The organism is Curtobacterium sp. MMLR14_010 (assembly GCF_001865015.1).
GTDB lineage: Bacteria > Actinomycetota > Actinomycetes > Actinomycetales > Microbacteriaceae > Curtobacterium.
Map to the genome: position 1 here is coordinate 1 of NZ_MJGV01000079.1, position 55473 is coordinate 55473.

The window sequence follows — 55473 nt, forward strand, 5'->3', positions numbered from 1 at the left end:
ACAGACAGACGGGAGGCTCCCCACCAGCTGGTGGGGAGCCTCCCGTACGCAGGTGGCCCGGCACGGGCCGTCAGCGGCCCTAGACCACGAGCAGGCGCGTGAACTGCGCCGAGGAGAGCTGCTTGGCAGCGCCGCCGGCGGCGGGGACGCGCCACAGACCGGCTGACGGGGCGCGGTCGACGTCGATGAACACGTCGCCAGCCGTGTCCATCACACCGACGTGCGATCCGCGGGACCCCGCGGTGACCCCGGTCACCGTGCGCGTCTGCGGCTTCCCGTCGCGGCCGATGACGAACTCCGACGCGAGCGATCGATCGATGTCGCAGGTCCCGTACAGCTCGTCGGCCTGGGTGCACCACTCGGCGGACCGCAGCAGTCGGAACGACGTCGAGTTCGTCGCGCCGTACTCGAACGCGTCACTGGTGGTCAGTCGCGTCAGGGCGCTCTCGCCCGCGCGGACCTCGACCCAGGGGTACTGCCCGTCGCGGCCGTCCTGGCTCAGGGTCAGGTAGAGGTTCCCGGCGTCGTCGGACTGCAGCCCACCGACGACCGGGTAGACACCGCCGTAGCTGAAGGCCCGGACCGTGAGCACGCCTGCAGCACTGCGCTGGGCGATGCGCGCTTCGAACGGGCTGTTGTTGTAGGCCGTCACGATGCCGCTCCGTGAGACGACCCACGCGTGCTTGCCGTACTTCACGGTGCCGAAGTCCGCGACGACCCGGGGGCCGGACCCGTCGATCGGGAGCATCGTCACCGAGCCGGACACCGAGTCGGCCCAGTACAGGTTGCCGGCGACGTCGGAGCGGAGGTCAGCGGTCAGGTGCAGCCCCGTCGCGACGGTGCGAGCGACGCCACCACCGACCGGGTGCAGCACGATCGACGTCAGGTCGGCCGACGGCACGAAGACGTCGCCACGGTCGTCCGCGGTGTAGCCCGCGGCGTTCGTCGCGACCGTGGTGCCGGTGCTCGTGCTCCCGGTACCGAACCGGACGACGCTGCCCTGCGCGTCGAGCGCGAACAGCGACTGTCGTGTGGGTGCCGCCTTCGCGGTGTACTGCACGCTGACGACCGGACCGGAGCGCTTCGCAGCGACCGCCCGCACGGTGAACGTGTACCTGGTGCCGGTGCGCAGGGAGTCGAAGTGGTCCCACCGGGCAGTGGCAGGCAGGCGGTCGACACCGCGGTCCGGCTGGCCCTTGATGGGCGTCACCATGACGGTGTAGCCGGTGACGCTGGGACCCGAGCGGGGCGCTCCCCAGGTGAGGTCGGCGTCACCCCCGGACCCCGTGACACGGACGGACGTCGGCGCACTCGGCGTCGACGACGTCGAGGCGGCCTGCGCCGGCAGCGCACCCCCGACGACGAGTGCAGCCGCGGCTGCGATGGTGAGCATGCTCTTGAACACGACGGTCCCCTCAACGTGCTGCGGCACCGGTGCCGCGGCTGGGATCATCAGAACAGGTTCCGTGCTGCGCCAGGGGGCGGCGGCGAGATCTGCGGTACGCGTACGGGAATCCGCACCGAGCGGGCGTCGGCTCGCGGTGGCTCGGCGCCGTCGGCTCAGTGCCCGAGCTCGACCAGCAGCACCCCCACGATGATCAGCCCGATGCCCGCGAGCATCGTCCGCGTCAGCGGGTCCTTGAAGAGCACCCGCCCGAGCACCGCCGTCAGCGCCACCCCCGTCGCCGCCCAGACCCCGTAGGCCACGCCGATCGGCAGGCCCGTGGTCAGCGCGACCGCGAGCAGCGAGAACGCCACCAGGTAGCCGGCCACCACCGCCACGTACCAGCGGCGCCTGCCATCGGTGGCGACCTTCAGGCTCATCGTCGCGAAGACCTCGGTGACGATGGCGATCGCGAGCAGCACCCAGCCCATCAGCGGGCCCCGTCCCGACGTGCGGCGAGCGCCCGCTGCGACCCGACCTCGACGAGCAGCACCCCCGCCGCGATGAACGCGATGCCGACCAGCATCACGGGGGTCAGCGCCTGCCCGAACAGCACGGCGGCGAGCACCGCGGTCAGGGCGACGCCCGAGGCGCCCCAGATCCCGTACGCGACCCCGATGGCCATGCCCCGGCGGAGCACCTGGATGAGCAGGAAGAACGACCCGACGTAGCCGACCACGACGAGCGCGTACCAGCCGGGTCGTTCGACGGCGGCCTGCAGGGACAGGGCTGCGGTGACCTCGGAGAGGATCGCGCCGGCGAGGAAGAGCCACTTCACGAGCGGACCCCCTCGGCATCGGCGTCGGACGCGGCGAGCGCCCCGACCGTCGTCGCCGCGAGCCGCAGCGTCGCTTCTGCCGCGGCGTCGTCCCGGTCGCTCAGCCACGCCGACATCGTCCCGTCGACGAGCGCGACCAGCAGGCGGGCCACCTGGTCGACGGGCGCCGACCACGACCGGCCGTGCCGGTCCGACCACTGCCGCAGGTTGCCGGTGACGGCCTGCGCGTACGCGTCCTGCTCCCAGCGCGCCAGGTCCCGCAGGTCGGGGTCGCGTCGCGCGAGGGCCGTGAGCTCGAAGAGCGCCAGGGCCTCGTCCGGCGCGGCCCGGACGCGGTCCAGGTAGGCCAGGAGCCCGGCCGCGATGCGTTCGGACGGGTCGTCGACCGGGACCGAGTCGTCGTCGAAGGTCACGGCCATCGACTGCCGGAGCTCCCGGTCGAGCACGGCCCGGAACAGCTCGCCCTTCGACCCGAAGCAGTACGCGAACGTGCCGTGGGGCAGTCCGGCGCGGGCCGTCACGGCCCGGGTGGTCACGGCGCGGACGCCCTCGTCGGTCATCACCGCCACGGCGGCGTCGACGAGCTGGGCCCGTCGTTCGTCCGCGCTGCGGTGGGTGCTGGTGGTCATGCGACGACCGTACCGGTCGAGTTGGCCAGATGGCCAACTCGACCGGCGCAGTCCCAGCCGACGGACAGGCGGACGGGAGGCTCGGTGCCAGCTGGTGGGGAGCCTCCCGTCCGCGTGTGGCCGGTCCAGGGCCGGCTGCTGGGCGGTGTCAGCAGCGCGTCAGCGCGGTGTGAGTGCCGCGGCCGATGATCGGGGCATCCGATCGAAGGAGCACACCGTGCAGAACACCCGAGTCCTCGTCTCCGGCGCGAGCATCGCCGGCCCCGCCCTGGCGCACTGGCTGCAGCGGTACGGGTTCGCCGTCACCGTCGTCGAGAAGGCCGGCAGCATCCGACCCGGCGGCCAGGCCGTCGACTTCAAGGGCCCGATCCACCGGCGCGTCCTGCGTGAGATGGGCATCCTCGACGAGGTGCGCGCGGCCGACGTCCGGGACGAGGACGGCATCATCGTCAACGCCGCCGGGCGGAAGGTCGGGACGGCCCCCGGGGCCTTCGGCGCGGGCGAGGTGAACATCCCCCGCGGCGACCTGGCCCGGATCCTGCACCGTCTGACTGAGGACACGGTCGAGTACGTCTTCGGGGACTCGATCACGAGCCTGACCGACACCGGGGACGGTGTCGACGTGACCTTCGAGCACGGAGCACCGCGGACGTTCGACCTCGTCGTCGGCGCGGACGGCATGCACTCCAACGTCCGTCGGCTGGCGTTCGGCCCCGAGTCCGAGCACGTCACGCACCTCGGCTACCACTACGTCCTCGCCGACCTCGACACCGGCCCCGACGACGTCGTCTACAGCGAACCCGGCATCACCGTCATGCTCGGCGGGACCAAGGCCCCGGCGTTCCTGGTCTTCGCCGGCCCGCCGCTGCCACCGGCGCGCGACGACGTGGCCCGGCAGAAGCAGCAGGTGACCGAGGCACTCCGCCGTGGGAAGTGGCGGATCCCCGAGCTGCTGGAGCAGCTGCCCGACGCCCGCGAGTTCTACATGGACTCGATCAGCCGTGCGACGGTCGACCGGTGGTCCCGCGGCCGCGTGGTGCTGCTCGGTGACTCCGCGTGGGGGAACGCCCTCGGTGGCTACGGCACCGGGCTCGCCGTCGTGGGCGCCTACGTCCTGGCTGGGGAGCTCGCACGAGCCGGTGGTGACCATGTCGCCGCGTTCGACGTGTTCGAGCGTCGGTACCGGGACTACGCCTCCATCTCGCACAAGGTGAACGCCGGCAAGCTCCTCGCGCCGAGGACGGCCGCCGGCATCCGTGTCCGCAACCTGCTGTTCAGCGCCCTGGCGGTCGTCGGTCCGCTCATGCGGGTCGTCGACCGGCCGGCGTCGAACCTCGTGCTCGAGGACTACGACGCCCTCCGCACCGACCGGGAGACCGATTCCCGCACTGGGTCACCGGCGGGCACGACCGGTGTCGGGGGCGCGGACTAGCGTCGCGGGCGTGACGACCGGCACCGGTCGACGCGACCCTGCCTCCGAGGAGTCACTCCGTGCCGTTGCAGCCCATCACCCGTCGCTCGATGCTCGTCGGGGCGTTCGGGTTGGCCGCCGCCGGGGCGCTCAGCGGGTGCGTCGCGAACAACGGCCCCGTGCCGAGCACCGCCGCGGCGGGGTCGAAGGCCGACATCGGCGAGGTCGAGGGCACGATCCGCTTCGCCTTCTGGGGCGGCAGCGACGGGGAGAACGCCGGGTTCGCCCACGCGAAGAAGGTGTTCGAGGCCCGGCACCCGAAGGCCACCGTCGAACTGCAGACGCTGCCGTACGACGGCTTCTTCTCCGGCATCGACCGGGGCATCCTGTCGCGCACGGCACCGGACGTCTTCCGCGTCGACTACACGAGCATCGGCAAGTACACGTCGCACGGGGTACTGCTCGACATCACGCCGTACCTCAGCGCCACCGAGTCCGCCGGGTTCCTGCCGGCACTCCGTGACGCCGTCCGGTACGAGGGCCGCACCTACGGCGTCCCGCACCAGACCGACACCTCGGCGATCGCGTTCAGCCGCGACGCCCTCGACGAAGCCGGCATCGGCGCCGTGCCCGACCGGCTCGAGGACGCCTGGACCTGGGAGGAGTTCACCGCGGTCTCGACGAAGCTCCGGAAGGCCCTGCCGGACGACAAGTACCCCTTCGCCTACGACTGGACCGCCGCCGGTGCCTACCGCTGGGCGAGCTTCCTGTACCAGGCGGGCGGCTCGCTCCTGACGCCGTCGCTGGAGCACTCGGCGGTCGACGGCGACCCCGCACGCAAGGCCATGGCGTTCACGCAGCGGTTCTTCGACGAGCGCTGGGTGCCGGCGAACAACACCATCAAGACCACCGTGTACTCGGACAACTTCTTCCTGAACCAGACCGTCGCGATGACGTTCATCGGCGACTTCCTGGTGCCGGAGCTCGCCGACGGCAAGAACGGCTACCAGGGCGGGAAGTGGGCCACCACGTACATGCCCCGCGACCAGGCCGCAGCGTCCGACCTCGGCGGGAACGCCGTCGTCGCCACCCGTGACACCGAGCACCCGGAGCTCGCGGCCGCGTTCCTCAAGTTCCTCGTGGAGGAAGACCAGATGCGCGACTTCTGCCAGCGGGCGAACGAGCTGCCGACGCTGAAGAGCCTGGCGGACACGCCCCTCGACTACGCCGTGCGCCCGGACGTGATGGACGTCTTCACGCAGCAGGCCACCACGATCACCGAGACCGCCGTCCGCGAGACCGTCGTGCCCGGGTTCGCCTCGGTCAACACGGCGTTGCAGGACCAGCTCGAGCTCGCCTTCCACGGTCGTGGCACCGAGGCAGCCGTGACGGCCATCGACGCCGCCGTCGAGCAGGCGGTGTCGGCATGACCGGCGCGGCCGAGCGCATCGGCGGCGCGACCGCGGGCGGGGCCGTCCGACGCGGTCCGCGGCGGTCGGTCGGCGGCTTCCGGGGGTCGAGCGGGGCAGCGGCCTCGGCGTTCCTCGTGCCGAACGTCGTCCTCATCGTGGTCTTCACGCTGCTGCCGCTCGTCTACGCCCTCGTCATCAGCTTCCAGGACCTCGACTCCCTCGGCGGCACGAGCTGGGCGGGCCTCGGCAACTACGCACGCCTGGTGACGGACCCGGTCTTCTGGCAGTCCGTCGCGAACACGGGCGTCTTCACGCTGTTCACGGTGCCGGTCGGCATGGCGATCGGGCTCGGCGTCGCGGTGCTGCTCAACGGCGTGCTGCCGGGGCGTGCCGTCTTCCGCACGGTCATCTTCCTGCCGCTGGTGGTCTCCGGCGTCGCGACCGGCGTCCTCGGCGCGTGGATGTTCGACCAGAACAACGGATTCGTCGACGAGTTCCTCCGCTCCCTCGGCCTGCCGCAGATCCAGTGGCAGTCGAGCGGCGGCTGGGCGATGACGGCCGTGATCCTGATGACGCTGTGGCAGCGCATCGGCTTCGACATGCTCATCTACCTCGCCGGGCTGCAGGGCGTCGACCCCGCTGTGCAAGAGGCGGCGACGACCGACGGCGCGAGCGGCTGGCAGCGCTTCCGGCTCATCACGTTCCCGCTGCTCGGGCCGTCGACGTTCTTCCTGCTCGTGATGAACCTCATCTACTCGTTCCAGGTGTTCGACACCGTCTGGGCGATGACCCGCGGCGGCCCCGGCTACGGCACCACCACGATCGTGTCGTACGCGTACCGGGTGGCCTTCGACGAGCACGGCCCGCAGCTGCTCGGGTACGGCGCTGCCGTCGGCATCGTGATCTACCTCGTGACCCTGCTCATCACGGGCCTCCAGTGGCGGTTCAACGCCGGACGGGACCAGACCGACTGATGACCTCCACCACCTGGGACACCGGCGCGTCCGACGCCGCACCCGCTGCCGCCGCGCGCACCGCCACCCGTTCGCCGAGGAAGCGCCGCGGACGCCTGCTCTGGCTGCGCCTCACCGTCGCCGTGATCGTGACCGTCGTGATGGCGTTCCCGCTGTACTGGATGCTGCTCACCGCGTTCTCGACCCGGGCAGATCTCTACGCGCCGGGGCTCCAGCTCTGGCCGGAGCACTTCACGATCCAGAACTTCGTCCGCCCGTTCCAGGAGTTCCCGGTCTGGCGCTGGTTCGGCAACTCGCTGCTGATCTCCGTCGTCGTCACGGTCATCACCGTCGTCTGCAACCTGCTCGCCGGGTACGCCTTCGCCAAGCTCCGCTTCCGCGGGCGCAACGCCCTGTTCCTGGTGCTGCTGTCGACGCTGATGATCCCGCCGCAGGCGATCATCGTGCCGCAGTTCTTCATCTCGATCGGCCTGCACCTGTACGGCGGGCTCTGGGCGGTCATCCTGCCCGAGGCCGCGGCGATCTTCGGGGTGTTCCTGGCCCGGCAGTTCTTCCTCGCGGTGCCCGACGAGCTCATCGAGGCCGCCCAGCTCGACGGCGCCGGCCGCTTCCGCACGTTCGTGTCGGTCGTGCTCCCGCTCTGCCGACCGCTGCTCGCCGTGCTGGTGCTCCTGACGTTCATGGGCGAGTGGAACGCGTTCGGCTGGCCCCTCGTCGCCCTGTCCGGCAACCAGGACCTGTTCACCGTGCCCATCGGGATCGTCGGCACGCTGCAGGGCCAGTACACGTCGGACTACGGCGCGATCATGGCCGTCAACCTGCTCATGATCCTGCCGATCGTCGCCCTGTTCCTGGCGTTCCAGCGGTACTTCGTCGAGGGGCTGTCGCGGAGCGGCCTGCGGTGAGCGCAGAAGAACCGACGGCCGGCCGCCCGACTCCTGCGGACGCCCGCCACTGGATCACCGCCGACTTCGCCATGCAGGTCACCGCGATCGAGGAGGTGACCGGCGGCACCGACGTGTCCGCCGTCGTCTGGCGCTTCGTCGACGACACCGGCGACGCCTGGGCCGCGAAGTGGACCACCCGCACCACCACGACCGGCACACGCCTGGTCGGGTCGATGGCCGACGCCGGGCTCGACCGTGCCCCGAGCGCTGTCCCGACCGCCGACGGTCGGCGCCGCAGTCGCCGTGGGGGTGGCCGACTCGCCGTCACCCGCTGGACGGACGGCGAGGACGCCGCAACCGTCGGCCTCGACCTGGCCGGCTGGCACGCCTACGGGGAGCTGCTCGCCGACGTGCACGCGCACGCCTTCCCGCTCCCGCCGCGTCGGCAGGGCGCCCGCCGGGGCATCCGCCGTCGGCGGCAGCGGTACCGCGCAGCGATCCGCACGCTGGACGCCCGGCCCGCACGGGACGCACGGGAAGCACGGGACGCACGCGACGACGTCCTCGCCCTCTGGCACGACGCCCGACCCCGGATCGCGCTCCTGCAGCAGGGCACGACGCTCGCCTCGGCAGCGCCCGGCGAGCGCGTCCCGTGCCACGGTGACCCGCACCTCGGCAACGTCCTGGTCGAACCGGACGGCGGGCTGCGGCTGGTCGACTGGGACGAGGCCGTCGTCGCCCCGCGCGAACTCGACCTGCACCTCGTCGAGTTCAGCGTCCTGTTCGCCCCGGCCTCACCCGACGAGCTCGCCGCGTTCCGTGCCGGCTACGGGCCCGTCGACCTCGACGAGCACCGGCTGGTCCGCTACGCCTGCGTCCGCGCGCTCGAGGACCTGACGTCGACGATGACGACCGCGCTCGACGGCTCCGACGAGGACCGCACCGAGGCCCTCCGGGTCTTCACCGGGATCCTCGCCCCGACCGGGTCGGCCTCCCTGGTCGAGGACCGGCTGTGCGCCGCGCTGGCGGCCGACCCGACGTGATCAGCACCACCGACAGACGGGAGGCTCCCCACCGGTCCGGTGGGGAGCCTCCCGTCTGTCGGCTGGTCGCCGTCAGGTCAGTCGTGGCCGTTGATCAGGCCGAGGTAGCGTCCGAAGCGGGGCGTCGGCTCGTCGTGGAGCGCGCGCGGCGTGGGCCAGCAGTCGAGCTCGTCGATGGTCGTGGTGGAACGGTCGAGGTCGTGGCTCATGGGGTGCTCCTTCTTCGGGGGTGAGGAGTACTACCGCGGAGCGGTGTCAGCCATTCCCGATGCCACGCTCGGAGTGCGTCCAGCGGACGTCCGAGTCCGCCCGTCAGTCCGGCCGTCGACGGAGCTCGCGTACCGGGACGGTCGCGGTGACCATGGGCGGACGGGAGGCGCGGTGCGGGCCCGCCACGAGCCTCCCGTCAGGCCGTCCCCGCGGACGCGGAGCCGGACCCGTCCGGCGTCTCGCTGCCGAGCAGCGGCCGCAACGCGGTCGCGACCACGTCGGCTCCGGTAGCGTCGTCGTCGACCGCGACCGGTCCGAACCACGCGTTGCTGGCGAGGACGACCGGGAAGGCACGGGACAGCAGCTCCCGGCCGGCCGGGGTCAGGGTCAGGCGCGACAGCCGGCCGCGCCCCGGCTCAGCCCGGCGCACCAGCAGCCCGCGGGCTCCGAGGGCGGCGACGAGGGCGGTCATGCTCTGCGGGCGGACGCCGACCGCACGGGAGAGCTCGGCCTGGCTGAGCTCCTCGGCCGTGGCGAGCTGGACCAGCACGCCGAACTCGACCGGCGTGAGCTCCATCGGCGACAGCTCGGTGGCCAGGCGGCGGGCGAGCTCGCGGCCGGCGCGGATGACGGTCCAGGCGGCGACCGCGTCGACGTCGTCGCGCGATGCTGCGAACTCCTGGGGCACGGCTCGATCGTAGCGGAGGAGGAGTTACTATCAGCTAACTGATACTGAAGGAGACGACATGGGCGACATCGTGGCAGTCACAGGAGCGACCGGGGACGTCGGCGGCAAGACGGTCGAGGCCCTCCGCGCCGCCGGGAAGACCGTGCGGGCGATCGCGCGGCGACCGGAGCAGGTCGAGGCCTTCCGGGCCCGGGGGATCGATGCCCGGCAGGCGGACCTCGGTGACCTGCCGGCCCTGACGGCGGCCTTCGAGGGCGTCGACCAGGTGTTCCTGGTCACGGCGGCGACCCAGCAGCAGCGGGAACACGGCGTGGTCGGCGTGCAGGCCGCACAGCGTGCCGGGGTGCGGGCGCTCGTGCACCTGTCGGGCGGGGACGCTGCGCTGGGGTCGACGATCCCGTGGGCGCGTGCGGTGGCGGAGATCGACGTGGACGTGCGGGCCAGCGGCCTCGAGTGGACGATCCTGCACCCGTCGGGGTTCATGACGAACCTGCTGCCGTCAGGGCCGACGATCCGCCGGGGGTTCTTCCCGCAGACGATGGGCCGCGGGGTGATCGGCTGGATCGACAGCCAGGACATCGCCCGGGTGGCGGCCCGGGTGCTGACGGACGGCGTGCACGTCGGCGCCGAGCCGGTGCTGACCGGGCCCGAGCTGCTCGACGGCCGTGGGGTCGCCCGGGCCCTGACCGAGGGGCTCGGTCGGCGGGTGCGGTACGTGCACCTGCCGAGCCGCGCATTCGAGGGCGTGCTGCGCGTGACCGGCATGCCCGCGTGGCAGGCGGCGGGGCTCCGTCAGCAGTTCGGCATCGTCGCCCGGCACGGGCTCGACGGCATCGCGGTGCACACGGACCAGGTCGAGCGCGTCACCGGGACGCCGGCGCGGTCGATGGCGGACTGGGCGCGGGCGTCGCGGGAGGTGTTGCTGGGGCGCTGACCGAGTTCAGCTCGTCGATGTACCGCTGGTCGAGTGGCACCTCGGGCAGCGTCCCGGCCTCGGCGGTGTGGTGGCCGATGACGGTCTCGCCGTCGGACTCGTACACGTCGACCGTCCCGGGCTGGTCGGCGCCCGCCGTCTCGGACCAGAGCACCCAGCCCAGGCGACCGTCGTCGGCTCGTCCCGGCACCAGGTCCGGGTGACCGTGCTGGTTCTCGATCCCGAAGGTCTGCCCCTTCGCGTTGACGCTCCACCGGGACGTGACCGAGCTGGCGTACTGCAGCACGGCGTGCCACCGGGTACCGGGGGACGAGGAGACCGGGAACGTGGTCGTGCCGGCGGCCGGCAGCTGGCCGTCCACGACGTGCAGACGGTGCTGCCCGTCGCCGCTGCAGGAGACACCGGCGCCCGTCGTGCCGTCGCCGGTGCTGACCTGCACCATCCCCGAGTCACTCAGGCAGGTGACGTCGACGATGACCGCTCCCGCCGTCTCCGGTGCCCGGCCGATGTCGACCAGGGCCGGACCGGTCCGGGTCACCGTGGTGGTGGAACCGAGTGCATCGGTCGCCGTCGATCCGGGCATCCCGGTCACCACGAGGGCGGCGGCGCTGGTGGCCAGGGCGACGGCCGCGACCCCGACGACGGACGCGGTGACCCGGGTCCGTCGCTGTGCGCGCTGCAGTCGGCTGCCGGGGGTGCCGATGGACGCGAGCTCGTCGCGGATCGTCGCGGCAGCGTCGGGGTGCATGTCGGTCGTGGTCAGGTGTCCGTCGTTGCTGGTCATGCGGTGCCTCCCGGTGCGGAGCGGAGTGTGGGGTCGAGGTCGTGCAGGTCGGCGCGCAGGCGTTTCCGAACCCGGTGCAGGCGGACCCGGGCAGCGGGTGGCTGCAGGCCGACGGCCGCAGCGGCCTGCCACACGGGCAGGTCCTCGAGCGTGGTGAGGACGAGCAGCGCGGCGTCGGTCGGGGACAGGCCGCGGAGGGACTCCTCGAGGCGCTGCCGGACCTCGGCGTCCGCGGGGTCGACCGGGTCGACGTGCTCCTCCTCGCGGGGCAGCCGGTCGAGCAGCTTCCGGTAGCGGGCGGCGGCACGACGGCTGTTGCGCCCGAGGTTCACCGCGGTCACGAGCAACCACGGCAGGACGGACCCGGCCACCAGCGGCACGGTCCTCCGCTTCCGCCAGAGCTCGTAGAACGCGGCCGCCGTGACGTCCTCGGCGTCGTGCACGTCCCCGAGCAGGCTCAGCGCGCGCCGATAGACCCGCGGGCGGTGCCGGTCGAAGAGCTCGGCGAAGGCCGTTCCGTCGTTCGACCGGGCCCGCGTCCACAGCGGCCCGTCGTCGTCCTGTTCGTCCTGCACACTCAAGAGTGTCCGGTCGGGGTGCGGGCGTTACACGCTGCCGCGGGCCGACCGGGAACCGGTCACGCGCTGCCGCGGAGTTCGGCGGGCGCGAGCTGCTGCCCGGACACCGCGCGGGCGACGTCGCTCAGGCGCTCCTGGTTCGTGCGGGCGTGCTGGCGGATCAGGCGGAACGCGGTGTCCAGGTCGACGTCGAGCGCGCGGCTGACGTAGCCCTTCGCCTGCTCGATCAGCACGCGGCTGTCGAGGGCGCGCTGCAGCTGGCTGGCCGCGGTGGTCGCGTTCTCGATCGTGCGCTGCTGCAACAGGCTGATCGTCGCGACGTCGGCGAGCGCCTGCGCGGCACGGGCGTCGGCACCGTTGAGCGCCCCCTCGGACTCGCGGAACAGGTTCAACGACCCCACGACGGTGTCACGGAGTCGCATCGGGATGGCGTGGACGCCGGCGTACCCGCGCTGCTGCGAGGCCTCGGCGAACCGGGGCCACCGCCGCCGCAGTTCGGTCACGTTCTCCGACGTCGCCAGTTCGCCCGTCGTCACGGCCGTGATGCACGGGCCCTCGCCGGCGTTGAGCTGGAGCAGGCCGAAGAAGCTGCTGCGCTCACTCGTCGAGGCCACCACCTCGAGCTCCTGCTGCGCGTTCGCCAGGTGGATCGCGCCGGCCGCCGCGTCGAAGAGCTCGACGGCCCGGTCGACCAGGGTCTGGAGCACCTCCACGACGTCGAAGTCGGCGACCAGGCTGTCCGTGAGCGTGACGAACGTGTCGACCAGTCGTGCTTCGCGGGTGTCCGGCATCCGGAGTGCTCCCTCTCCGTCGGTGTGCTGTGCAACAACCGTAGCGCCGCCCCGATCGAGGACTTGCGACGCGAGGTTCTCCGGCTCTAGCGTTGTGCTCAGCTGCCCCAGCCCCCGGTGGCCGGACGACAAGAACGATCTCCGTGATGCCCGGGAGCCTGATGGACCAGCTACGTCACACGCCGATCGCGCCTGCGCGGCGCGGGGCTGTCGGCGCAGCTGCGTCGTCGCAGTCTCCGCGGTGCGCCGGTCAGCACCGACGAGAGGAACCCCAGTGACCGCCGACGACACCATGACCCGCCCGTACCGCAAGACCGGGACGGCCGGGGGAGCCCGCACCGGGGGCACGTCGACCTACTCCGCGCTGCTGGCGCAGGTGAAGGACGCGGGGCTGCTCCGGCGGCGTCGCGGCTTCTACTGGGCGCTCTTCGGTGCCCTGGTCGTGGGCACGGTGGCGTGCTGGGTGGCGTTCGCCACGCTCGGCGCCTCGTGGCTGCAGCTGGTCGTCGCCGCGGTCCTCGGGGTGCTCTTCACACAGTTCGCGTTCCTGTCGCACGAGGCCGCGCACCGCCAGGTGTTCGAGTCCCGGAAGTGGAACGACCGCGCGGGCCGGTGGCTCGGGACATTCGTCGTGGGCCTGAGCTACTCGTGGTGGATGAACAAGCACACCCGCCACCACGGCAACCCGAACACCGTCGGCAAAGACCCGGACATCAGCCCGGACGGCGTGGTGTTCATCCCCGAGGACGCCGCCGCCACGAGAGGACCCATGCGGTTGCTCGTCCGGCACCAGGGCTGGCTCTTCTTCCCGCTCCTGACCCTCGAGGGCATCAACCTGCACCGGCACGCGGTGGTCTCGGTGCTCCGCGGGGCCGACGGCCGGAGCGACGTCCGCGGACGCGTCCTCGAAGGCGTGCTGCTCGTCCTCCGCTTCGGCATCTACCTGCCCGTCGTCTTCCTGACGCTGCCGTTCGGCATGGCCTGCGCGTTCCTCGGCGTCCAGCTCGCGGTCTTCGGCGTGATGATGGGCGCGTCCTTCGCGCCGAACCACAAGGGCATGCCGACGATCGCCCACGACGCCAAGGTGGACTTCCTCTCCCGACAGGTCCTGACGTCGCGCAACATCCGCGGTGGGTGGTGGGTGTCCTTCCTGATGGGCGGCCTCAACTACCAGGTCGAGCACCACCTGTTCCCGAGCATGCCGCGGCCGGCCCTCAAGCAGGCCAGGCTCCTCGTCCGCGCGCACTGCGAGCAGCTCGACGTGCCCTACACCGAGACCACGCTCCTGCGCTCGTACGGCATCGTCGTCGCGTACCTGAACCGCGTCGGTCTGGCAGCGCGCGACCCCTTCGCCTGCCCGATGATCACCGAGCTCCGGATCAACTGACGTACGTCGCGCCCGGTGCAGGCACCGCCTGTGGCACGCTCGATCCTGCAACCAGGGGGAAGGGGACGACATGGACGAGGCACTGCTCTTCGACCTGTGCAGCCGCGCACGGCTCATCGACATCCGGATGGGCGGGTCGGACGGGGCGTCGCGGGGACTGACGGACCTCATTTCCCGCGCCGCCGACCCGGCAGGCCGGTACTCCCACGAGCACCTGCTCCAGCTCATGCAGTCCACGCCCCGACCCGTCGGCTTCCGCTACGGCCTCCGACGGCTGGAAGCCCTCACCGCGTGCCGGACCGACCCGCCCGAGGACCTCTCGGGCGAAGAGCGCTCCGAGTACGCAGCGGCGCAGGACGCGCTCCTCGCAGCCGTCGGCCGGGACGGCGGTGAGCCGCCCCACGGCGTCGTCGCCGTCGCCAGGAACGTGCTGGAGCAGTTCGGCCTGCGCTGGTTCTGATCCCATCCCGGTACGGCACCGCCGTCCGAGCCGCTGATCGCGCAAGATGATCCCATGGCTGCGATCGACCTCCGCACGCGACTGCTCGGCCGACTGCTGAGCGCCGCCTCGGTGACCCGCCGGACGGAGGAGCAGATCCTCGCCGACCAGCGACGCGAGATCGGCCACAACCCCCTCGTCGACCTGCTGCTCGGCGGGCTCGCCACGGGCGTCGCCGTCCGGGACACGACCGCATCCGGGGCCGACGGCCCCATCGGCGTCCGGGTCTACCGCCCCACCACGTTCCGCGGCACGCCCCCGCTCGTCGTCCTCATCCACGGCGGGGGCTGGACGTCCGGCTCGCTCGACACCTACGACTGGTTCGCCAGCAGCATCGCCCGGGACGCCCAGGCCGTGGTCGCCTCCCTGGACTACCGCCTGTCTCCGGGTGCCCGCTGGCCCGCTGCCGCCGAGGACTCCTACGCCGCCACCGTCGACCTGGTCAGCCGCGGCCGGGAGCTCGGCGCGGACACCAGCCGCCTGGCCGTCGTCGGCGACAGCGCCGGCGGGAACCTCGCCGCCGTGGTCGCCCTCATGGCACGCGACCGCTCCGGCCCGCCGATCGCGTTCCAGGGCCTGGTCTACCCCGCGACCGACCTCACGATGGCGAGCCCGTCCATCGACGAGAACGCGCACGCCCCGATCCTGACGAAGGCGGACATGCTCGCCTTCCGCGGCCACTACCTGGACGGTCAGGACCCGACCGACCCGTACGCCTCGCCGCTCTTCGCCGACCTCGCCGGCCTGCCGCCGGCTCTGGTCCAGGTCGCCGAGCACGACCCGCTCCGGGACGACGGCCTCCGCTACGCCGCAGCCCTCCTGGAGGCCCGGGTCGCCGTGCGCACGACGACCTACGTCGGCATGCCCCACGGCTTCATGGCCTTCCCCCGGATCAGCAGGGCCGTCCCGCAGGCGCTCGGGGAGCTCACCGGGGAGCTGCGCTCCGCCCTGGCCCGGCCGTGATGGCCCGGGTCGGGCGAGCCCTGGCCGTCCGCCTGCACGCGATCACCTTCGCGGCGGCAGGGCTCTGCACGCTCCTCATCGCTGTCCTGCCCCGAGGCACGGGAGCGCTGTCCGCCGCAGCGATCCTCGCCGGCACCCTGACGCTCGCCGGGCTCGGCATCATCGCCACCGGCATGTCCGACGAGCGCCCCCTCCGTCAGGTCCCGCTCGCCATGCCGCTGCTGATGACCGCCGCCGGGTCCGCCGTCGCCAAGACGGTCCTGCTGCAGGCGGGTCGACCGCTCCCCGTGGTCCTGGCCGCCTCCGCCGTGGTCGGTCTCATCGGCGGGCTCGCCGTCGCGCTCGCGGTCGTCCTGCTGCTCGCGGCGCGGTCGCGGCACCGTCTGACGATCGCCACGCTCACCGGGCTCGGCCTGGTCGGCCTGCCGGCGCTCGTCTCGAACGCCCTGCTGCTCGTGCCCGGTGTCGACCAGCGCGTCGACGGCGTCGCCACTGAGGTCGGGATCGTCGTGACCGGTGCCGGGCTCCTGCTGATCGCCCTCGCGCTGGCCCGTCGGCCGATGGGCACCACGACGGTGGACGACGGAGCCAAACGGGCGTCCCGTCGCTGACCACAGTGCGCTTCCCGCCAGGCCCCTGGTGCGGATGCCCGCGCAGGCGTACTGTTCCCGCCAGGTGGCCCCAGACCCTGGCTGTCGGATCGGAAGCTCTCATGCAGCGTCCGCGCTCAGCATCTCGCGCGTCCCATCCGTCCACCCCACGAGCCGCGGGACCCGGGAGCAACGTCGCTCCCGCTGGTTCACCCGCGTGACAGAGCGCATCGTCGCGGGGACGGCGACGATGCGCTCGAAGCCGGTGGTGTCCTGAACCCGACAGCGCCCCACCGGCTTCCGTCAGTCCAGCGACGAGTCAGCCCTGCGCGGTCGGCCGGACGATGACCTCGCCCACGTCGACGCCGTCGGGCTGCTCGATCGCGAAGGCCACCGCCCGGGCGATGGCCTCCGGCGGCATCGCGGTGGCGTCCCGCTGCTGCACCAGCGCCGCCGCGACCTCGGCACTCGCCCCCAGCCCGACGCCCTCCGTGTTCGTGAAGCCGGGCGTGACCACCGTGACCCGGAGCGAGGCGCCGGCTTCCTGCCGCAGGGCCTCGGACAGCACCCGGACCGCGGTCTTGGTCGCCGCGTAGACGCCCTGTGCGGGCACGATCCGGTGGGCCGACGTCGACGCCGTGTTGACGAAGTGGCCGGAGCCCTGGGCGCGGAACACCGGCAGCGCCGCCGCGATCCCGTTCAGGACGCCCGTCAGGTTGACGTCGATCATCTGCTGCCAGTCGTCCACGCGGACCTCGTCGAACGGCGAGACCGCCATGCTCCCCGCGTTCGAGAACAGCACGTCGACGCGGCCGAACTGCTCCTGTGCGCTCGCCACCAGCCGCTGCAGGTCCTCGCGCTGCCGGACGTCGATCGGCACCGCGTGCGCCTGTCCGCCCTCGGCGCGGATCTCCTCGACGAGCGACGCCAGCCGGTCGGCGCGGCGTGCACCCAGCACGACGTTCGCACCGGCCGCCGCCAGGTGCCGAGCCGTCGCGGCGCCGATCCCGCTCGACGCCCCGGTGATGGCGATGGTCTTGCCGCTGATGCCGTCCATGGTGGTCTCCTGTCGCAGTAGAGTGGACACCCGTCCACTTCGCGAGAGGCTACCGGACACATGTCCACTTCGTCGACCCCCTCCGCTCGTGTGCTGCGTTCGGACGCCGAGCAGAACCGTGCGCGGATCGTCAGCATCGCCCGACAGGCCTTCGCCGACGACAGCGCCACGACCATGCAGGCGATCGCCCGCGCGGCCGGCGTCGGGCAGGGGACGCTCTACCGGCGCTTCCCCACGCGGGAGTCCCTGCTGGCCGAGGTCTACCGCGACGAGTTCGACGGACTCCTCGTGACGGCGCGTCGGCTCCTCGACGAGCACGAGCACGATCCCGTCGTCGCCCTCCGCCGCTGGTTCGACGTCCTCGCCTCCTTCGGCCGGATGAAGCACGCGCTCGCCGACGTCCTCGACGCCGTCACCCGCAGTGACCTGCACGACGAGCAGTACGACCGGATCCTCGCCGTTGTCGACGACCTGCTGCAGGCCGGCAAGGACGCCGGGCAGGTCCGCCCCGACATCGCGCCCGACGAGGTCTTCCCCCTGCTGAGCTTCCTGTGGCACCTCGAGCCGCAGAGCGATGCGCGCACGGCCCACCTGCTCGACCTCGTCGTCGATTCCCTCCGGAGGCGGTAACCGCCTCAGGGCGTCACGGCACCCCGCCCGCTCCACGTCGCGATCATCGACACCGCGGTGTCGAAGGGCGCGAGGCCCGGCCGGTTGAGGAACGCATGGCGCGTCCCCGGCAGCACGTGGTGCTCCACGTCGACCCCCGCGTCCCGGAGCTCCGTCGCGAACAGGTCTCCCGACGCCCGCATGGTGTCCTGCTCGGCGTTGACCAGGAGCGTCCGCGGGAACCCGCCGATCTCGTGCCCGCCCGGGAACGCCAGCCGGTCCGCCAACGCCCGCCGCGAACCGGCGTAGTTCCGGTTCGCCACGTCCAGCGCCCACCGGGCATGAGTCACCCGACGGTGTCGCCGAGACCGGTGGTGCGGGTCGGTGGGCCGCGGATGAGCCGCGTGGAAGAACCCGTAGGCGAACACCGCCCCCACCGGAGAGACCCCGTCCTCGACCGCGCTGAGGGTCGCTGCGGCCGCCAGACACGCTCCCGCGCTCGCCCCGCCGAGGACGACGCCCCCGGGTGCGACCGCACGGACCTCCCGGTACGCCGCGAGCACGTCGTCGAGGGGCAGCGGGAACCGCACCCGAGGCTGCCCGACACGCGCCCCCGCCCACCCGAGGCCCGGCACCGGAGCGAGCCGGTACCCCGCCGTCGCGACGGTCAGCCCCTGCTGCGCGAGTGCCTGCGCGACGGCATGCGCCTCCGGCAGGTCGGGGCTGCCCCGGAAGAACCCGCCGCCGTGCAACCAGAGCAGCGTCGGCGCCGTCAAGGTTGCTCCTGACGCCGGCCGGTACCAGCGCAGTGGGACCGCGAGGTCCGGGTCATGCGAGGTGCGCATGCGCTCAGCTCGGCAGAGCGGTTGCCACGTCGGCGGCGTGGTCCGGTTCGGACTCCGGCATCGGTGTCGGCCGGAGGAACCGCCAGGTCGCGATCGCTGCGGCCAGACCGGCTGCCACGGACATGCCCAGCGGGAACGACACGACGGCCGGCAGGGACGTCGGCCCGGAGAACCACAGCACCACGAGTGACGTCGTCACCACGGCGAGCAGTCCGGCGAGTGCCGCATGCGCGGCCGTGTGCGCGCCCCTGGACCGCACCCGTCGCAGTGCCCGGCCGAGCAGGTACGTGCACGGGAGCGCCACCGCAGCGCCGCCCAGTGCGAACACCGCGGTCGCGACCACGGTGACGATGACCAGCCAGAGCGCCTGGTCCAGGTCGCCGAGGCCCCCGCCACTCGTGACCGCGGCGACGAGGTAGAAGACCACTGCGCCGATCGGCGCCGTCACCCCCGCCAGCCACAGGTAGCTCCGCCCGACCAGCCGGCCCGTCTCGTTCATCCCCCAGGTGTCCACGCCGACCATCCTGCCGCACTGCGGCAGACGGCTGCCGGCCACGCGGCGGACGGGAGGCTCGTCACCAGCTGGTACCGAGCCTCCAGTCCGGCGGCTGCTCACCGCTAGGGTCCAGATGTGATCGTCTGGCTGAACGGAACGCACGGTGCAGGGAAGACCACGACCAGTCGGCTGCTCCAGCCGCTGCTGCCCGGGTCGCAGGTCCTCGACGCCGAGAAGGTCGGCGAGGTCCTCATGGACATCAAGCCGGGACTGCCGACGACGGACAACTTCCAGCACTGGGACCCCTGGCGGCCCCTCGTGGTCGAGACCGCCCGACGCGTGCACGACTACATCGGCGGCGGGCCGCTCATCATGCCGATGACCGTCCTGGTCGAGGCCTACTGGCGCGAGATCCAGGCCGGCCTGGCCGCGTACGACATCCCGGTCCGGCACCTCGTGCTGCACGTCGACGGCCCCACGCTCGTCGACCGCATCCAGAACGACCGGGACCTCGGGCCGTCGACGTTCCGGTTCGCGTACGTCGACGCCTACGCCGAGGCCGCAGCGGGCTGGCTGCACCGGGAGGCCGAGGTCATCGACACGACGTCGGTCCCCGCGGCGGAGGTCGCGCGGCAGATCGCGGACGCGGTCCGCGCCGACGACTGACACCCGGCTGGTCGCCGCGCGCCGATCGCCGCGGCCCAGCGAGGCGTCAGGACGCCGTCGTCCGGAGCGTGTCCCGCGGGTGCTCATCGAAGCGCTCGTGGTAGGCCGCCGAGAACCGCCCCATGTGGCTGAAGCCGGACCGGCGCGCGATCTCCGCCACGGCGCCGGGCTCCGGGCCGACGGACTGGAGCTCCGCGTGCGCGCGATCGAGTCGGGTCTCGCGGACGAACGCCATCGGGCTCCGCTGGAACTCCCGCTTGAAGGCCTCCTGGATCCCGCGGACGCTCAGCGACGCGGCGTCGGCGATGTCGTCCACCGTGATGGCCTCGTGCGCGTGGTTCAGCACGAAGTCCAGCGCGGCCCGGATCCGGTCGTCCTGCGCGGAGCGGCGGTCCAGGAGCCGCTCGCCACTCGACGGGTGCAGCACCAGGAGTGCGCGTGCGACCTCCCGGCGCGCTGTCGCCCAGGCCGTCGACTCGGCACCGTGGGTCCGGAACGCGTCGACGGCGAGCGCCAAGCTCCGCTGCCACTGCGCCCGGGCGGCGACCTCCGGCGTGGCCCGGCGGTCGAAAGCCGAGGTCCTGCCGACGACGTTCCGTTCCGCGGCGACCTCGAGGAGCAGGGCCTTGCTGAGGTGGATGAGCCGCTGGTCCCAGTCCTCGTACTCGAACTCGAACCGCCCGTCCCTCGGGAGCAACGACGGCGGCGCCCCTGGCTGCATGCGGGTGACGTCCTTGGCCGTCTGCACCCGTGCCCGGCCACGCTCGAGCCAGTGCACGACGACGTCGCTGCCGGTCGAGGCCGTGCCACGGAGATGTCCGTGCATCTGGAGCCGTCGAACACTCATCTGCTCGTCCCCGATGGCGACGTACCGGAACCAGAACGCGTCGTCCGTCGGTCGGCAGTTCCACCCGGCACCGTCATAGATCGGGGCCAACACCTGCAGGGCCGCGTCGGGTTGCCGACCGGAGACGGACATCAGGCGGATGTCGTGGTGGGCTTGATCAGACACGGAGGTCCGTTCGGTTGTGCAGCATGGCGTCAACCGAGGGCTCGGGGGTCGTGGCGCGACCATACGCCGAAGCACCGTGTTCCACCAGGGCCGGTTGGTCACCGGGCCGGGCCACAGGCCGGACTGGAGGCTCGGTGCCAGCTGGCACCGGGCCTCCCGTCCGGGAGTTGGTCGCCTCAGACGGCGGTGTAGCCGCCGTCCGCCACCAGGACCGAGCCCGTGATGAACGACGCGGCATCGCTGGCGAGGAAGACGACGCTCGGCGCGATCTCCTCCGGCAGGGCGAACCGCTGCTGCGGGGCGTCGTCGATCCAGTAGCGCTTGAAGTCCTCGCGGTCCACGGGCGCCATCTCCGTCTTGACGTAGCCGGGGGCGAGTGCGTTGACGCGGATGCCGTACTGCGCCCACTCGACGGCGAGGGACTTCGTCAGGTGGTGCACCGCGGCCTTGGACGCGTTGTACGCCGGCTGCCACTGCGGACGGTTCACGATGATGCCGGACATGCTGCCGATGTTGACGATCGAGCCCGAACCAGCCTCGCGCATGTGTGCACCGACCGCGATGGTGGCCTTCCAGAGCGCACGGACGTTGAGGGTGAAGACGGCATCCCACTCGTCGTCCGTCACCGCGAAGGCCTCGTTGTGGACGCAGGTGCCGGCGTTGTTGACGAGGACGTCGATCGTGCCGAAGGCGGCGAGCGCCTCCTCGGTCATCCGGGTGACCTGGGCGTCGTCGGTGATGTCCGCGGTGATCGTGACGAACTCGTGCCCGGCCGCAGCGGCCTCTGCTGCCACCCGCTCGTTGCGGTCGGCGGAGCGGCCCACGATGGCGACACGAGCGCCGGCCTCCGCGAGTCCGAACGCGAAGGCCTTGCCGAGGCCCTGGTTGCCGCCGGTGACGATCGCGGTCCTGCCGTGCAGGCTGAAGGGGGAGGTCATGTGGTGCCTTTCGACGCGTCCGGTCGTGCGGACGCTCAGTCCACCATGAGTTCGCGGACCAGGGCCGGGATGCGCTCCCGGAACGGGAAGAACCCGCGGGACGCGTACGGCCACGCCGCGCTGTCCCACCGGCGTCGGACGGTGACGAGGGCGACACCCTCGGCGGCGAGCGCGGCCCGCAGCACCCCGAGCCGCTCGTGGACCGGCCCGATCGGTGCGTACGGGACGACCACGGTGTCGAGCTGCTCGGACTCCGCCCAGCGCAGGACCGTCGACGGCAGCGTGTCGGCCAGCACCTGCGCGGGGCGGCCGCTCGCGTCCAGCGTCCGTTCGGCTGTGTCGTCCAGGGCGGCTGCCGTGAAGGCCTCGACGACGTCCGAGACCGCGAACGGGGAGCGCGCGACGGGGTCTGCGGAGACCGCTGCCGCGATCGGGCGGTTGGGCAGCTGAGGGTGTTCGGCCAGCAGGCTCGACGCTTCGAGGTCCTCCTCGTGCAGTAGCAGTCCGACCCGGTCGCCGATCGTCCCCACGACGTCGTCGGACTCGATCGGCGTGCGCGGCGGCAACGGGTCCTCGGAGAGCGGCCGGGCGGTCGTCGCCAGGCCACTCGGGGAGAACCGGCCGTCGGTGTACCGCGCGATGTTGGACGCCGACGCCAGGTAGGTCTTGCCGGCGGTCTGCAGCCCGGCGACCCACCGCCACGACAGCGTGTTCGAGGCCGCGTCGCCGTCGAGCAGGTGGCGGTAGAAGAAGTCGGCGCCGAGCTGCCACGGCAGGCCGAGCGTGAAGACCCAGATGCTCGCGAACCACATGCGCGTGTGGTTGTGGAGGTAGCCCGTGTCGATGAGCTCCCGCGCCCAGGCGTCCATCGCGTCGATGCCGGTCCGGCCGTTGACCGCGTCGTCGTAGCCGGCCGGCAGGGTCCCGGTCGCGAACTCGTCGACATCTCGCCGGTAGCGGCGCCACACCTCGGGGTTCTGCTCGAGCCAGCCCTTCCAGTAGGTGCGCCAGAAGACCTCCTGCACGAACTTCTCGGCGGCGGGCAGGCTGTGGCGTTCGAGGACGGCTGCGACGACCTCGTGCTCGGTCACCAGGCGGTGGCGGACGTACGGCGAGAGGCCCGAGACGTTGTTGCGCGATGCGCCGAGGTCCGCGTTGCGGTCGCGGGCGTAGTCCCGGCCGGCGCGGGGGACGAAGTCGTCGAGGGCGTCGAGGCCGGCGGCTCTGGTGGGGATGAACACCTCCTGATCATGCAGGGGACCTCCGACGGTGCTGCGGGTCGGTAGCGCTTTACGAGTCCTGATCCTGAACTGGCGATCCACTGCTTCTCGCAGAGCTCTCCACCGCACGCTGGCATCGCCCTCCGACGCCGGGTAGTGGCCGCCAGGAACGCCGATCAGATGCCAGCCTCGCTGCCCGGCGATCCGGCGCGTGGTACCGGTGCCGACGACCTCATCAGACTCCGGCATGACCACGTCGGCAACAGTGCTCGTACGCCCCGGACCACAGTCATCGCAGGCTTCGATCTCGCCAGGCTCCCCGAATCGCTGGGTCGCCCAGGCAACGAACTCCGGGTCGTCCTCGTGTGATCGGAGGTGATCGCGCATCGCCAGGACAGGGGATGCAAGAACGCCACCAACGTCCAGCTCGCGCATCGCCTGGGCCGCGAGCCAGGCCCCGAAGCTCACGCCGAGGAACACGACCGCGCGGTACTCGTGCTCGCTGACCGCGTGGCGTACGGATCTGATGACGGCATCGACGGCGACCGCCCACCGTCGCCAGGGCGCGGTCTGCAGGTCGCTACCGAAGCCCCGCGATCCGGGGTAGTTCACGATCAGGACGTCGCGTCCCGCATCGATCACCTCACGGTAGAGCGCTCCGTACCTGAGGTCGTCCCACTCGTGGCTGTCAGGGCCGCCGTGCAGAGCGATCAACAGCTGGTCGTTCGACGCACCGCGCTTCGTGAGCATCAGGGAGGGCACGTCGAGCATCTCCACACACCGGACCGACAGATCGCTGCGCGGCGGAACAACACCGCGGATCTCTCGACCCTCGTGGTGCCAACGCGATCCGCAGGCGGTGCCGGTCTGTCGGACGACCGGCGCGGGGCCGCCAAGCCCGAACAGCTGCAGCGTCCCGGGGCGGCAGACGAGATTCACCCCGTCCCACTGCGCGTACCCGTGCACCGGGTGCAGACACGTCATCGTCCACCCGGTACTGGACGGCGTTGCTTCGATCGGACTCCATCCGGCGGGTGCGCACAGGCTGTGCTCACCCTCCCGGTCGACGAGAACGAACCGTCGATCGGTCTTGCTGTCGACCTCGACGACGAACCGGTCCCCTGCTGTGCCGGTCAGGCGGCCACTGCCGGAGCGCGCGCGAGTGTTCAGACCTTCCAGCCGCCATGCTCTCGCCTCGGCGATGACACATTGCCCTGTCGACCAGAGCGCGCGGACCTGGAGACCCGGCTCGAGGACCACAATCGTCTGGAGACCGTCGGGCGTCGTGACGTGGGTACGGCCATCCGGCCCCGCCGAGACCGCAGCGTAGACGCTCGTCGTCGACGGGACGAGATTGACGAATTCGTGTCCCGCTGTGAGCTGGAACCGGTCAGTCCGACCAACCGGTACGAGCGTCGGCCCATTGTCAGCACGCAGCAGCCCGACTTCGAGTTCTCCACCTCGGACGGTGGCGCAGTGGAGGATCCCAGTTCCCGTGATCGAGAACGTACCGGGCGGGATCGACTCCTTCCCGCGCACCACCCCCTGTTGGATCTCGTACAGACATCCGTCTTCCCTGTGGAATGCGAGAAGGCCGCTGCCCGACGCGGCCAACGGTGTGAGCAGGTCCTCGCCGCAGATGTCGTCAGGAGCGGACATGGTCACACGGCGTCTGCTTCCTGCACGGTTGATGGGGTTCGACGACGGAGCAGCAGCGGCATCACGAAGGCGTTGGCGATCGTCACCCCACCTGCCGTCACGGCCAGCCAGATCGGTCCGGCGGACTGCCAGAGCGGCCCGCCGACAGCGCCGCCGAGCGCGTCCCCGACGAGGAACGCGGTCTGCGAGATACCGAAGACGAAGCCCGCCGCGTTGCCCGGGATGACTGCGTACTGGATGGTCTCCTCGGCGATGACGGCGACCGAGACGAACGCGGCGCGAGCGATGAGCACCGCAGCGACCACGAACACCGATGATGAGAGCGCGAACGCCAGAGCGACAGCAAGTAGGCCCGCGGCGAGCTCGGTGACGAGGAACAGCGTGAATGGTCTGTCGCTGGTCTTGCGCTTTGCGAGGACCGCGGACGTCACGAGCTGCGCAACGCTCATCGTCGCCACGACGATGGCGGCGATGGAGCTCGTCGCGCCGGAGCGCGTCAAGTACAACGGGACGAACGGCGTGATCAGCGACACGTAGAACCCGGACATCACCCCGACGATCCCGAGCTTCGTTGCCAGCCCGAGCATCCCAGGCGCTCGTTCTTCCCTCGTCTGAGAAACCGTGGCGACCACCGGCCGGTCGTTCCGACCGACCACGAGCAACCACAGCGCTCCGAGGAGTACCAGCCCCGGCGCAACCAACAGCGCCGCGACGTTTCCCGTGTCCGCCTGACCGACGAGGGCGAACAGCCCGGCAGCTCCGATCGTCCCGGCGAACATGCCGATCTGGTTCCCGAAGTTGCGGCCGCCGACGATCGTCGAGACGTCGTTACCAGCCATCGTCGATCGAATCCACGGTCGGATGCCGACCAGAGCCAGCGATGCCCCGACACCCGCGACGACGGAGAAGCCGATCGCTGGAACGAGGTCGGTCATGACCCTGCCAGCGATGCCGATCGCGTACACCACCGTGCCGATCCGGACGGCGGTCAACCCACCGATGCGGTCAGCGAGCGCACCGAACGCAAAGGAGAATCCGCCAGCGATGGCCATCGCCGCGTAACCCGCCCCGAAGGCCACCAAGGCCCCTCGGTCGGCAAAGTGCAGGGGCTGCGCCACCTTCGACATCCACATGCCCGCGGCGAACAAGACCGAGAAGACCAGGAGCTGCGTCCGGAGTCCGGGCCGGTTCGCGCCGTCGCCAACGTCGCTCGGTTCGTTCGGAGAACCGTGGAGTCCGGCTGCTCCAACATCGCCTGCTCGAGGACAGCAAGGGCGTGACCTCTCCTCCCGATGCGATTCAGCGCCTCAGCCATGAGCGTCGCGTGCCGTTCGTGGTTCGCTGCGCCGAGCGGTTCGAAGGTGCTGAGCTGAGACAGAGCCGCTTCGCTGTCCCCGGCGAGGATGAGGTAGTACGACCTGTCAAGTGGGTACGACTGACGGTCCGGATCCAGCGTCGCCGCTTCCGCGTACGCCTCAGCAGCTCCCCCGTACTCATCGAGCTCCCCCCGGTACAGGCCGAGGAGGCCCCACGCCACCGGGAGAGTGTCGTCCAGCTCGAGAGCGTCCTCGACCGCGGCGACTGCGGCGGCAGGCCTACCCGCGGCTGCGAGGCATCGCGCGGCCTCCAGGTGGTACTCCGGCATGAAGGGGTCGACAGCGAGGAGCTGTTCGTACGCACGAATCGCCGCGTCCAGGTCACCCAGCTGGCGGTGACACTGAGCGAGGTTGTACATGAGCACCGATCGGTGGATCGCCACTTTCTCTGTGGTGTGTGTGAGACGTTCGATCCCGGATTCGAGGAGCGCGAGTGCCCTGTCGACCTCGCCCTGTCGGAACAGGATCAATGCGCGACCGTTACGATTGAACACGGACTCGAAAACGATGGCAGGATCGTCCTGATCCGAACTCGGGAGTTCAACGATCAGAGCGAAAGCGCGGTCCAGGTGATCCGCTGCTTTCTCCAGATCTCGGAGCCCGACTCGGTGATGGCGGGCATACAACATCGCAATCCCGTAAGAGGCTCTGATCTCATCGATCGGCCCGCCGTCCGCCGCCCAGCGACGATAGTAGAATTCGGCACTTTCGCTCTGACCAAGCATTGCATGGGCCAACGCCAAGAGATTCCACACCCGCGGAGACTGCTCCACAGCCAACAATTGCCGTCCGATGCCGATTGCCGTCCAGGCGTCGCCAGCATTCACGTAGTCGAACGCGGCGGCCCAGACTTCGGTCGGCTGCTCCGGCAGCCGCTCCAGCTGATGCAACAGGCGCGCTTCTCGCCCCTTTGGTACATGCTCCGTCACCCGAGCGGCACCGACACTCTCATCACATCCGAGACAGAGGCGCACTTCCCATCGCCCGACGGCTGCAGCAACGCGGAGGAACTCACGACTGGGCTCGTCGAGAAGATCGGCCCGATCGATGTGGATGCGCACGTCGCGGTGCTGTTCACAGACCCATCGCGCGATCTTGACGTACGACCGCAGCGCCCGTTGGCCCTGGAAGAACCGGATCTGCTCACTGGAAGTCGCGGAATCGGTGAGGCTCACGCTCTCCGACCGCACCCGTGCGGCGAGGACCTCGTCGAGGGGCCAGATGATCCGCAAGGCCTGTCGAAGGACGGGATCCTCGACGTCCGGTGTCAGCCCGTACGACTGCAGGACGGTCTTCACGACTTCGAAGGAAATCGTCGTGCTACGAGCGCCGAATCGCCGTTCCACATTGCCCCCATGGTTCGAGGTCAGAAGAGGGAGGGAGTCGCGGGACACGATTCCCTCCCTCTCTTCGACGATCGGGTCAGGCGACCTTGCCACCGTAGAGCACAGCGAAGTCGATCTTCTCTTCCTGCGGCTTTGCGACAGTCAGCTCCATGAGCATCTCCTACTCGTCTCGAACGGGAAAGGGATTTGTTCCCTCTCGGGAGCAAGGTAGAGCATTCCAAAGCTCGGCGCAACCTGTGTCAGGGACATTTCGTGAGGACCCTGCATCTCATCACACCTGTCGGTTATTCCGTTACTTGATAATAGCTCTTCAATAACGCCACCGATGTAATGGAGTCGACCGTTCAGGCCGATCAACGAACTAGTTCGGGTGATTAACTGCGGGCCAGGAAGTGGGATACACGGGTCTTCGCGTTGCGGTGCTCCCGCTACCGTTGCCCTCGTGATCGCACCGTCGCCGTCCGTACCCTCCTTCTGGGAAGCCCGCCGCCGTGAGTCCCCCGACCTGCCGGAAGCCGTCCCGCTCGCGTGGGCCTTCGGCGCGACGCCTGAGCACGCCGACGCCCTGCTCGACCTCGTGCTCCACGGGGTGAAGGACGGGACCGCGTCCTCGCTCTGGGACTACGAGGAGAGCAGCGACCCGCTGCCCGAGGTCGGCGAGCTCAGCGTCATCCTCGACGGCGCGGGGGAGCCCCGAACCGTGCTCGTGACCACGCGCATCGCGATCATCCCGTTCGATCAGGTCGACGCCGAGCACGCCCGTGCCGAGGGAGAGGGCGACCGGACCCTCGCGCACTGGCGGTCCTCGCACGAGCACTACTGGCGGGAGCACTCCGAGAACCCCCGCGGCTTCGCGCCAGACATGCCCATCATCTGCGAACGCTTCGAGCTGCTGTGGCCCAGATGAAGGTCCTGCCCGCGGACGCACCGGAGCGGGCGGAACTCGAGGCACAGGGGTGGACCGTCGTCGCCCGGTCGTTCGGCGCGCAGCTCGACGCGCATGCCGTCGATCAGCCTCGGTTGCAGGGCCTCGTTGCCCGGACGGCCGATGTCGGGTCGGTGCGCGAGTTCAGCGACGCCGACGTGGACGCCGTCCTGGCCCTCGACGCTCTGACGATCGGTGACTACCCGGGCAGCATCGCGACGCAGCACACGCCGCTCGACCGGCAGCGCGCGACGCCCTCGGAGTCGCGGCGGGCATTCGGCGTGGTCCTCGAGAGCGGAGAGCTGGTCGCGATGACGTTCGTCGACCTCGACGGAGCGGACGCCGAGACGGACTTCACGGTCGTGCACCCGGCCTGGCGCGGGCGGGGTCTCGGTGTCGCCGCCAAGGCGGCGTCGGTGCTGGCGCTGCTCGCCGACGGCGTCACGCGGTTCCGGACTGGAGGCTCGGCCGACAACGCCGCGATCCTGGCCGCCAACGACGTGATCGGCTACGTGCGCGACGAGGAGTGGGTGACGCTGGCGCCTGGCGGTCGCTAGGAACACCATTCGCCGCGAATGGCTTCTCGGCCGTCCGTACCGGTGCACGCCAGTCATTGCAGGAGCGACTGCACCGCGTTCCAGAGGTCCATCTGCTTCCCTCCCGAGAAGATGGCTCCGGCCTTCTTGAACCGGTAGGTCGTCGCGCCCGGCATCCCCGCTCCGAGCAAGTGCACGTGACCAACCAGGCGACCGTCCTCCGAACTCGTCACATCCCAGTCGGACCGCGAACCGTCAGGAGGGCCCTGAAGTACGACGAGGTAGCGATGGCCGCTGTCCGTCAGGACCTCGAACTGCTGCACCCGATCCAGGTCCGCGTCGCGATCCTGCTCTTCGCCTTGGACGGTCACCGACCGGATGTTCGCCTGCACACCAGAATTCTCTCGCTCCTCGCCGCTGACCAGCCGGTCGAACGTCGCTTCTCGCGGGATCGAGCATCCACGCGACGGAGGCGCCCGAAGCCGCCCCTGCTATAGCGTTCGTGAGATGGAAGGCCACAACCCACTGATTCCGCCGGTCTACGACATCGTCTGGTCCGTTGTCGCAGCGGCGACCGTCGTGTTGATCGTCATTGCCATCGTCTCGCTCAGCCGGAGGGCTTCACAGCTGTCGCCCGTGCTCGCTCTGGCTTGGGCGGCGCTCATCCTTGTGGTACCCGTCCTCGGGCCAGTTGCATGGCTCGCTGTCGGGCGCAGAACGACCCCGCGCACGCGACTGCCTCGATAGCCGATCTGCTGTTCGGACTTCATCGAGTGACGCTCAGGTAAGGCCACCTCTTTCGAGCCCCACACACGTCTGTTTCAACGTCGACGCACGAACGCGTCGCTCCAGGCTCTTTGCGGCCGGACCTGCCGATAGTAGGCGTAAGGCGCTATAGTTGACTTCGCAGACCCCCTCCGCGCACGCGGGCCAAGGGGGTCTAGCTGTGTCCGGAGTCAGATCTGCTGCGGCCCGCGGGCGGGATCCCGCTCGGCAAGGTAATTCTCGTACCACTGCTGGGCAAACTGGTTGCTGGCGTGCTGATCGAGGTACGCGTTTGCGCTCCATGCGACCAGATCGGCCATCTGCTCCAGCTGCGACTGTTGCGAGTCAAGGTGGATCGCGTCCTCGATGACGCGGCGCTTGTCCAGCTTGAGCGATCGGTGCGTCGATCGGTATGTGGGGTCCGACCCATCGCCATCCATGAAGATCATGGCCAACGAGTTCGACTGCTCGAGCTCGTGCTCCACACGGGAAACCAAAGCCGAGTAGGCCTGCTGCCGTGTCTGCGCGAACTCTCCCGGGAGACCGTTCCGGTAGACGGCGCCGACGCGCAAGCCCTGCGTGCAGCGCAGGGTCTCGAGGCACTCTTCCGCGACCTCGCGCCCAAAGTCTTTCCAGTAGTCCACGCCGTTGTGTCTGTGTCGCTCTGGGAACTTCCGCGAGATCCTGCCACGGCCGTTGACGTAGTCGACCGTGTGCAGCTCTTGAGTGACCGGGATCCCCGACTCACGCCACAGCCGCTTCCGCAGATCGAGCCAGTCCCGCAGAACCCCTGCCCACCGGTCTGGAGCGAACTCGATCCACCCGTAGACGACCAGTCCCGACTGCGGCCTCCCCGAGTCGTCGACGTAGATGAGGCGATCAAGTCCGGGCACCGCCCCATTCTTGCAACCTTCCGGCCCGGGCCGGGACGGCCCCGGCGCGCTTCCAGAGACGGTTGATAGCGGCCGTCGTCGACGCGTCAGTTCAGCAGCGGCTGGCCCTCGTCGCGCAACTTCCGGATCCAGTAGGCCTCTCGCTCGTATGCATCGCGTCGATGCCCTGTGAGCTCCTCGAGGAGAACGATTTGCGGTTCGAGGTGGTTCGACAGTAGCCCCCGCACCCAGGTTCCCTTTCGCGTGTTCCCGGACTTTCGTACGTGATCCTGCCGTCGGTTCGCAAGGGTGTTCGCGGTTTGCCCGACGTAGTAGGGCACGCCGTTCGTGGGATCTACGAGTGCGTACACTCGGTAGGTTTTGCGTTCATCGGAGGACAGGGGCATGGGCGGTCAAGGCCTTCCAAAGCGGGGTGGCGTTCAGCAGCTCACCAGCACGGCATCATCCGCTACTGTCACGGATGCGTCTACGGCTCAGGGGTGGAAGCTGGGTTGGTGGTCACTTGTGGCGTGTCAATCACCTTTCAACAGTGTCACCAGCAGGGTGGTGCCGACCGCGGTTCGTCGCGAAGCTCGATCACGGGCAAGTACGTGACGTCCAAGTACGCGAAGTCGCACCCCAGCACCACGCAGACCTCGCATAAGAAGAGCAAGCGACAATCGCCGCGAAACGGTGACTCACTGGCGGGGATCCGGGAAACCGGGTTTCCGCCAGTGCTCTATGCAGGCATGGTCAGACGGCGTGCTGCGGTGTCTCAATAAGCGATCGGCTAGCGAGACCGCCGGAGCTTCGGCGAACGGCGACAAGATGTTCGACCAACTCAAGTGACGCGCACCCTCGGGGAGCATTGCGAGCCCACGTCGGCGACAGGCCTCTGCACGGACCGCGAGCGCACAGCCCTAGCCGCTTACCCCGTCGTAGACCCCGATCAGCCGGTCGAGGAAGGTCTGGACCGTCGCACGCTCCGCGGGGTCCAGGTCGTCGACGATGCACTCGATGCCCTCGATTAGCGGCAGCACGAGGTCGTACGCACGGTCCGAAGAGCGCTCCGCCGCCGTGACGACGAGCTTGCGTCCGTCGCTCGGGTGCCGCTCTCGCCGGACGTGCCCGGCGCCCTCGAGCCGATTCAAGACGAGCGTCATCGCGGCGGTCGAGATCTCGAGCCGACGCGCGAGCTCGGTCGGGGTGGCCGGCCCGGTCGCGACGAGGTGGTCCATCGCCTCGAGCCCCGCAGCGTCGACCGACAGTGCCGCGGCGAGGTGCCGCTCGAAGCGCTGCTGCCGGACACTGACCTGCTGCACGCGGGACCGGATGTCGTCGTCGGGGAGTGATCGCCCGTCGCGTCGCGCCGTCGCCCGGTCGTGGCGGTCCTGCCGGTCGTCGGAGCGATCGGTCGCTGGGTGCTGGTCGTCGTTCGGCACGTCACCATGGTAGTCGTGTACATTGCCAATCTCATTGGTAATCAACGATGTGAGGGACAATGACCGATCACACCCGCGGCCGCGTGCTCATCTCCGGCGCGAGCATCGCCGGCCCGGCGCTCGCCCACTGGCTCCACCGCTTCTCGTTCGAGACGGTCGTCGTCGAGCGGGCGCCGTCCCTCCGCACCGGCGGGCAAAACGTCGACGTGCGCGGAGCCGGGCGTGAGGTCGCGCGCCGGATGGGCATCGAGGACGACATCCGCGCCGCCACGACGGGCGAGGTCGGCACCCGGTTCATCGGTCCGAGCGGCCGGACGATCGCGGCGTTCCCGGCGGGGACCTCGGACTCCGGCGGGGCCACCGCCGAGCTCGAGGTCCTGCGCGGTGACCTCGCGCGGCTCCTCGTCGACGGGACGTCCGACGCCACCGAGTACCGCTACGGTGACCGGATCACCCGCATCGACCAGGACGACAACGGCGTGACCGTGGGGTTCGAGCACGGCCCGGACGACCGGTTCGATCTGGTGGTCGCGGCGGACGGCATCGGCTCGAGCACCCGTCGGCTGGTGTTCGGCGACGAGCCGGAGATCCGTTCGCTCGGGCTCGAGACGACGTACGGCACGATCCCCCGGACCGCGGCGGACGACGACTGGTGGCGCTGGTACAACGCACCGGGTGGCCGGTCGATCACCCTCCGCCCCGACCAGCACGGGACCATCCGCGCGGCGATGTCGGTCGTGACGGACCGGCAGCGGGAGCGAGCCGGTTCCGAGCGCGGCGACCTCGATGCGGTGCGCAGCCGCCTGCACGCGGTGTTCGGCGACGCCGGGTGGGAGGCGGAGCGGGTCCTCGCGGGGTTCGACCACTCCGAGGACCTCTACTCCGAGGCGATCGGACAGGTCCACGCCCCGCGCTGGTCGGACGGCCGGGTGGTGCTCGTCGGGGACGCCGCGTACTGCGCGTCGCCGGTGAGCGGGATGGGCACGAGCCTCTCGCTCACCGGCGCCTACGTCCTCGCCGGGGAACTCGCCGCCCACGTCCACCACCGCGACGCCCTGCGCGCATACGAGCGCATCATGCGCCCGTACGTCGCGAAGGCGCAGCAGCTGCCGCCGGGCACACCGCGGATCGCGAACCCGAGGTCCCGGCTCGGGATCGCGGCCTTCGGCACCGCCGTCCGCGTGGCGTCGCTGCCCCTCGTCGGGCGCCTCGGCGCCCGCTTCGCCACCCCGCCGGCCGAGGCAATCGACCTGCCGGACTACGCGCACCTGGAGTGAACAGCCGTCCAGCACGACCAACGATGCTCAACGAAGAGTTCGTGGCCTATCCGGCGACGAGTGCGTTGAACGCGTTCGGAAGCGCTTCAGGGTGCTGCGCGATGCGCCTCGCGGAACCAGATCGTGCTCGCTAAATGCTCGCACGGCAGGTGACGTATTGGCCCGCGCCGTCGCAGTGCTGGGCCTACCGCAATGCATTCGGAGGGGCGTCGGGCGTCGCGGTATGCCCTGGTGGTGTCCTCTCTAGAACGTGCAGGTTGAGGTGAGTTCTAGGCCCCAAGCGCCGGTAATGCTCGCAGTCGGAGTCTCAATAGGCGATCGGCTACCGAGCCATCCATCGCGCCGATTCGAAGTAGAGAGCATGCCCAGCGGTGACTAGCCATTGGTCGAGAGGCGTCAACGTATGCTCAGCTCATGACCGTCCGGCGCGGTCTCGACTTCGTCGGCGTCACGGAGCCCAAGAGCGAGCGGAAGAATGACGGCACCGGTCCGGACGGACGCTGGGCAGTACCAATCCGCCGCGTCTTCCCATGGTGGTATGTCGCTGGCGCAGTCGTGTCAGTTGGTGTTCTGATCCTGCTCAACCCCGACGGTAACCAAGCGATGGTCACTTTCTGGGGCCCGACGATCGGCATCGCCATCCGCGATCGCGAAAAGGCGGCACGCGCGCGGTTGGATCAGGGCCTCCCGGCCGATCGAGCATCACTGCTCTCACCACGATGGCTCGAACCGGTCTGTGCGGCACTACTATCCGTGTTCGCGGTCGGTGGCGGCCTGCTGCTTGACGCACTGTTTGGCAACAGAACGTTCGTCACGGTCTGGGTTGGCACGGCCTTGTTAGCAGGCAGCGTCCTCGGATTCCTCCTGCTGCTCGTCGTCCTCCGCACGCGACGCCAGCGGGGGCGGACCGCCGCTCCATGACGAACCCCCAAACGTTGTCCCGGCTACCGATCGCCCAACGGACGCCGGCGCGAGCTAGGTTGGCGCAATGGACGTCTTGAGCGCAAAGGTTCTGGGTTCGATCGCGCTCGCCTTCGGTCTGGTGTTCGTCGCGACGTCGATCATTCGCCTCACTCGGCCCGACCTCGACGTGCTCTTGGTGATCTTGAACACCGTGCTCGGCCTCTTCTGGCTCGGCGCTGGCGCCTGGTTGTGGCGCTTCGCGCTTCGGAAGGCGAAGCGCGGCCGGTAGAGGATCGGTCAACGGACTCGGCTCTGGCCGTTGTGACTGATCGCGCGGATGATGTGCAACGTGCTCTCGATTCGACCGCGATCCAATGATGACTGCCATCTGATCGTGTCGTGGGTGCCGGACGCCGAGGCGCTGTACCTCTTCGCCGGCCCTCGCCTGCGCTGGCCTCTGACCCTCGACCAGCTCACGGTGGACGAACAGAGCCCTGAACGAACGGCTTGGGTGGCCGTTGACGCGGGTCCGGAACCGATCGGCCAGTTCGAACTCACGATGCACGATGGCCATGCTCACCTCGGACGGGTTCTGCTCGACCCCGCCGTGCGGGGCCGCGGCTTGGCCCATGACTTGGTGCGGCTCGCCGTCGCCCGAGCTCATGCACTCGGTGCGACCTCGATCGGCCTCAACGTCGTGGCGGGCAACCGTCCAGCCGTACGGACATACGAACGCGCGGGCTTCGTCGAGACCGGTCGACAGGACGATGTCGGGACTCTCGCGATGACGTTGAACCTGGCGACCCATGTCCGATAGCCGATCGGTCATCGGACAGCACACAGGAGCAAGAAGAAGCGCCGACGACGCCGGCGACTCACTGCGTCAAGCCTCGGGTGACGCCACCAAGGTGACGGAACCGTCTTGCCAGCCCCCTCCAGATTCCAACCCCGGGTTCAAGGGGTCTGGCTCTATTGGGTCCGAATGCCTCGGGCAGCATAGGAGCGGCGCACACCGCCGCGGCACGACCGCGTCCAGGGTCGTTGTAGGTGCGTAGGAACGCACTGTCGGACCGCGTAACTAGGGTGGGACCGTGGCCGACGTCTACTCCTTCACTGAGATGCAGATACTCGAAACCCTGGGCCGGCTAATCACAGTAAGCGACAGCCAAAGCCCGCCACGTTCTGTCGCTGCGCAGCACGGAACCGTGCCAGACGCGTCCCCCGGGCAGCACGAACAGGCTCGCGCTCACATCACCGAACTCAAAGCGCGCGGCTTCCTTGTTGCAAGCGACCGATACACCGGAGGCTTCTACGTCACCGACAGCGGTCGTGCAGCGTGGGCGTCGCTCGATGCGCTCAGATCAAACTCTGTAGCCCGGCGCAAGCAGATGCGCAACGAGTACCTCGCGTGGATCTACGCGCAGATTGAAGAGGGCAACGGTCACTCCCCTGTCTCGTCGAACTTCCTCTCCTCAGGCGCGTCGTTCTACGGCGCCGCCTACACCGAGGATGACCTAGGACGAGTCGGTGCGTGGCTAGAAGAGAACGGCTTCATCCGCGGGGCCGGCTCGTGGGCGAACAGTGGCCCGATCCGACCTGACATCACAGCGAAGGGCAGCCGGTACGTAGAGGAAGGTATCGACGTGCACACATCGCCGCAGGCACTTCATGGAGGAGGGGTAAGCCCGCAGTACCACGTCACTGTGTCTGGCAGTGGCACAGCCAACATCGCCCAAGGCAGCCACCACGTGTCGCAGACCTCCAACGTGGGATGGCAGGGCGACGCTCTCGCGCTCATCGAGACGATCAACGCACGGTTGCAGCAGGTCCAGAACGCCCCGGAGTTTGAGGAACTTCGGACGGCTGTTGCGGAACTTCACGATGCCGCGAACAGCAACGCTGAGCCTGGCGTTGTACGGCGTATTGCGGGCAAGATCGTAGCCGCACTCACCACCGCTGCAGGCGCTCAGCTGGGCACCGAACTGGTGCAACAGTCGGTCGAGTTTCTGACTTCGCTACCGTAGGCGGAACTCGAAGGGCTGTCCCGACGCAACAGCGGCGGCGTACTTGTCGAGATCAGCGTCGCCTAGCTCGACGCCGGCGGGTAGGGCCTGAGCTGCATCTGCACGGACGACTTCGTACGGCAGACCGGTGTGAGTACGACGGAAATTCTCATCTGCCGCTTCGAACTTCGCGGTGATCTCCTTGAAGAGCTTCCGCATGCCTCGTTCGCTGAACTGAAACTCACTCATGGCGAACCCCTCCGGCAGCGCAACGATGCGCCGAGCCCGCATCTTACGCCGCAGCCGCAAGCCTCCTGACTCGTGATCTAGGAGCCGGAGGCCGCAGCGTCCATCTCAGCATGGGCGTTGTCAATCTGTTTTTGGAAGGAAGGCGCCCAGCGCGTAAGAGACGGGAGCTCCTCCCACCGAACGACGAGCGTGAGGCCAGCCTTCTGCCGCTTCCCGACGGCCTGAACCTCAGGACGCACGACGTACGGAATCGCCAACGTGTCGAAGTGCGCGCTCAGCTCGGGGATGCCAGCTCCCCACGCTTGGGAATCTCGCTGATCACGCCAGATACAGAAGCCGACGTCCGGCTCGAACCACATGGCGTTGCGCATGTTCAAGGTGCCGATGAGCTTGCGCTGAGCGGTTCGCTCTTCCTGAGTGAGGACCACATCGACACGGTAGGGCACAGCCGACCCCAGAACCTCGGTACGGGTTTCCCCTGACGGCCGCGTCGACGACGGCGGAACTATGGATGCCGGAGCGCGTCTCGATAGTCGGCCGTAGAGCCCGGCTGTCGCTCGTTACCCCTCTTCGGACTTGAGCGCCGCACGATGCTCAGCCAGAGCCTCACGGACTTCCTGACCGATGGCAGCACTAAGGGCCTTGACCATCGCCTGATCACGCACGCTCAGCGACTTGTACTGATTCAGCGGCTTGGTTTCGTCATCACGCTTCCCGAATGCCATGGATCGACCGTAGCCCGGAACGGTGCGCGGGAGTCTCGATAGGCGATCGGCTGTCCGACGCAGGCCCCGGTCTACGCTGGATGCCATGACGAGGCAAGACCCAGGGAAGTCGACGGATGAGATGAGTCGGTCAGGCTCAGTGGCGATGGTCGTGTTCGGAGTGATTTCGCTTGGAGTCGCTCTTCTGTTTGTGACTACCGCGAGCCCGTTTGAGCCGGCCGGCCGCAGTCAACTTCCTGCAATTGTCCTCGCAGGCGTCGCTGCCTTGGCTGGGATTGTATGCATCGTGCTCGGGGTCCGACAGCTCGTACGCCTCCGGGGCACACGCTGAAGCACAACGAGCCGCGCGACCAATAGTCGACCCAAAGCGGAACTTCACTTCCACGTATCGGATGACGATCGTTCAGCGGTCGGCGGTGAACGGCGACCAGGCGAGCGACGGAAAGGCCGCGCGAAGTTGGCTGATTGACGCGGCAGAGTCTGATGCATATGGGAACGGTTCGTAGCTAGCGAAACCAGCGTCGACCATGTCGTGTTGCGACAGCCGCACCGCTGACTCGTCGAACGGACCGGCCCTAAACATCACGTCTTCGCTACCGATCCGCCGAAGCAAGGCGACGACTCTCTCAAAGGTCACGGAGTAGAGCCGCTTGTGACGGTCGCGGTCTGACACCACCCAGATCATCGCCGGCTCAGCGTCCGACGTGGGGTAGAAGTCAAAGACGAACGAATGGATGAAAATCGTGACGAGCTCTTTCACCGTCAACTGCGTCTGCTGCTTCGACGCCATGTCGTAGTACTCCCAGAAAGACCACCGGTCGTAGATCTTCGGCACCCGTCCAGTGAGCGGGTGCACGCCGCAAGAGACTCGCTCTGCGGGCAGGTTCGACGACGTCTTCGCAGCCTCGATCAGACGCCGGATTGCGAACATCCCGTTCATCAGGTCGCGCTCGACAAGGAACGACGTTCGTTCACTCCATCGAGCCGAGCCCGCACGCTTCTCGAGTGCCGCCGCGGTCTTCCAGAGATGCTCACGCCACGGCACGGAGTCCGAAATCATGCGCGCAGTCTTTCAGACGGACGACTCGTGGAGCCCGTGCGAAGGATGTCCGATAGCCGGTGCTCCAGTCGACTGACGAGTGCCCAAAGACGACGCCGACTCCTACCGCCCTGCGTCGAGACCAACTCTGTCTCACATGGGTGGTCCGCGAACTTTCGCAAATTACCCCCGCCTTACGGGCGCCTCGGGACCAACGAAGGCTCAGTCGCGCTGCGGTCGGCTCAACCCGTTCGCGCTGCCAAACAACGTGTCCATCTCCGTATTTCAGACACGTTGAGTGGCAGTCGGACAAGTGAGCTGGCGGACGACAGCGACCTACTGCGGCATGTCCACGAACCGAGAGAACATCCCGTGGAACGCCACCGTGATGGTGTCGGTCGGCCCGTTGCGGTGCTTGGCGACGATGAGGTCCGCCTCACCCTGCCGCGGGTTGTCCTTCTCGTACGCCGACTCACGGTGCAACAGGATGACCATGTCGGCGTCCTGCTCGATGGACCCGGACTCTCGCAGGTCGGAGATCATCGGCTTCTTGTCGGCACGCTGCTCGGGCCCACGGTTCAGCTGGGACAGGGCGATGACGGGGACCTGGAGCTCCTTCGCCATGAGCTTGAGTGCACGCGAGAACTCCGAGACCTCCTGCTGGCGGCTCTCGACCTTCTTGCCCGAGGTCATCAGCTGCAGGTAGTCGATGACGACGAGCTTCAGGTTGTGCTGCTGCTTGAGCCGACGGCACTTCGCGCGGATCTCGACCAGCGTCATGTTGGGGGAGTCGTCGATGAAGAAGGGGGCGTCGTTGATGCGGCCGCGGGTCTGCGCGATGGTGGTCCAGTCGCGGGAGTCCACGGTGCCCTTGCGCATGTTCTGCAGCGGCACGCTGGTCTCGGCGGAGAGCAGACGCATCGCGATCTCGGCGCGACCCATCTCGAGCGAGAAGAAGGCGGCCGTCTGGTTGTGCTTCAGGGCGGCGGCGCGGCACAGGTCGAGCGCGAGCGTCGACTTGCCGAGTGCGGGTCGGGCGGCGACGATGATCAGCTGTCCGGGGTGGAAGCCGTTCGTCAGGCCGTCGAGCTGGGCGAACCCGGTCGGCACGCCGGTCATCTGGCCGTCGCGGCCCTTGGCGGCCTCGATCTCGTCGATGGCGGCGGAGATGGCCTCGGTCAGGGGGACGTAGTCCTCGGTCTGCACGCCGCCGGCGACGTTGTAGACCTCGGCCTGCGCGCTGTTGACGAGGTCGGTGACCTCACCCTCCGACGCGTAGCCCATCTGCACGATGCGGGTACCGGCGTCGACCAGGCGACGCAGGACGGCCTTCTCGGCGACGATCGCGGCGTAGTACCCGGCGTTGGCCGCGGTCGGCACCAGGCTCGTCATGCTGTGCAGGTACTCGGCGCCGCCGGCACGGGACAGCAGCCCGGTCTTGGTCAGCTCGTCGGTGACGGCGATGACGTCCGTCGGCTCACCGTGGGAGTACAGCGACAGCATCGCGTCGAAGATGACCTCGTGCTTGGGGATGTAGAAGTCCACGCCGCGGGCGGTCTCGATGACGTCGGCGACGGCGTCCTTCGACAGCAGCATGCCGCCGATGGTCGACTGTTCCGCCAGCAGGTCGTGTGGCGGAGTGCGCTCCATGCCACCGCGCTCCGAGTACGTCTGCGGTGCCGGGTCCAGATGCGCGATCGACACACGTGCTCCTCTTGTTGTCCGTACGGGCCGCCCCCGCACGCCAGTCCTACCCCGAGCAACCGACATCCCCCGGTCGCGCGCTCACCGTACGGGGTGCAAGTTATCCCCACAAAGTGCCCCTGTGGACAACTCTGTGGAGGACTCGCGGAACACGCCGGGAAAGCCGTGTGGAGAACTGTGGACAGACATGTGGAAAGAGGGGCAAAAGAACATACGTTCGACCGCTTGACCTGGGCTTTTGGTTTCCACACTGTGTGTGGACAACCGTGCTTCAATGTGCGCTTGAAGGTTCCCGATTTGACGTCGTCACGGTGGGAAACGACTTGACAAACGGGTTCCTGAGCGGAGTGCTCCCGGCTGGCTCCCAGGGAGCCCAGCCGGCCGCGGACGGTAACCGGCCAACGCAGCGCAACCCCGAGCCTCCAGGCCGGAGCAGCGCAGACCGGACCGGAACCGGCGGGCCGGAACCAGGCCGAGACCGACCCGGGACACGCCCGACACCACCGGAACCAGAACCACAAGCGACAGAGCAACAAGGAACAACGAGCCAGCCTCAGCCCGCCAGCACCGCGCCCGCGCCCGCCCCCACGCCCACGCCCGCACTCCCCGCCCGCGTCGTCGCCCGCACCACCGGCACCTGCAGCGTCGACGCGATCCCCGTCCCCAGGTGCACCAGCGCCGACCCGGGCACGATCCGCGACGAGATCGACGACCGCGAGATCCGCACCCCGATCAGGTCCCCGGCCAGGGTGTCCTGCGGCGACAGCAGGGCCCCGCGACGGTTCTTCTTCGCGTCGACCTGCCACCCACCGAACCCGGCGGCGAGCCCAGTCGTGTTCCCCCCGAGCAGCAGCCCCTGCCGGTTGTCCACAGCGGCCCGGCCCCAGTCCCGCAGCCATCGCGCGGCCGAGCAGTCGATGAGCAGCTCCCCGTCGTCGACCACGAGCACGAGCGGCGTGCCGTCGGGCGTGAGCACGGGGGACAACTCGTCCACAGTGACGTCGTCGCCGGTGAAGACCGCACGGACTCCCGGCAGCCCGGCGAGATCCCGCACCGGACCCTGTCGGGGCGCGACGACCACGAGCGAGGTGCCGCCGACCAGCAGCGACCGCGCCATGGCGGCGAGCATGGTGGACCGGCCGGAACGCGACGGCCCGGCGACCACGAACGTGCCGCCGCCGGTGGCGAAGTCGACGGTCTGGAGCTCCATGTCGTCACCCCCGATCCCGGTTACGGCGACCAGCGGCACGAGCGAAGGCGCCGATTCGAGCGTCAGGGCGGCGTCGAGGTCCAGGTCCTTCGGCAGCGCGTCCACACGGAACGGCCGGGGCGCCGGCGGCACCGGAAACGCGGTGCGCACAGCCGCAGCGAGGTCGCGCACCGCTGCCGTCTGCCCCTGCCCGGACACGTCGGTGCCGAGCGTGGCGAACTGCACCTCGATGCCGGAGTCGGCACGGAACCCACGACCGGCCGGGATCGACGCCGGCAGCTTCCGGTGGTTGATCCCGCCGAGCGAGTAGTCGAGCCGGTCGGTCAGCCGCAGCACGATCTTGTCGTCGGTGAGCGTCGACATCCGCGACGACATGAGCGTCCGGTCGCCGGAGATGACGACGTGGATGCCGGCGGCGCCTCCGTCGCGGAGCATCGACTGGATCGCGTCGGTCAGGGCGCCACCGTCGACCTCACCGAGGGAGGTCGTGAAGTTCTCCCACCGGTCGATGAGCACGAGGACGTGCGGCAGCCGCTCACCGGGCGCGGCCAGCAGCCGCTGCTCGGTGATGTCCGCAGCAGAGGCGGCGGCGATCAGGTCGTGCCGCCGCGCCATCTCCCGGGTCAGCCGGTCGATCAGGCGGGTGGCCCGTTCGACCTGCGTCCGCTGCACGACGCCACCGCAGTGCGGCAGGTGCTGCAGTGACGCGAGCGCACCGTTGCCGCAGTCGATCGCGTACAGGTGTAGGTCCGACGAGGGGACGGACTGTGCGGCCGAGGCGGCGATGCTCCGGAGCGCGGTGGACCGGCCGGACCCGGGCGCGCCCACGACGTACTGGTGGGTGAAGCGGTCCAGGTCGATCTCCGCCGCGCGCTGCTCCTGCGTGTCCGGCAGGTCCTCGACGCCGAACGGGAACCGCAGAGTCTCCGTGGTGGCCGCCAGGGACTGACGGACGCCGACGGAGGCGGACGCCACCTCGGCGAGCGGCAGCAGCTCCGGCAGCGGGGCCAGCCACGGGCTGTGCAGGGGACCGATGCCCAGCCGGTCGCGGGCGTCGGCCATCGCCTGCACCAGGACCGACAGGTCGGTCGCCGCCGACGACTGGTCGCTCTTGGTGGGTCGTGCAGGTGGTGCGGTCGCGAAGTCGCGCCAGTCGAGCACGCGGACGAACGGGAGGCTCGTGGCCGGGTCCTCGTCGCCGGCCCACCGGCCGCCGACTCGCGCTGACTGGAAGGGCACCACGGAGGAGTGCCCGAGACGCGCGTACGCCCGCCCGGGGACGCTCTTCGGGATCCGGGCCGCGTCGGCGACGTCGATCACGTCGGAGCTCTCGCCGGAGTCCGTCATCCGGAGTGCCACGCGCAGGTTCGTGTTCGCGCGGATGTCCGGCCCGACCACGCCACCGGGGCGCTGCGTCGCGAGGATCAGGTGCACGCCGAGGGACCGGCCGCGCTGGGCGATGCCGATGAGCCCCGCGACGAAGTCGGGCAGCTCGGTGACCATGGCGGCGAACTCGTCGATCACGATGACGAGTCGCGGCATCGCCTCGCCGGCCCCACCGCGGGCCAGGTGCGTCTCGTGGTCCTCGATGTCCTTCGCGCCGGACGCGGCGAGGATGTGCTCGCGCCGGGTGAGCTCGGCGCGCAGGGAGCGGAGCGCGCGCTCGACGAGGTGCTGGTCCAGGTCCGTGACGAGCCCGACGGTGTGGGGCAGCTCCGACGCCACGCTGAACGCCGCACCGCCCTTGTAGTCGACGAGCACGAACGTCATCTGGTCCGGGCGGTTGGCCAGGGCGAGCGACGCGACGAGGGTCTGCAGGAACTCGGACTTGCCGGACCCGGTGGTGCCGGCGACCAGGCCGTGGGGGCCGTCCTTCACGAGGTCGAGGGCGAAGGCGCCGTCGATGCCCACGCCGACGACGGCCGAGGTGGTGGCTTCGCGCGAGGTCCAGCGGTCGGCGACGAGCGCGCCGGACGGCTGCGGCAGGTCGACCACGTCGAGCAGCCGTGCGGCGTCGGGCACCAGGCCGTCACCGTCGGAGCCGCTCGTGTCCCGCAGCGGGGAGACGGCGCGGGCGACGGCGTCGTACCAGTCGTCCTCGACCCGGTCGGCGAGCACGAGCTCCACCGGGGCGGCGAGCTGGCGGCGCAGCACGAGCTCGGTCGCGGTGCGGTGCGTCACGGTCGCGACGCACTCCTCGGGCAGCTGCCACTCCTCCTCGTCGATGCAGACGAGCCGGATGCCGCACGCGGGCCCGTCGCGGAGCAGTCCCACGACGCCGGGCATCGCGCGCAGTCGACGGGCGCCGTCGAGCACGACGACGATCTCGGGCGAGAACCGCGGCCGCATCGACCCGTTCTTCGTCCGCTCGGCCTTCCGCTCCGCGAACACCTGGCTGAGCTCGGCCAGGCGACGACCGATCGTGTCGCCGTCGGCGCCGATGAGCGCGAGGGCCTCTTGTCCGTTCGTCGGGCGGAGGTGCGGCAGCCACAGGGTCCACGCCCACGCCGGCACGTGCTGCTGCGCGGTGAGCACGACGAACTGCACCTCCCGCGGGCTCTGCGTGACGGCGAGCTGCCCGAGCACCCATCGCCCGAGGTCGCGGGGCAGGTCCTCCGCGCCGGCGATCCCGAGCACGCCGACCTCGGCGAGCGGGACGGTCACGGGGACACCGCGGGTGATGCGCTGCTCGTCGGCCAGGCCGTCCAGGTCGCGGTCGTCGTCCACGGTGACGGTCGACGGCAGGTCCCCGACGCCGATCCGCACGTGCAGGTGGTCGGTGTCCGAGGGCCGGCGCTCCCAGAGCCGACGGCCGGGGGTCCCGGCGACGACCCGGAGCGAGGCGGCGTCGAGCGCGGAGGACCGTCGCTCGTCCCGCTCGGCGAGCACTGCCCGGGCGATCGCGGCCTCGAGCGCGGCGACCCGCTCCCGGTGCTCCGCCGTCTGCTTCCGATGGCTCTTCTTGCCGGTGCGACGGGCCGTGACGGTCTGCCCGACGACCATGATCGGCGTCATCGCCGCGAACAGCAGGTAGAACGGCGAGTGGAACACGGTCGCCATCACGATGCCGAACATCGCCGGCACGAACACCATGATCCAGGGGATCGCCGAGCGCTGCGGCGGGACCGGCGGCTTCGGGATCCGGAACTGCGTCGTCAGGAACGGCGGCAGGAGCCGGGGCGGCCGGTTGAAGTCGAGCTGGCCGGAGTCCGGTGGCTGCAGCAGGAGCCGGTCCGCGACGGCGACGGGCCGCACGGTGAGCACGCTGGACCCGAGCCGGACCAGGGCACCCGGTTCCCAGACGACCCACTCGTCGCCGACGGGCTCGTCCTCGAGGGTCGCCGCGACCGCGTCCCCGGCGTCGGCCACGGGGTGCTCACGCGGGGACAGCCGGAGGGTGACGGTGCGGTCGAAGGCGATCCGAGCCTCCAGGCCGGGGTGGTCGGCAGCCTGCGCGCCGACGGCCGGGGCACCGTCCTCGACGAGCGCGATCCGGACGTGTCCGGGTGCCAGCCGGCGTTCGCGACCGGCACCGACGCCTCCGGCGACGAGCAGGTGGACGACACCGCGCTCGACCTCGGGGCGGTCGGTGCCGTGGACGTGCAGGACGGCGCCGTCGACCAGCCCGCTGCGCGCGAACGGGACGTCGCCGTCGGACGCGTCGGACGGCATGGGCGCGCTGCCGGTACGTCGCGCCAGGGCGTCGACGACCGATCGCATGGGGGTCTGACCTGGTGCGTCGACGAGGACGTCGGAGGTGGTGCCGACGACGTCGTCGACGACGGTGACGACGACGCGCATCAGGCGCGCAGCTCCTCGACGACGGTCGCGTCGTCCTCGACCGGCACCGCGGCGACGGTCGACAGCAGCTGGTCCACCCAGCGGACCACGCCGAACTCGTCGGAGACGAACGTGCCGTCACGACGGCAGTCGAGCGTCCAGCGCGCCAGGGGGTCGGGACTCATGGACAGGGCGGCCCAGCGGCCACCCGGCCGTTCCAGCAGGCGCGCGAGCTCACGTCCCTCACTGCCGCCGGGCACACCGTGGACGACCAGGAGGCCCGGGGTCGCGTCCGCCGCGACGGCCGCCACCGCCTCACCCACGGACACGGCGTCGGCCGCCCCGAACTCGCCGCCGCGGATCCCGACGGTCAGGACCGGGGTGCCCACCGACCAGGGGTCGGTGCGGACCTGGTCGACGATCCGGCGCGCGACCGCGGCGCGGGCCGTGCGGTCGCCGTCCAGGGCGACGAAACCGGAGGCGCGGCGCAGGTCGACCAGGACGGCGCCGTCCTGGTCGCTGCCGAGCCCGACGACGGTCGCGAACTGCGTCGACGGGGTCTGCCCGAGCGGCACGGCCTGCAGCGCCCACATCGGGGCGGACCACGAGCGGCCGTCCGGGGTGGTCTGCCACGGTTCCGGCGGTGCGACCGTCGGCGACGCGAGGTCCAGGCGCACGGTGGGGCCGACCACGGCCCGGACGAAGCCGGGGAAGCCGACGCGGGCGACGGTGCACGACGCCTCGACGCTGCGGAGCACGCGGTCGGTGGCCCAGGCGGCGCCCTCCTCGCGTCGGGGCAGGTCCGCCCAGGCGGCGGCGTCCGAGACGGGCCGGCGGCGGTGCGCGATGATCGTCGGCACGACGAAGGCCAGGGCGCCGAGGAACAGCACCACCGACATCGTCAGCATGAGGTGGGACTCGGGGTGGGAGAGCGACCAGTTCATGCGGCTCCTCCGAGCTCGGCCAGGCGGCGTTCCAGGGTGGTCGGCTCGGTGCCGGGGACGTCGGTCCAGCGGAAGGTCGTCATGATCGCGTCGAACAGGGTGACGAGGGCGTCGGTGAGGTGGTCGGTGTCTGCGGCCGCTGCTGCGGCTGCGTCGTGCGTGCTTGCTGGCTTCGCCGCGCTGATCGCGGAGAAGGACATCACGACCCAGCGGCCCGGGCGGTGGGGGACCGGGATCGTGTAGACCACCTGGCGGTCGTCGACGACGGGCAGGTCGTCGCCGAGGCCGGGGAGCTCGGCGCTCGGGTCCACGCGCCGGATGACGGTCTCGGTGCGGGCAGCGATGCAGCCGTCGACCTCGCGGATGCCGGGGTCGTCCTCGTCGTGGCGGGTCGGCAGCGCGTCCGCGAGGACCTGCGCGATGACCTGCTCGGGGGCCTGGTCGGACTCGTCCTCCACCTCGGTCTCGATGATGGAGACCGGCGGGGTGTAGCCGTCGACGGGCTGCACGGCGAGGTAGACGGCGTTCGCGCCGTTGTCGCCGGCCTCGACGACCGTCGCCGTCAGACGCTTCCGCATCTCCTGGCGCAGGGGTTCGGCGCGGTCGCGGGGCAGGTCGTCCGGGAGCGCGTGGGCGATGACGTCCCGGACGATCGCCGCGAGTTCCTGCCGGTCGTCCTCGCGCGCGGGGAGTCGGGCCCACCCGGGCGGGACCACCATGAAGAACGAGGCCGTCGGATCGGTGCGCGGCACGTCGGTGGTGTCGGTGTCGGTGGGGCTGGTGTCGGCGCTGTCGGTGTCGGTGCGGGTGGTGTCGCTCATGCGGAGACCTCGTTCTTGACGGCGGCGAGCAGGTCGATGAGCTCGTCACCGAACACGGGGACGACGTCGAGGTCTCGGGTGCGCCAGAGCACCCGTGTGTCGACAGGGGTGGTGGCGTCAGCGGTGGTGAAGGTCTCGCGGCGGACGGCACAGACGGTGGCCCAGATCGCACCGTCGTCGTCGAGGTCGTACCGGGTCACGACGGGCCCTTCGCCGCCGACGTGGTCGGGGAGTTCGTCGACCGCCGGACGCTCGACGGGCAGACCGCCCTCGGCACCGGCGAGCTCGAGCAGCCCGGGCCCGTCGGACTCGGCCATGCCGACGGACACGACGACCGGCAGCGGCCAGCGGTTCGGCACCCCGAGCCCCGCCACGAGCCGTTCGGCCCCGTCCAGCGCGGCGCGGAACTCGAGCAGCGTGTCGAGCGCCGCCTCCGGGTCCACCTCCGGCCCGCCGTCGAACACCCGCTGGTCGCCCTCGGCGTCGCGGTCGACCTGCGCGATCGCCGCGAACAGCTCGAGCGCCCCCGTGCGCCATGCCGGTGTGACGTCGGCCGTGCCGGGCACGACGAGCCACTGCGGGACCTCGACGTCGATGCGCGAGGTGAGGACGGGTGTTGCGCTCATGGGCTCCACTGCTTGTCGCGTCGGACCGGGGTCAGACGGTGATCGGGTGCTTGACGGCGGACCAGTCGTCGGTCCACGGCCGCTTGGTGTCCGCGCCGTCGCCCACGGGGTTCAGGACCAGGCCGGCGATCGAGTAGTTCCGACCCCAGACGCTCAGCCCACCGTTGACGTACGTGTGCCACTTCGGGGCGTTCCCGACGACGGCACCGAAGCCGTTGGCGCCGCCCCACTTGCCGAGGTCGTTGCGCAGGATCTGGAAGTCGACGCCACCGATGCGTTCGGCCCAGCCAGTGAAGCCCTTCTTGGTGAACAGGTCGGAACCGAACTGTTTCGAGATGGTGGCCCAGTCGTTCTTGATCGTCGTCCCGACCTTCGAGATGTTCCACCAGTTGGGGTTCTCCTTGAACTTCCCCAGCAGGTCCTCCATCTTCGCGATGCCGTTCTTCGTGACGGCACCGTCGAGCTGGTCGGCGTACTTCAGGTCGCCGTACGCGTCGTCGAGGCTCTTCGTCTTCGACAGCCACCCGCCGATCGCGTCGTTCCGCAGCTTCGCGATCTTGCCGAGGTCGACCTTCGTGGCGTTCTGCACCGCGGTCTTGCCGGCGGTGATGCCCTTGCTGAGCGCGACCGACGTGGCCTTCGTGATCCCGACGCCGACGCCGAGCGTGACGACGCCGACCACGGCCATGACGAGGTCGAACACGTTGCCCTCACCGAGCGCCGTCAGCCCGATCTGCGCCACCAGGCTGACCCCGGCCGCGACGGCACCCATGATGGCGAGCACCCCGACGCCCGGGATCAGGATCGCGAGCGCCGCCAGGGCGATGCCGATGTACGTGAAGATCTTGACGATCATCTTGAGCAGCTTCGAGAAGAACGCCTTGATCTTGTCGCCGGTGGTGTCGTGCAGGCCGTCGTGCCAACCGTCGCGGATGGTCGACGCTGCCGCCTTGCCCGCCGTGTTCAGCGTGTCCACTGCCCGACGCAGCCGCGCCTTGGCGGCGTTCGCGCTGTCGTCGGCGGCGGTCACGGCACGGTGCTTGGCGTCGATCGCGCCCTGCTCGTCGGCGGTCAGCGGCGGGGCGTCCTGCGCCCGGTTCTGTGACGGGTCTGCCATGCCGCTCGCCTGGGACCCGGCCGCCGAGGCGTCCTCGGCGTCGCGGAGCGCACCGGCAGACTCGGTCAGGGCGTCCTCGAGGTGCGGGACGTACCCGGTCAGGGCGTCCTTGATCGCGACGTAGCGACCGGCCATCTTCTCGAGGGAAGCCCCGACCTCCTTGCTCTTCTTCCGGACGGCGTCGGCGGTCTCGCCCTTGAACTGCGACTCGTCGCCGTCGCCGATGCTCTTGAGGGTGCTCGCCTCGCTCGTGATGGCGTCGGCGATCATCGTGTAGTAGCTGACCAGGCTCTGCACCACGGGGACGTCGGCCACGACCGGGTCCGACGCCTCGCCGAGCAGTGCCCAGTCGCCGCCGCGTGCCGGCATCAGTGGCCCTGCCCGTCGGTCGCCTGCGACTCGGTGGAGAGCTTGTCGTGGAGGTCCTGGTCGACGGCCGTCCAGTTGTCGGCGGCCTTCTGCACCTTGTCGTGCAGGTCCTTCACCGCGCCCTTCATCTTGTTGCGGTGGATCTTCCAGTCGCCGGAGAAGTCGTGCATCGCCTTCTGCACGTCGTGCTGCCCGTACACCTGGTCGAGCTCCCGGTCGTCCGACCGCTGGTGCTCGAGCTCGTCCGAGATGTGCTGCAGCTTCGTCGCCGAGTCCTCGAGGACGGCCTTCGTGATGATGAGGTCTGCCATGGGTGCTCCTGGTCGGTGAACGGGATCGGAACCGGCTCGGTCCCGGTGCCCGTCGTCGCGACGGGGACCGGGACCGGAGCGGTGTCGCTACTTGATCGCGTTCGCGAGCTCCTGGTCGGTCTGCTGGAGGGCCTCGGCGGCCTTGTTCAGGTACGTCGACATGCCCTCGAGCCCCTCGATCGTCTTCGTCGCACCGTCGTTGAACTCCTGGTACGAGCTGCCGAAGGCCACGGAGGACTGGTCGGTCACGTAGCCACCCGTGATGAGCGAGTCGACGAGCGACTTCAGCTCACGCAGCTTCGAGGTGATGTCCTGCTCACCGTTCACGAGTCGGGTCGCGGCGTCCTGCATCTCGCCGTAGGTCACGTTCAAGTTGGGCATTGCCAGCTCCTGTCGTTCGTCCGTGGCCCCGGTCGAGGCACAGTCAGGAGGTTATTCCGGAGCGGTACGACTTTGCGGGGTACATTCCACCGGCAGGACGCCGATCACATCTGCACACTGATGTGCACATTCCAGTACACCGCCGCGGGCATCGGGTCGAATCGAACTGATGTTTCGATGTCAGTACCGGAGAGTATTCATTGCTACCCGCGTGTCGCGAGCGCGTCTTCCGGACCAGGTGTCCCCCGTTGTGTGGACCACGGGGTCCCCTGGAGTGGCGCCGCGGCGGTCAGAACCCGTGCACGAGCGAGTCGGACGCCTGCTTGTAGCCCGGCACGCGCTCTTGGTCGGAGCCCCAGCCGGTCGGCTTGATGCCCTGCCCGTACCCGAACGTGTTGATCCAGCTCGCGACCACACGGCCGCCGGCGACGTACTTGTGCCATGCCGGCAGTGCCGCGATGTCGACGCCGTGGTCCCGCTTCATCGCGACCTTCATCGCGTCCATCTCGATCTGCCGGTCCACGCTGAACAGCCGGTCCGACCGCCAGTCGCGCTTGACGAAGACGTCCTTGATCTTGCTCTTGTCCTCGGTCCACAGCGTCTTGTTCGGGTGCCACCAGTTCGGCTTCTCCTTGAAGCCACCGAGGGTGTTCTTCCCGATGGTGTCCATCCGCAGGTCGGTCAGGCGGTTGATGTGCCGGTCGATCGTGCCCACCGTGCGCGCCGCGGTGCTGTCGTTCAGCGCGTTCTTCACGGCGATCGACCGGACGTCCTGCAGCTTCTTGACCTTGTCGAGGTTCGTCTTCGCGAACCCCTGCATCCCCTTGCCGAGCCCCGCGGTCTTCGCCACCGAGGCGGCCTTCGTCATGATGCCGCCCACGCCGACGAGCACGAGTCCCACCGCCGAGGTGATCACATCGAGCCAGGACCCCTCGCCCATGCCGGCCAGCGTGATGTTCGCCACCAGGACCACGGACGCGGCGACCGCGGCCATGAACGTGAGCATGCCGACGCCCGGGATCAGGATCGCCAGTGCCGCCAGGGCGATGCCGATGTAGGTGAAGATCTTGACGATGATCTTGAGCAGCTTCGAGAAGAACGCCTTGATCTTGTCACCGAGGGAGTCGTGCAGGCCGTCGTCCCAGGCCGCGCGGATGGTCGACGCCGCGGCCTTGCCGGCGCCGTTGATGCCGTCCACCGCGCGTCGGAGTCGGGCGACCGCGGCGTCGGCGCCGTCGGTCGCGGCGCTCTCGGCGCGGTGCTTGGCGTCGATCGCACCCTGCTCGTCGCTGGTCAGCGGCGGGGCGTCCTGGGCCCGGTTCTGCGACGGGTCCGCCATCGACGCGGCTCGTGCGCCGGAGGCCGACGCGTCCTCCGCGTCACGGAGCGCCGCGGCCGACTCGGACAGGGCGCGCTCGAGCTCGGGCAGGTAGCCGGTCAGGGCATCCCGGATCGCGTCGTAGCGCCCGGACATCTTCTGCAGCGACTCCGCGACGTCCTTGCTCTTCTTCCGCACGGCGTCGGCGGACTCGCCCTTGAACTCAGCCGTGTCGCCGTCCCCGATGCGGCGCAGGACGTCGGACTCCGCGCTGATCTCCTGCGCGATCGTCGTGTAGTAGTGGACCAGGTCCTGCACGGTGGCGACGTCGGCCACGACCGGGTCGGACGACTCGTGCAACAGTTCCCAGTTGCCGGCGCGGGCGGGCATCAGGCGGCCTGCCCCTCGGTCGGCTGCGACTCGGTGGTCAGCTTGTCGTGCAGGTCCTGCTCGAGGGCGGACCAGTGCTCGACCGACTTCTGCATCTTGTCGTGCAGGTCCTTGACCGCGCCCTTCATCTTGTTGCGGTGGATCTTCCAGTCGCCGGAGAAGTCGTGCATCGCCTTCTGCACGTCGTGCTGGCCGTAGACCTCGGTCAGCGCACGGTCGTCCGACTTCTGGTGCTCGAGCTCGTCGGAGATGTGCTGCAGCTTGCTGGCGGAGTCCTCGAGGACGGCGCGCGTGATGATGAGGTCTGCCATGGGTGCTCCCGGTCGATGCGGTGGAGGACGACGGGTGCCCGGGGTCGCACGGACGCGAGACCCCGGGCGATCCGACTACTTGATCGCGTTCGCGAGCTCCTGGTCGGTCTGCTGCAGCGCCTCAGCGGCCTTGTTCAGGTAGGTCGACATGCCCTCGAGACCCTCGATGGTCTTCGTGGCACCGTCGTTGAACTCCTGGTACGAGCTGCCGAACGCGACCGAGGACTGGTCGGTGACGTAGCCGCCGGTGATGAGCGAGTCGACGAGCGACTTCAGCTCACGGAGCTTCGAGGTGATGTCCTGCTCACCGTTGACGAGTCGGGTGGCGGCGTCCTGCATCTCGCCGTACGTGACGTTCAAGTTGGGCATGTGCGTGCTCCTGGTCTCGGATCTCGTTCACCTCCGGTACTGGAGGCGTGACGACCGTACCGAGCGGTCCACCCCGGAACGAGGGGGTTCGACGCCTGTTCACCGACCGTTCCACGAGCGAGTCCAACCGGCCACCCGCCGGACGGGACCACCCAGGAACGACAGAAGGCGGGCCTCCCGACTGGGAGACCCGCCTTCCGACGGAACCGACGCTGCCTTACTTGGCGGCGACCACGTTCAGCGAGATCGTCGCGACGATGTCCTCGCGCAGACGCACGGTGGCCTCGTGGTCACCGACGGTCTTGATGGTCGCGGGGACCTCGACCTTGCGCTTGTCGAGCGAGCCGACGCCCTGGGCCTCGACGGCCGAGGCGACGTCCGCGGGACGCACGGAGCCGAAGAGACGGCCGTCCTGGCCGGCCTTGACGGTCAGCTGGATGGTGGCGTTCTCGAGCTTCATCTTGAGGTCCTGTGCCTCTTCGATGGTGGCGAGCTCGCGTGCAACGCGGCCGGCGCGGATGGCCTCGACCTGCTTCTCGCCGCCCTTGGACCACGCGACAGCGAAGCCCTGGGGGATGAGGTAGTTGCGGGCGTAGCCGTTCTTGACGTCGACGACGTCACCGGCGGAACCGAGGCCAGAGACCTCGTGGGTGAGGATGAGCTTCGACATGTGTCGACCCCCGATCAGCGGCCGGAGCCGGCGTAGGGGAGGAGCGCCATCTCACGGGCGTTCTTCACGGCACGGGCGATGAGACGCTGCTCCTGGACGGAGACACCGGTGATACGACGGGCGCGGATCTTCCCACGCTCCGAGATGAACTTGCGAAGGGTCGCAACGTCCTTGTAGTCGATGACACCGACCTTGATGGACTTCGCGGGGGCGGCGTTCTTGCCGCCCTTCCCGCGAGGCTTGCGGCGGTCGCCGCTGCTCTTTCCAGCCATTGTGTTTTTTCCTTAGGAGAAGAAGTAGTTGTTCGTCCGCTGAGGGATCAGAACGGGGTCTCGTCGTCGTAGGTGCCACCGGGGGTCGACCACACGTCGTTCCCCTGTGCCCCACCACCCTGCTGGCCACCCTGCGGCGACCACGGCTCGTCGGAGCGTCCACCGCCGGCACCAGCGTTGCCGCTGCCACCGCCGTTGCCGCCACCGGCGTTGCCACCGAAGTTGCCGCCGCCACCGGAACCGCCGCCGACCTGTCCACGACCGCCGCCACTGCCACCCGCTGCACGGGTGATCTGGGCGGTCGCGTACCGGAGCGACGGGCCGATCTCGTCGACCTCGAGCTCGATGCTCGTACGCTGCTGGCCCTCACGGTCCTGGTACGAGCGCTGACGGAGACGGCCCTGCACGATGACGCGCGAGCCCTTCGTCAGCGACCCCGCGACGTGCTCGGCGAATTCGCGCCACACACTCGCGCGGAGGAACAGCGCGTCGCCGTCCTTCCACTCGTTCGCCTGACGGTCGAACGTGCGAGGGGTGGAGGCGATGGTGAAGTTCGCCACAGCGAGCCCGTTCTGCGTGTAGCGCAGCTCGGGGTCAGCAGTGAGGTTCCCCACCACCGTGATGACGGTTTCGCCGGCCATCGGTTACTCGGCGCTCGCGGTCGCGGGAGCCGGCGCAGCGGCTGCCGAAGCGGCCTTGCGGGCGGCACGGGCCTCGTCGCGCTGCTTCTGGGCGGCAACCTGTGCCATGCCCTCTTCAGCGCGGAGGACCTTGGTGCGGAGCACGGCCTCGGAGAGACCGAGCTGGCGGTCCAGCTCCTTGGCGGAGTCGGCGGACGACGTGAAGTTCACGACGGCGTAGATGCCCTCGGTCTTCTTCGCGATCTCGTACGCAAGCCGGCGACGGCCCCATACGTCCACGTTGTCGACGGTGCCACCGTCGTTGCGGATGACCGCGAGGAACTTGTCCAGGCTGGGAGCGACGGTGCGCTCATCGATCTCGGGGTCGAGGATCGCCATCAGTTCGTACTGGTGCATGCGGAACCCACCTCCTTTGGTCTCGAACGGCTCCGGGCGGTTCCCGGAACAGGAGGGTTGATGCGTGCGTGCCGATGCGCAGGTGCGCGGGCACAACCCCGCAAGCCTACCTGACGGCCTGGAGGCCCGCTACCGCCGTGTGGACAGCCCGCGCTGGGCGGGTGGCCGGGTCCAGAGCAGTTCTCACGCCGAGCGGGTCGCCCACCAGGCGCGCAGGCGCTCCTCGGCGAGCTCGGCCCCGAGGGGGCCCTCGTCCATCCGGGCCTCGAGCAGGAACCGGTAGGCGTCACCCACGGCACGGCCCGGCGGGATGTCGAGGATCCGCATGATGTCGTCGCCGGTCAGGTCGGGCCGGATCGAGTCCAGCTCCTCCTGATCGGCGAGCACGGCGATCCGGGCCTCGAGGTCGTCGTACGCGAACGCCAGCCGGTCGGCCTTGCGGCGGTTCCGTGTGGTGACGTCCGAGCGGGTGAGTTCGTGCAGCCGCTCGAGCTGCGGGCCGGCGTCACGGACGTACCGACGGACGGCCGAGTCGGTCCAGGCGCCGTCGGTGTACCCGAAGAAACGGAGGTGCAGCTCGATGAGCCGGCTGACCGCGGCGATGGTGTCGTTGTCGAACCGCAGGGCCCGCAGCCGCTTCTTCGCGAGCTTCGACCCGACCAGGTCGTGGTGGTGGAAGCTCACGGCGCCGGCGGGCTCGAGCTTCCGGGTCGCCGGCTTGCCGATGTCGTGCAGGAGCGCCGCGAGCCGCAGCACGGTGTCGGGAGCGTCCCCGGCGTGCCGTTCGTGCTCGTACCCGATCGCCTGGGTCAGCACCGTGAGGGAGTGCTCGTACACGTCCTTGTGGTGGTGGTGCTCGTCGATCTCGAGTCGCATCGCCGGCAGCTCGGGCAGGAACAGCTCGGCGAGCCCGGTGTCGACGAGCAGTCGGATGCCCGGCACGGGGTCGTCGGTGTCGAGGAGCTTGACGAGTTCGTCACGGACGCGTTCCGCGGAGACGATCTCGATCGACGGGGCCAGGGTCGTCATGGCCTGCTCGACCTCGTCGGACACCGTGAAGCCGAGCTGCGAGGTGAACCGTGCGGCGCGCATCATCCGCAGCGGGTCGTCGCGGAAGGAGACGGTGGCGGACTGCGGCGTGCGCAGCCGTGCGGCGAGCAGGTCCTCGACCCCGCCGTGCACGTCGACGAGCTCCCGCGCGGGGAGTCGGAGCGCCATCGCGTTCACCGTGAAGTCGCGGCGCAGCAGGTCGTCCTCGATGGTGTCGCCGAACGCCACCTCGGGCTTCCGGGTCTCGCCGTCGTAGACGTCGCTGCGGTAGGTGGTGATCTCGACCTGCTCGCCCTGCACCCGGGCGGCGATCGTGCCGAACTGGCGGCCGACGTCCCAGGTGGCGCTCGCGATGGGTTCCACGATCCGGAGGACGTCGTCGGGCCTGGCGTCCGTCGTGAAGTCGAGGTCGGTCACCGGTCGTCCGAGGAAGGCGTCCCGCACCGGACCCCCGACGAGCGCGAGTTCGTGGCCGGCTGCCGCGAACGCGCGCGCGAGCGCCGCGACGGGCGCGGTGGCGGCGAGTGCGTCGAGTCGTTCGACGGCCTGGGCTACGGACTGCATGACGTCCTCGATCATCCCAGATGGACGCCGCGGGTTGTCCACACCCCTGGCGCGCACGCGAGGCTCTCATGGTCGTGCCTCATACACTCGTCGAGGTCCGAACCGATCACGGGCCCCACCGCATGCACATTCTCCGTTCCTCGCTCGCCGCCGCCGCGACGGCCCTCGTCGCCCTCGGTCTCGTCGTCACGCCCGCGTCCGTGGCCCCGTCGCAGGCGGCCACCGAGCCCACCACGACGACCCACGTCGCGAACCCCGCCAGCGGCG

The 55473-nt window shown here is 69.8% G+C and carries 62 protein-coding genes (1 of these 62 only partly in view); 21 read left to right on the top strand and 41 right to left on the bottom strand.

The annotated features are described in order from the left end of the window. Positions 1-79: 79 nt before the first annotated feature. From BIU98_RS15105 to BIU98_RS15120, 4 genes are all read right to left on the bottom strand, one after another. Positions 80-1405 (bottom strand): fibronectin type III domain-containing protein, encoded by a 1326-nt coding sequence (locus BIU98_RS15105; RefSeq protein ID WP_175481384.1) that lies wholly within the window; start codon positions 1403-1405, stop codon positions 80-82. A 155-nt stretch (positions 1406-1560) separates the two neighbouring features. Further along, complete coding sequence (locus BIU98_RS15110; protein ID WP_071278402.1) at positions 1561-1875, bottom strand: multidrug efflux SMR transporter; 315 nt, start codon at positions 1873-1875, stop codon at positions 1561-1563. Beyond that, the gene (locus BIU98_RS15115) at positions 1875-2222 is read right to left on the bottom strand and encodes a multidrug efflux SMR transporter (RefSeq protein WP_071278404.1); all 348 of its coding nucleotides are present in this window, start codon (positions 2220-2222) and stop codon (positions 1875-1877) included. The genes BIU98_RS15110 and BIU98_RS15115 overlap by 1 nt, the downstream gene beginning before the upstream one ends. Next, complete coding sequence (locus BIU98_RS15120; RefSeq protein WP_071278407.1) at positions 2219-2851, bottom strand: TetR/AcrR family transcriptional regulator; 633 nt, start codon at positions 2849-2851, stop codon at positions 2219-2221. The genes BIU98_RS15115 and BIU98_RS15120 overlap by 4 nt, the downstream gene beginning before the upstream one ends. A 217-nt stretch (positions 2852-3068) precedes the next feature. Here BIU98_RS15120 and BIU98_RS15125 point away from each other — a divergent pair, with 217 nt between their 5' ends. The 5 genes from BIU98_RS15125 to BIU98_RS15145 are packed head-to-tail and all read left to right on the top strand — an operon-like array spanning position 3069 to position 8578. Further along, positions 3069-4283 carry an FAD-dependent monooxygenase gene (locus tag BIU98_RS15125; RefSeq protein ID WP_071278409.1) on the top strand — a complete coding sequence of 405 codons (1215 nt, stop codon included), beginning with the start codon at positions 3069-3071 and terminating at the stop codon, positions 4281-4283. Between the two features lie 59 nt (positions 4284-4342). Next, positions 4343-5692: a sugar ABC transporter substrate-binding protein gene (locus BIU98_RS15130; protein ID WP_071278411.1), complete on the top strand. Its 1350-nt coding sequence runs from the start codon at positions 4343-4345 to the stop codon at positions 5690-5692. Then, positions 5689-6648 carry a carbohydrate ABC transporter permease gene (locus BIU98_RS15135; RefSeq protein WP_083393305.1) on the top strand — a complete coding sequence of 320 codons (960 nt, stop codon included), beginning with the start codon at positions 5689-5691 and terminating at the stop codon, positions 6646-6648. Before BIU98_RS15130 ends, BIU98_RS15135 begins: the two co-directional genes overlap by 4 nt. Beyond that, on the top strand, positions 6648-7553 hold the full coding sequence (locus tag BIU98_RS15140; protein ID WP_083393306.1) for a carbohydrate ABC transporter permease: 906 nt from the start codon (positions 6648-6650) through the stop codon (positions 7551-7553). The genes BIU98_RS15135 and BIU98_RS15140 overlap by 1 nt, the downstream gene beginning before the upstream one ends. Continuing rightward, positions 7550-8578, top strand: coding sequence for an aminoglycoside phosphotransferase family protein (locus tag BIU98_RS15145; RefSeq protein WP_071278413.1), 1029 nt, complete (start codon positions 7550-7552; stop codon positions 8576-8578). Before BIU98_RS15140 ends, BIU98_RS15145 begins: the two co-directional genes overlap by 4 nt. A gap of 77 nt (positions 8579-8655) precedes the next feature. Here BIU98_RS15145 and BIU98_RS20000 read toward each other — a convergent pair whose 3' ends face one another. Together BIU98_RS20000 and BIU98_RS15150 are read right to left on the bottom strand one after the other, a co-directional pair. Continuing rightward, complete coding sequence (locus BIU98_RS20000) at positions 8656-8787, bottom strand: hypothetical protein (RefSeq protein WP_302847980.1); 132 nt, start codon at positions 8785-8787, stop codon at positions 8656-8658. Between the two features lie 197 nt (positions 8788-8984). Continuing rightward, entirely contained in the window at positions 8985-9476 is a 492-nt protein-coding gene (locus tag BIU98_RS15150; protein WP_071278415.1) for a MarR family winged helix-turn-helix transcriptional regulator, read from the bottom strand. A 58-nt stretch (positions 9477-9534) separates the two neighbouring features. Between BIU98_RS15150 and BIU98_RS15155 the strand changes: the two genes are divergently transcribed. After that, a complete protein-coding gene (locus BIU98_RS15155) occupies positions 9535-10410 on the top strand; it encodes an NAD(P)H-binding protein (RefSeq protein ID WP_083393307.1) in 876 nt (291 codons plus the stop codon). Here the strand turns inward: BIU98_RS15155 and BIU98_RS15160 are convergent. The 3 genes from BIU98_RS15160 to BIU98_RS15170 all read right to left on the bottom strand — a co-directional run bounded on the left by BIU98_RS15160 (position 10340) and on the right by BIU98_RS15170 (position 12563). After that, positions 10340-11194 (bottom strand): hypothetical protein, encoded by an 855-nt coding sequence (locus tag BIU98_RS15160; RefSeq protein WP_071278417.1) that lies wholly within the window; start codon positions 11192-11194, stop codon positions 10340-10342. The genes BIU98_RS15155 and BIU98_RS15160 overlap by 71 nt on opposite strands. Next, on the bottom strand, positions 11191-11769 hold the full coding sequence (locus tag BIU98_RS15165; protein WP_071278419.1) for an RNA polymerase sigma factor: 579 nt from the start codon (positions 11767-11769) through the stop codon (positions 11191-11193). The genes BIU98_RS15160 and BIU98_RS15165 overlap by 4 nt, the downstream gene beginning before the upstream one ends. A 62-nt stretch (positions 11770-11831) precedes the next feature. Then, positions 11832-12563 (bottom strand): GAF and ANTAR domain-containing protein, encoded by a 732-nt coding sequence (locus BIU98_RS15170; RefSeq protein ID WP_071278421.1) that lies wholly within the window; start codon positions 12561-12563, stop codon positions 11832-11834. Between the two features lie 292 nt (positions 12564-12855). Between BIU98_RS15170 and BIU98_RS15175 the strand changes: the two genes are divergently transcribed. From BIU98_RS15175 to BIU98_RS15190, 4 genes are all read left to right on the top strand, one after another. Continuing rightward, entirely contained in the window at positions 12856-13950 is a 1095-nt protein-coding gene (locus tag BIU98_RS15175; protein WP_139200804.1) for an acyl-CoA desaturase, read from the top strand. A 70-nt stretch (positions 13951-14020) separates the two neighbouring features. Beyond that, complete coding sequence (locus BIU98_RS15180) at positions 14021-14410, top strand: hypothetical protein (RefSeq protein ID WP_071278425.1); 390 nt, start codon at positions 14021-14023, stop codon at positions 14408-14410. Between the two features lie 54 nt (positions 14411-14464). Then, complete coding sequence (locus BIU98_RS15185) at positions 14465-15412, top strand: alpha/beta hydrolase (protein ID WP_071278427.1); 948 nt, start codon at positions 14465-14467, stop codon at positions 15410-15412. Further along, complete coding sequence (locus tag BIU98_RS15190) at positions 15412-16023, top strand: hypothetical protein (RefSeq protein WP_071278429.1); 612 nt, start codon at positions 15412-15414, stop codon at positions 16021-16023. Before BIU98_RS15185 ends, BIU98_RS15190 begins: the two co-directional genes overlap by 1 nt. 298 nt (positions 16024-16321) lie before the next feature. Here the strand turns inward: BIU98_RS15190 and BIU98_RS15195 are convergent, their stop codons facing one another. Beyond that, positions 16322-17059, bottom strand: coding sequence for an SDR family oxidoreductase (locus tag BIU98_RS15195; RefSeq protein WP_071278431.1), 738 nt, complete (start codon positions 17057-17059; stop codon positions 16322-16324). A gap of 60 nt (positions 17060-17119) precedes the next feature. Here BIU98_RS15195 and BIU98_RS15200 point away from each other — a divergent pair, with 60 nt between their 5' ends. Beyond that, positions 17120-17689, top strand: coding sequence for a TetR/AcrR family transcriptional regulator (locus tag BIU98_RS15200; protein WP_071278434.1), 570 nt, complete (start codon positions 17120-17122; stop codon positions 17687-17689). Positions 17690-17694: 5 nt separating this feature from the next. Here the strand turns inward: BIU98_RS15200 and BIU98_RS15205 are convergent, their stop codons facing one another. Together BIU98_RS15205 and BIU98_RS15210 are read right to left on the bottom strand one after the other, a co-directional pair. Then, the gene (locus BIU98_RS15205) at positions 17695-18444 is read right to left on the bottom strand and encodes an alpha/beta hydrolase (RefSeq protein WP_175481385.1); all 750 of its coding nucleotides are present in this window, start codon (positions 18442-18444) and stop codon (positions 17695-17697) included. Between the two features lie 73 nt (positions 18445-18517). Continuing rightward, positions 18518-19027, bottom strand: a complete 510-nt coding sequence (locus BIU98_RS15210) for a hypothetical protein (protein ID WP_139200776.1) — start codon at positions 19025-19027, stop codon at positions 18518-18520. A gap of 117 nt (positions 19028-19144) precedes the next feature. Here BIU98_RS15210 and BIU98_RS15215 point away from each other — a divergent pair, with 117 nt between their 5' ends. Then, positions 19145-19675, top strand: coding sequence for an ATP-binding protein (locus BIU98_RS15215; RefSeq protein WP_071278440.1), 531 nt, complete (start codon positions 19145-19147; stop codon positions 19673-19675). A gap of 46 nt (positions 19676-19721) precedes the next feature. Here the strand turns inward: BIU98_RS15215 and BIU98_RS15220 are convergent, their stop codons facing one another. The 5 genes from BIU98_RS15220 to BIU98_RS15240 all read right to left on the bottom strand — a co-directional run bounded on the left by BIU98_RS15220 (position 19722) and on the right by BIU98_RS15240 (position 27274). After that, a complete protein-coding gene (locus tag BIU98_RS15220; protein WP_175481386.1) occupies positions 19722-20687 on the bottom strand; it encodes a helix-turn-helix domain-containing protein in 966 nt (321 codons plus the stop codon). A 176-nt stretch (positions 20688-20863) separates the two neighbouring features. Further along, positions 20864-21625, bottom strand: a complete 762-nt coding sequence (locus BIU98_RS15225) for an SDR family NAD(P)-dependent oxidoreductase (RefSeq protein ID WP_071278444.1) — start codon at positions 21623-21625, stop codon at positions 20864-20866. Between the two features lie 35 nt (positions 21626-21660). Then, positions 21661-24504, bottom strand: coding sequence for an FAD-binding domain-containing protein (locus BIU98_RS19910; protein ID WP_254787990.1), 2844 nt, complete (start codon positions 24502-24504; stop codon positions 21661-21663). 2 nt (positions 24505-24506) lie between these two features. Further along, on the bottom strand, positions 24507-25439 hold the full coding sequence (locus BIU98_RS15235; protein WP_175481387.1) for a hypothetical protein: 933 nt from the start codon (positions 25437-25439) through the stop codon (positions 24507-24509). Between the two features lie 53 nt (positions 25440-25492). Further along, on the bottom strand, positions 25493-27274 hold the full coding sequence (locus BIU98_RS15240) for a tetratricopeptide repeat protein (protein WP_139200778.1): 1782 nt from the start codon (positions 27272-27274) through the stop codon (positions 25493-25495). Positions 27275-27671: 397 nt separating this feature from the next. On the opposite strand from BIU98_RS15240, the gene BIU98_RS15245 reads away from it, so the two are divergent. Next, positions 27672-28133: an ASCH domain-containing protein gene (locus BIU98_RS15245; RefSeq protein WP_071279170.1), complete on the top strand. Its 462-nt coding sequence runs from the start codon at positions 27672-27674 to the stop codon at positions 28131-28133. Beyond that, the gene (locus BIU98_RS15250) at positions 28130-28708 is read left to right on the top strand and encodes a GNAT family N-acetyltransferase (RefSeq protein WP_071279168.1); all 579 of its coding nucleotides are present in this window, start codon (positions 28130-28132) and stop codon (positions 28706-28708) included. Before BIU98_RS15245 ends, BIU98_RS15250 begins: the two co-directional genes overlap by 4 nt. Before the next feature lie 53 nt (positions 28709-28761). On the opposite strand, the gene BIU98_RS15255 is transcribed toward BIU98_RS15250, so the two are convergent. After that, positions 28762-29079 carry a hypothetical protein gene (locus BIU98_RS15255; RefSeq protein WP_071278452.1) on the bottom strand — a complete coding sequence of 106 codons (318 nt, stop codon included), beginning with the start codon at positions 29077-29079 and terminating at the stop codon, positions 28762-28764. 115 nt (positions 29080-29194) lie between these two features. Between BIU98_RS15255 and BIU98_RS18630 the strand changes: the two genes are divergently transcribed. Further along, a complete protein-coding gene (locus tag BIU98_RS18630; RefSeq protein ID WP_083393308.1) occupies positions 29195-29434 on the top strand; it encodes a PLDc N-terminal domain-containing protein in 240 nt (79 codons plus the stop codon). Between the two features lie 209 nt (positions 29435-29643). On the opposite strand, the gene BIU98_RS15260 is transcribed toward BIU98_RS18630, so the two are convergent. The 3 genes from BIU98_RS15260 to BIU98_RS15265 form a co-directional block, all read right to left on the bottom strand. Then, on the bottom strand, positions 29644-30345 hold the full coding sequence (locus BIU98_RS15260; protein ID WP_071278454.1) for a DUF3800 domain-containing protein: 702 nt from the start codon (positions 30343-30345) through the stop codon (positions 29644-29646). Between the two features lie 86 nt (positions 30346-30431). Then, positions 30432-30731: a GIY-YIG nuclease family protein gene (locus tag BIU98_RS20090; RefSeq protein ID WP_083393309.1), complete on the bottom strand. Its 300-nt coding sequence runs from the start codon at positions 30729-30731 to the stop codon at positions 30432-30434. 513 nt (positions 30732-31244) lie between these two features. After that, positions 31245-31766: a MarR family winged helix-turn-helix transcriptional regulator gene (locus tag BIU98_RS15265; RefSeq protein WP_083393310.1), complete on the bottom strand. Its 522-nt coding sequence runs from the start codon at positions 31764-31766 to the stop codon at positions 31245-31247. A gap of 59 nt (positions 31767-31825) precedes the next feature. Here BIU98_RS15265 and BIU98_RS15270 point away from each other — a divergent pair, with 59 nt between their 5' ends. The 5 genes from BIU98_RS15270 (at position 31826) to BIU98_RS15285 (ending at position 35970) form a co-directional block, all read left to right on the top strand. Continuing rightward, the gene (locus tag BIU98_RS15270) at positions 31826-33043 is read left to right on the top strand and encodes an FAD-dependent monooxygenase (protein WP_071278456.1); all 1218 of its coding nucleotides are present in this window, start codon (positions 31826-31828) and stop codon (positions 33041-33043) included. Positions 33044-33457: 414 nt separating this feature from the next. Beyond that, positions 33458-33964 carry a hypothetical protein gene (locus BIU98_RS19090; RefSeq protein ID WP_139200780.1) on the top strand — a complete coding sequence of 169 codons (507 nt, stop codon included), beginning with the start codon at positions 33458-33460 and terminating at the stop codon, positions 33962-33964. Between the two features lie 67 nt (positions 33965-34031). Continuing rightward, on the top strand, positions 34032-34235 hold the full coding sequence (locus tag BIU98_RS15275; RefSeq protein WP_071278458.1) for a hypothetical protein: 204 nt from the start codon (positions 34032-34034) through the stop codon (positions 34233-34235). 51 nt (positions 34236-34286) lie between these two features. After that, positions 34287-34763, top strand: coding sequence for a GNAT family N-acetyltransferase (locus BIU98_RS15280; protein WP_302847988.1), 477 nt, complete (start codon positions 34287-34289; stop codon positions 34761-34763). Positions 34764-35037: 274 nt separating this feature from the next. Continuing rightward, positions 35038-35970, top strand: a complete 933-nt coding sequence (locus BIU98_RS15285; RefSeq protein WP_071278462.1) for a hypothetical protein — start codon at positions 35038-35040, stop codon at positions 35968-35970. Here the strand turns inward: BIU98_RS15285 and BIU98_RS15290 are convergent. From BIU98_RS15290 to BIU98_RS15380, 20 genes are all read right to left on the bottom strand, one after another. Further along, the gene (locus tag BIU98_RS15290; RefSeq protein WP_139200781.1) at positions 35962-36198 is read right to left on the bottom strand and encodes a hypothetical protein; all 237 of its coding nucleotides are present in this window, start codon (positions 36196-36198) and stop codon (positions 35962-35964) included. The two genes, BIU98_RS15285 and BIU98_RS15290, sit on opposite strands and share 9 nt — an antisense overlap. A 77-nt stretch (positions 36199-36275) precedes the next feature. After that, complete coding sequence (locus BIU98_RS15295; RefSeq protein ID WP_139200782.1) at positions 36276-36626, bottom strand: hypothetical protein; 351 nt, start codon at positions 36624-36626, stop codon at positions 36276-36278. A gap of 132 nt (positions 36627-36758) precedes the next feature. Continuing rightward, positions 36759-36923 carry a hypothetical protein gene (locus tag BIU98_RS19585; RefSeq protein ID WP_175481389.1) on the bottom strand — a complete coding sequence of 55 codons (165 nt, stop codon included), beginning with the start codon at positions 36921-36923 and terminating at the stop codon, positions 36759-36761. A 403-nt stretch (positions 36924-37326) separates the two neighbouring features. Then, positions 37327-37983, bottom strand: a complete 657-nt coding sequence (locus BIU98_RS15300; protein WP_071278468.1) for a hypothetical protein — start codon at positions 37981-37983, stop codon at positions 37327-37329. A gap of 315 nt (positions 37984-38298) precedes the next feature. Continuing rightward, positions 38299-39612, bottom strand: a complete 1314-nt coding sequence (gene dnaB / locus BIU98_RS15305) for a replicative DNA helicase (RefSeq protein ID WP_139200805.1) — start codon at positions 39610-39612, stop codon at positions 38299-38301. Between the two features lie 607 nt (positions 39613-40219). Further along, positions 40220-44677: an FtsK/SpoIIIE domain-containing protein gene (locus tag BIU98_RS15310; protein ID WP_071278472.1), complete on the bottom strand. Its 4458-nt coding sequence runs from the start codon at positions 44675-44677 to the stop codon at positions 40220-40222. Beyond that, complete coding sequence (locus BIU98_RS15315) at positions 44677-45600, bottom strand: hypothetical protein (protein ID WP_071278474.1); 924 nt, start codon at positions 45598-45600, stop codon at positions 44677-44679. Before BIU98_RS15315 ends, BIU98_RS15310 begins: the two co-directional genes overlap by 1 nt. After that, complete coding sequence (locus tag BIU98_RS15320) at positions 45597-46421, bottom strand: hypothetical protein (RefSeq protein ID WP_071278476.1); 825 nt, start codon at positions 46419-46421, stop codon at positions 45597-45599. The genes BIU98_RS15315 and BIU98_RS15320 overlap by 4 nt, the downstream gene beginning before the upstream one ends. Further along, complete coding sequence (locus tag BIU98_RS15325) at positions 46418-47047, bottom strand: hypothetical protein (protein WP_071278478.1); 630 nt, start codon at positions 47045-47047, stop codon at positions 46418-46420. Before BIU98_RS15325 ends, BIU98_RS15320 begins: the two co-directional genes overlap by 4 nt. 31 nt (positions 47048-47078) lie before the next feature. Then, positions 47079-48533: a hypothetical protein gene (locus BIU98_RS15330; protein WP_071278480.1), complete on the bottom strand. Its 1455-nt coding sequence runs from the start codon at positions 48531-48533 to the stop codon at positions 47079-47081. Continuing rightward, complete coding sequence (locus tag BIU98_RS15335; RefSeq protein ID WP_071278483.1) at positions 48533-48844, bottom strand: type VII secretion target; 312 nt, start codon at positions 48842-48844, stop codon at positions 48533-48535. The genes BIU98_RS15330 and BIU98_RS15335 overlap by 1 nt, the downstream gene beginning before the upstream one ends. An 87-nt stretch (positions 48845-48931) precedes the next feature. Then, positions 48932-49225 (bottom strand): WXG100 family type VII secretion target, encoded by a 294-nt coding sequence (locus BIU98_RS15340; protein WP_071278485.1) that lies wholly within the window; start codon positions 49223-49225, stop codon positions 48932-48934. A 289-nt stretch (positions 49226-49514) separates the two neighbouring features. After that, a complete protein-coding gene (locus tag BIU98_RS15345) occupies positions 49515-50933 on the bottom strand; it encodes a hypothetical protein (protein WP_071278487.1) in 1419 nt (472 codons plus the stop codon). Then, positions 50933-51244: a hypothetical protein gene (locus BIU98_RS15350; protein ID WP_071278489.1), complete on the bottom strand. Its 312-nt coding sequence runs from the start codon at positions 51242-51244 to the stop codon at positions 50933-50935. Before BIU98_RS15350 ends, BIU98_RS15345 begins: the two co-directional genes overlap by 1 nt. A gap of 75 nt (positions 51245-51319) precedes the next feature. Beyond that, positions 51320-51613 (bottom strand): WXG100 family type VII secretion target, encoded by a 294-nt coding sequence (locus BIU98_RS15355; RefSeq protein ID WP_071278485.1) that lies wholly within the window; start codon positions 51611-51613, stop codon positions 51320-51322. A gap of 217 nt (positions 51614-51830) precedes the next feature. Next, on the bottom strand, positions 51831-52283 hold the full coding sequence (gene rplI / locus BIU98_RS15360; RefSeq protein WP_071278494.1) for a 50S ribosomal protein L9: 453 nt from the start codon (positions 52281-52283) through the stop codon (positions 51831-51833). 14 nt (positions 52284-52297) lie between these two features. After that, the gene (gene rpsR / locus BIU98_RS15365) at positions 52298-52555 is read right to left on the bottom strand and encodes a 30S ribosomal protein S18 (RefSeq protein WP_071278496.1); all 258 of its coding nucleotides are present in this window, start codon (positions 52553-52555) and stop codon (positions 52298-52300) included. Positions 52556-52602: 47 nt separating this feature from the next. Next, positions 52603-53196, bottom strand: coding sequence for a single-stranded DNA-binding protein (locus BIU98_RS15370; protein WP_071278498.1), 594 nt, complete (start codon positions 53194-53196; stop codon positions 52603-52605). 3 nt (positions 53197-53199) lie between these two features. Then, on the bottom strand, positions 53200-53592 hold the full coding sequence (gene rpsF / locus BIU98_RS15375; protein WP_071278500.1) for a 30S ribosomal protein S6: 393 nt from the start codon (positions 53590-53592) through the stop codon (positions 53200-53202). Between the two features lie 183 nt (positions 53593-53775). After that, positions 53776-55206 (bottom strand): CCA tRNA nucleotidyltransferase, encoded by a 1431-nt coding sequence (locus BIU98_RS15380; protein WP_071279174.1) that lies wholly within the window; start codon positions 55204-55206, stop codon positions 53776-53778. 122 nt (positions 55207-55328) lie between these two features. Between BIU98_RS15380 and BIU98_RS19915 the strand changes: the two genes are divergently transcribed. Beyond that, positions 55329-55473, top strand: partial view of a DUF6049 family protein gene (locus tag BIU98_RS19915; RefSeq protein ID WP_254787951.1) — the 5' portion only. 3953 nt of this gene lie beyond the right edge of the window; 145 of the gene's 4098 nt are visible here — the first part of the coding sequence; it begins with the start codon at positions 55329-55331; the stop codon falls past the right edge of the window.

Excerpts from the sequence above, each read along its gene's own strand:
- BIU98_RS15175 (WP_139200804.1), top strand. The coding sequence starts at position 12,856 with ATGACCCGCCCGTACCGCAAGACCGGGACGGCCGGGGGAGCCCGCACC.
- BIU98_RS19090 (WP_139200780.1), top strand. The coding sequence starts at position 33,458 with ATGACCGTCCGGCGCGGTCTCGACTTCGTCGGCGTCACGGAGCCCAAG.
- BIU98_RS15120 (WP_071278407.1), bottom strand. The coding sequence starts at position 2,851 with ATGACCACCAGCACCCACCGCAGCGCGGACGAACGACGGGCCCAGCTC.
- BIU98_RS15355 (WP_071278485.1), bottom strand. The coding sequence starts at position 51,613 with ATGCCCAACTTGAACGTCACGTACGGCGAGATGCAGGACGCCGCCACC.
- BIU98_RS15320 (WP_071278476.1), bottom strand. The coding sequence starts at position 46,421 with ATGAGCGACACCACCCGCACCGACACCGACAGCGCCGACACCAGCCCC.
- BIU98_RS15280 (WP_302847988.1), top strand. The coding sequence starts at position 34,287 with ATGTGCAACGTGCTCTCGATTCGACCGCGATCCAATGATGACTGCCAT.
- BIU98_RS15180 (WP_071278425.1), top strand. The coding sequence starts at position 14,021 with ATGGACGAGGCACTGCTCTTCGACCTGTGCAGCCGCGCACGGCTCATC.
- BIU98_RS15330 (WP_071278480.1), bottom strand. The coding sequence starts at position 48,533 with ATGCCGGCACGCGGCGGCGACTGGGCACTGCTCGGCGAGGCGTCGGAC.
- BIU98_RS15325 (WP_071278478.1), bottom strand. The coding sequence starts at position 47,047 with ATGAGCGCAACACCCGTCCTCACCTCGCGCATCGACGTCGAGGTCCCG.
- BIU98_RS15185 (WP_071278427.1), top strand. The coding sequence starts at position 14,465 with ATGGCTGCGATCGACCTCCGCACGCGACTGCTCGGCCGACTGCTGAGC.
- BIU98_RS15345 (WP_071278487.1), bottom strand. The coding sequence starts at position 50,933 with ATGCCCGCCCGCGCCGGCAACTGGGAACTGTTGCACGAGTCGTCCGAC.
- BIU98_RS20090 (WP_083393309.1), bottom strand. The coding sequence starts at position 30,731 with ATGCCCCTGTCCTCCGATGAACGCAAAACCTACCGAGTGTACGCACTC.
- BIU98_RS15270 (WP_071278456.1), top strand. The coding sequence starts at position 31,826 with ATGACCGATCACACCCGCGGCCGCGTGCTCATCTCCGGCGCGAGCATC.
- BIU98_RS19585 (WP_175481389.1), bottom strand. The coding sequence starts at position 36,923 with ATGGCATTCGGGAAGCGTGATGACGAAACCAAGCCGCTGAATCAGTAC.
- BIU98_RS15190 (WP_071278429.1), top strand. The coding sequence starts at position 15,412 with ATGGCCCGGGTCGGGCGAGCCCTGGCCGTCCGCCTGCACGCGATCACC.
- BIU98_RS15290 (WP_139200781.1), bottom strand. The coding sequence starts at position 36,198 with ATGAGTGAGTTTCAGTTCAGCGAACGAGGCATGCGGAAGCTCTTCAAG.
- BIU98_RS15350 (WP_071278489.1), bottom strand. The coding sequence starts at position 51,244 with ATGGCAGACCTCATCATCACGCGCGCCGTCCTCGAGGACTCCGCCAGC.
- BIU98_RS15310 (WP_071278472.1), bottom strand. The coding sequence starts at position 44,677 with ATGCGCGTCGTCGTCACCGTCGTCGACGACGTCGTCGGCACCACCTCC.
- BIU98_RS15195 (WP_071278431.1), bottom strand. The coding sequence starts at position 17,059 with ATGGACGGCATCAGCGGCAAGACCATCGCCATCACCGGGGCGTCGAGC.
- BIU98_RS15250 (WP_071279168.1), top strand. The coding sequence starts at position 28,130 with ATGAAGGTCCTGCCCGCGGACGCACCGGAGCGGGCGGAACTCGAGGCA.
- BIU98_RS15275 (WP_071278458.1), top strand. The coding sequence starts at position 34,032 with ATGGACGTCTTGAGCGCAAAGGTTCTGGGTTCGATCGCGCTCGCCTTC.
- BIU98_RS15225 (WP_071278444.1), bottom strand. The coding sequence starts at position 21,625 with ATGACCTCCCCCTTCAGCCTGCACGGCAGGACCGCGATCGTCACCGGC.
- BIU98_RS15335 (WP_071278483.1), bottom strand. The coding sequence starts at position 48,844 with ATGGCAGACCTCATCATCACGAAGGCCGTCCTCGAGGACTCGGCGACG.
- BIU98_RS20000 (WP_302847980.1), bottom strand. The coding sequence starts at position 8,787 with ATGAGCCACGACCTCGACCGTTCCACCACGACCATCGACGAGCTCGAC.
- BIU98_RS15340 (WP_071278485.1), bottom strand. The coding sequence starts at position 49,225 with ATGCCCAACTTGAACGTGACCTACGGCGAGATGCAGGACGCCGCGACC.
- BIU98_RS15315 (WP_071278474.1), bottom strand. The coding sequence starts at position 45,600 with ATGAACTGGTCGCTCTCCCACCCCGAGTCCCACCTCATGCTGACGATG.
- BIU98_RS19910 (WP_254787990.1), bottom strand. The coding sequence starts at position 24,504 with ATGTCCGCTCCTGACGACATCTGCGGCGAGGACCTGCTCACACCGTTG.
- rpsF (WP_071278500.1), bottom strand. The coding sequence starts at position 53,592 with ATGCACCAGTACGAACTGATGGCGATCCTCGACCCCGAGATCGATGAG.
- BIU98_RS15110 (WP_071278402.1), bottom strand. The coding sequence starts at position 1,875 with ATGGGCTGGGTGCTGCTCGCGATCGCCATCGTCACCGAGGTCTTCGCG.
- BIU98_RS18630 (WP_083393308.1), top strand. The coding sequence starts at position 29,195 with ATGGAAGGCCACAACCCACTGATTCCGCCGGTCTACGACATCGTCTGG.
- BIU98_RS15160 (WP_071278417.1), bottom strand. The coding sequence starts at position 11,194 with ATGACCAGCAACGACGGACACCTGACCACGACCGACATGCACCCCGAC.
- rplI (WP_071278494.1), bottom strand. The coding sequence starts at position 52,283 with ATGTCGAAGCTCATCCTCACCCACGAGGTCTCTGGCCTCGGTTCCGCC.
- BIU98_RS15380 (WP_071279174.1), bottom strand. The coding sequence starts at position 55,206 with ATGCAGTCCGTAGCCCAGGCCGTCGAACGACTCGACGCACTCGCCGCC.
- BIU98_RS15370 (WP_071278498.1), bottom strand. The coding sequence starts at position 53,196 with ATGGCCGGCGAAACCGTCATCACGGTGGTGGGGAACCTCACTGCTGAC.
- BIU98_RS15135 (WP_083393305.1), top strand. The coding sequence starts at position 5,689 with ATGACCGGCGCGGCCGAGCGCATCGGCGGCGCGACCGCGGGCGGGGCC.
- BIU98_RS15155 (WP_083393307.1), top strand. The coding sequence starts at position 9,535 with ATGGGCGACATCGTGGCAGTCACAGGAGCGACCGGGGACGTCGGCGGC.
- BIU98_RS15200 (WP_071278434.1), top strand. The coding sequence starts at position 17,120 with ATGTCCACTTCGTCGACCCCCTCCGCTCGTGTGCTGCGTTCGGACGCC.
- BIU98_RS15235 (WP_175481387.1), bottom strand. The coding sequence starts at position 25,439 with ATGACCGACCTCGTTCCAGCGATCGGCTTCTCCGTCGTCGCGGGTGTC.
- dnaB (WP_139200805.1), bottom strand. The coding sequence starts at position 39,612 with ATGGAGCGCACTCCGCCACACGACCTGCTGGCGGAACAGTCGACCATC.
- BIU98_RS15170 (WP_071278421.1), bottom strand. The coding sequence starts at position 12,563 with ATGCCGGACACCCGCGAAGCACGACTGGTCGACACGTTCGTCACGCTC.
- BIU98_RS15140 (WP_083393306.1), top strand. The coding sequence starts at position 6,648 with ATGACCTCCACCACCTGGGACACCGGCGCGTCCGACGCCGCACCCGCT.
- rpsR (WP_071278496.1), bottom strand. The coding sequence starts at position 52,555 with ATGGCTGGAAAGAGCAGCGGCGACCGCCGCAAGCCTCGCGGGAAGGGC.
- BIU98_RS15300 (WP_071278468.1), bottom strand. The coding sequence starts at position 37,983 with ATGATTTCGGACTCCGTGCCGTGGCGTGAGCATCTCTGGAAGACCGCG.